Source organism: Cryobacterium sp. Hz9 (assembly GCF_004402825.1).
In the GTDB taxonomy this organism is placed as follows: Bacteria; Actinomycetota; Actinomycetes; order Actinomycetales; family Microbacteriaceae; genus Cryobacterium; species Cryobacterium gelidum.
In genome coordinates this window covers 346030-403700 of the sequence record NZ_SOFC01000023.1, presented here as the reverse complement: position 1 = coordinate 403700, position 57671 = coordinate 346030, and the positions used below count along the sequence as shown (strand labels likewise).

Sequence of the window (57671 nt, the reverse complement as noted above, 5' to 3'; positions counted from 1 at the left end):
CGGTCGCGAGCGCACCACGGCGTCGCAAACCGCGAGCGTACAAGATCTTTCGTGTCGTCGCCCTGACCCTCACGGTATTGCTGTTCATCGCTCCGCTGGTATGGATGTTCGTCGCGTCGCTCAAGACCAATGTCGACATCTACGACGCCAGCAAGACCGTGTTCTTCACACCGACCCTCAGCAACTACGACAATGTGCTCAGTCGCAACAACTATTTCGGATTCATCTTCAACAGCTTTTGGGTGGCGCTGCTGTCTACCCTCTTCTCCCTGCTTATCGGAGTTCCGGCCGCCTATGCGATGAGTCGTTTCGCGATGCACCGGTCCGCGCTGGTCGTGCTCATGGCGCGCATCATCCCCGGCGTCAGCCTGCTTGTGCCGTGGTACTTCATCTTCGCCAACATGCGCATGGTCGGCGGCTTCGGTGTGTTGATTCTGTCGCACATGTTCGTCGCCCTGCCGCTCATCGTCTACATCATGATCAGCTACTTCGACTCGACCCCGCTCGAGTTGGAGGAGCAGGCGCAGGTGGACGGCCTCACCCACATCGGCGCGTTCCTGCGGATCACACTGCCGTTGTCGGTTCCCGGTCTTGCAACCGCCAGCATCCTCTCCTTTATCTTTTCGTGGAACAACTTCATGTTCGCGCTCGTACTCTCCGGAGCCAATACCAAAACCCTTCCGGTGGCGATCTTCAACTTCGTCTCGTATGCGAGCATCGACTGGGGGAGCCTGATGGCGGCAGCCGTCGTCGTCACCGTTCCGATCATGGTGATCGCGCTCTTCACCCAGAAATACATCGTGTCCGGCCTGACCGCCGGTGCGACCAAGGGCTAAGGGTGAGCCTCCCTCCGATCGTCGTCATGGGTGTGCAAGGTTCAGGCAAGTCGACCATTGGTGAACTTCTCGCCAAGCGTCTCGGTGCCCAGTTTCTCGACGGCGACACCCTGCATCCCGCTGTCAACAAGGCAGTCATGGCCGCCGGTCATGCGTTGCAGGACGAGCACCGGCTGCCCTGGCTGCACGAGGTGGGGCGATGCCTCGCCGGAGATTATCCGAACGGTATCGTCATCGCCTGCTCGGCCCTCAAACGTAGCTATCGAGACCTACTGCGCGGTCACGTCCGCGACCTGTTCGTCGTTGATCCGGAAGGATCGATCGACCTGATCGCCGCCCGGCTCCGCGCACGCACCCACGAATTCATGCCTCCAGCGCTGCTGCAATCGCAGCTCGACACGCTCGAGGTACGAACAGACGATGAACGCGGCATGACCGTGGACATTGTCGAACCGCCCGGCGCCATCGTCGAACGGATCGTCGCGGCTCTCGCCGTCGAAACAGAAGGTGGTGAGGTCGACCGTGTCGCAGATCACGCGCGTTGAAACCTTTCTTGTCGCGCCTCGTTGGTTGTTCGTGCGGATCGAGACCAGCGACGACGTCATCGGTTGGGGCGAGGCCAGTCTGGAGGGCCACGCGGATGCCGTGCGCACCGTTGTCGACCAGTTCGCTGAATATCTCATCGGCGCTGACCCTGACCGCATTGAAGACCACTGGCAGGTACTGACCAAGAGTGGCTTCTACCGCGGCGGACCGGTGTTCGGCAGCGCCGTCTCCGGCATCGACCAGGCCTTGTGGGATCTCAAGGGGAAGTCTCTCGGGGTGCCGGTCTACCAGCTGCTCGGCGGGGCGGTGCGGGATCGCATCCGCATGTACGGCTGGGTCGGCGGCGACGATCCGAGCGGCATCACCGACGCGATCGCAGCGCAGCTGGCCGTGGGGTTGACCGCCGTCAAGATGAACGCTTCCGGCATCATGAGCAGGGTCGGCACGGTCGCCGAAATCGACGGCGTTCTCGAACGGGTCGCAGCCGCGCGCGCAGTGCTCGGCCCCGACCGCGATGTAGCCGTGGACTTTCACGGCCGGTTCACGCTCGCCAATGCCCGCCGGATCGCCCCGCTTCTGGAGCCGTTGCGCCCATTCTTCATCGAAGAGCCGGTGGTTCCGGAGAACTCCCACCTGATCGGACAACTGGCCCAGGCCACCGCGATTCCCATCGCGACCGGGGAACGGCTCTACACCCGGCAGGATTTTCTCCCGGTACTCCAGGCCGGCATCGCCGTGGCGCAGCCCGACCTTTCCCACGCCGGCGGTATCTCCGAGGTGCGCCGCATTGCGGCGATGGCCGAGGTGTACGACGTGCAGCTGGCTCCGCACTGTCCGCTCGGCCCGATCGCGCTGGCGGCCTGCCTGCAGGTGGGCTTCGCCACACCCAATTACCTCATCCAGGAGCAGAGCATCGGCATCCACTACAACCAGGGCGCCGAAGTGCTGGATTATGTGCTCGACAAACAACCGTTGAAATTCGTCAACGGCAACATTGAGCTGTTGACCGGCTCGGGCCTCGGCATCGAAATCGATGAGGTGGCCGTGCGGGCCGCCGACGCGCGGGGACATACCTGGCGCTCGCCGATCTGGCGGCACGCCGACGGCGCATTGGCCGAGTGGTGACGGCCATGAGCGTCTCGTGGACCCCGGATGATTTTCTCGCCGGGCTGCAGCGTGAACGCCTGCTCGCCATTATTCGCGCAACCGACCCGGACGCTGCGATAGCCGCGTCACTCGCACTCTTTGCCAGCGGCATCCGCTTTCTCGAAGTATCTCTCGTGACGACCGATGCGCTCGGAATCATTGCGGAACTCGCCCGGCTGGCTCCGAGTGATTGCCTGGTCGGGGCGGGAACGGTGCTGACCACCGACGACGTGCACCGCAGCGCCGCAGCCGGCGCAAGCTTCATGGTGACCCCGGCCGTGACCGAAGCCATCGCCGAGTCGGCCCGGCTCGGCCTGCCGGTCTGCGCGGGCGCGCTCACTCCGACCGAGGTCGTTGCGGCCGGCCGCGCGGGCGCCACCGTGGTCAAGCTGTTTCCTGGATCGTTCGGCGGCCCCGCCTACCTCAAGGCGCTGCGCGACCCGCTACCCGACGTGCCGTTCGTGCCCGTCGGCGGCGTCGATGCCGCGCTGGCCGCTGAATACTTCGCGGCCGGAGCTCTCGCCGTGGGCATCGGCGGCCCCCTGCTCGGAGATGCAGCACGCGGCGGCGACCTCGACGCCCTCAGAGGGCGGGCGGCTGGCTTCCTCGCCGTGCGCGACGACGTCAATCGGCTGGCGGCTGCGCGCGCATGACCGGGCCCGACGTCGTCACCCTCGGCGAAACCATGGTCAGCCTGCGCACCGGCAGCCCGCTGCGCCTCGGCGGTGCCCTGCAGATGACCGTGGCCGGTGCCGAATCGAATGTGGCCATCGGCCTCGCCCGACTAGGCCATACGGTGCGCTGGGGCGGCCGCGTCGGCGACGACGAGGTCGGTGCGTTCCTGCTGCGGACTCTGCGCGCGGAGTCGGTGCTCGTGGACACCGTCGCGATCGATGCCGACCGAGCCACCGGGCTCATGCTCGCTGAACGTCGCATCAATGACCTGTCCCGGGTGACCTACTACCGCAGCGATTCCGCCGGCTCGGCGCTCAGTGCAGCGGATGCCGCTGCCTGCCTGACTGCACCACCTCGCCTTCTGCACGTGACCGGTATCACCCCGGCTCTGTCGAGTTCGGCCGCGGAGGCCGTGACCGAGGCTGTGCGGCTTGCGCGCGCGGCCGGCGCCCTGGTGAGCGTTGACGTGAACTATCGCGCCAAACTCTGGAGCACGACCGCGGCCCGCACGACCTTGTCGGCTCTGGCCCGCAGTGCGGATATCGTCATCGCCTCCGACGACGAGCTCGGGCTCATTGTGGCCGGTGCTGGTACCCCCGAAGCAGAAGAGCGGGCAGCGGCCGAGCTCTCGGCCTGCGGCGTGAGAGCGCTCGTCATCAAGCGCGGTGCGCTGGGCGCCAGCGTCTACACCGACGGCGAGGTCGTGCACGCATCGGCGATCCCGGTGACGGTGCTGGACACGATCGGCGCTGGCGATGCTTTCACCGCCGGCTACCTGTCCGGCATGCTCGACGGCTTCACCCCCGGGGAAGCGCTGCACCGCGGCACCGTCACCGGTGCCTTCGCGGTCGCCGCCATTGGCGACTGGGAGGGTGCGCCGAACCGGGCCGAACTCACCCTGCTCGCCGCACCGGCCGGGACCACCCTGCGCTGACCCGGCATCCGCTTGCCCTGTTTTTTCATCACCCGCACGACCGAGGAGAACGCCATGAAGATCGACAGAGCAGAAGTCATCGTCACCAGCCCGGATCGTAATTTCGTGACCCTGCGCCTCACGACCGACGACGGGCTCGTCGGGCTCGGTGACGCCACCCTGAACGGCCGCGAACTGGCCGTCGTTGCCTACCTGCAGGAGCACGTCGTTCCGCTGCTGCTGGGCTCCGACGCGCACCGCATCGAAGACACCTGGCAGTTTCTCTATCGCAGTGCCTATTGGCGTCGAGGCCCGGTCACCATGGCCGCAATTGCCGCCGTCGACGTCGCACTGTGGGACCTCAAGGCGAAGGCCGCCGGCCTGCCGCTGTACCAGCTCCTCGGCGGGGCCAGCCGGGATAAAATTCTCGCCTACGGCCACGCCTCCGGACGTGATCTGCCGGAACTGTTCGATTCCATTCGCAAGCACCAGGATCTCGGTTACCGGGCGATTCGGGTGCAGACCGCCATTCCCGGCCTCACAGCCATCTACGGCGTCGCCGCGCAGACCCAGACCAGTGGTAAGCGCTACGACTACGAACCGGCCCAGCGCGCGGCGAGGCCCGCCGAAGAAGACTGGGACACCCGCGCCTACCTGCGGCACCTGCCGACCGTATTTGAGGGAGTGCGCGCTGAATTCGGCCCCGAACTGCCCCTGCTGCACGACGGGCATCACCGGATGACACCGATCCAGGCGGCGAAGCTCGGCAAGTCGCTCGAACCCTTCGACCTGTTCTGGCTCGAAGACTGCACACCGGCCGAAAACCAGGATGCCCTGCGCCTGGTGCGTTCGCACACCGTTACCCCGCTCGCGATCGGCGAGGTCTTCAACACGGTTTGGGACTACCAGACCCTGATCAAAGACCAGCTCATCGACTACGTGCGGTCGGCGGTCACCCACACCGGCGGTATCTCGCCCCTGAAGAAAATCCTTGACTACGCCGCGCAATACCAGATCAAGTCCGGTATCCACGGACCGACCGATATCTCGCCGGTGGGTATGGCAGCGGCGTTGCACCTCGACCTGGCCATCCACAACTTCGGAATCCAGGAGTATATGCAGCACGGCGACGCCACCAACACTGTCTTCGAACAGTCGTTCAGCTTCTCCGACGGCTACCTGCACCCCGGCAACAAGCCTGGTCTGGGAGTCGAACTCAACGTCGACGAGGCCGGCAAGTACCCCTACCAGACGGCGTATCTGCCCTTCAACCGGCTGGCCGACGGTACCGTCCACGACTGGTGAGCACGCCCGCACGACACGCCCGGGGTGCAGTACCGTCCCGAACTGTGTAAGCTTGAAGACGAACTTCGGCGAGGGATCCTGCCGGGCCAGACTTGGACCGGCGGCATCCGTTATCGACGCGGCGGACGAGGCCTCGGGCTTTTCCTCACGCTGACATGCGTTCGAGTTGAATCAGTACCCCTCTTTCACGGGCTTCGGCCCGCGAACCACGACCTGGGCCCACGCCCCGCAAGGAGAAATACCATGGCTAGAGAAGTCACCGCCGTCGTCGCTGAACTGCGCGAAAGCTTCGGCAAGGGCGCGGCCCGCAAGCTGCGCGTGCTCGGCAAGATCCCTGCCGTCATCTACGGCCACGGCACCGAGCCGGTGCACGTGTCGCTGCCCGCCCACCGCATCGCCCTGTTGCTGCGTCGCGCCAACATGCTCCTCGAGCTTGACATCGCCGGCGCCAAGCAGCTCGTGCTGGTCAAGGACGTGCAGAAGGACCCGGTGAAGGCCATCATCGAGCACATCGACCTCGTCGTCGTGCGCAAGGGCGAAAAGGTCCAGGTTGAAGTTCAGGTGCACATGTCGGGCGAGTCCTTCGCCGGCACGATCGCCGACTTCGATACCAAGACCCTGCTGCTCGAGGTCGAAGCGACCGACATCCCCGAGAACGTCACCGTGTCGATCGAAGGCCTCGAAGACGGCGCCCAGGTTCACGCCAAGGACGTTCCGCTGCCCTCCGGCGCCACGCTGATCTCCGACGAAGACGCCCTCGTCGTCTACATCCACACCCCGCGCGGTGAAGATGAAGAAGAGGCCGAGACCGAGGTCATCACGGCCGGAACCCCGGCCGCTACGCCCGCCGCGTAGTAATAGCACTCATCAACTGGTTCCGTCTGGGCTTTCACCCCCGCACACGGAGGACTCCCCTGGATACGAACCTGTGGCTCGTAGTCGGGCTCGGCAACCCCGGGCCCGACTACGCCGGCAACCGGCACAACGTCGGTCAGATGGTGACGGCGCAGCTCGCCGACCGCCTCTCGTCAAATTTCAAGCGTCACAAAACGGCCGCCCTCGTGGCCGAAGGGCGCCTCGCGCCCGCCGGACCCAAACTGGTGCTGGCCAAGCCCACCACGTTCATGAATGTCTCCGGCAGCCCGGTCGCCGCGCTGCTGCGCTTCTACTCGCTGCCCGTGTCCCGGCTCATCGTCGTGCACGATGATCTCGACCTGCCCTTTGACACGCTCAAGATCAAGGTTGGCGGCGGTCATGGCGGCCACAACGGCCTGCGCGACATCATCGCTGCCGCCGGAACCAACGACTTCATTCGCATTCGCATGGGCATCGGGCGCCCGCCCGGTCGCCAGAATCCGGCGGACTTCGTGCTGCATGACTTCGCTGCCGCCGAGCGCGGCGCCCTGCCCAATCTGATAGCGGATGCCTCCGACGCGATCGAACTGATCGCCACCGACGGCGTTGTGGCAGCCCAACAGAAGTTCCACTCGCCGTCCTGAGGCCAGTTCGGCGCTGTCGGTACCAGTGCGTAGACTCATTCAGTGATCCTTCAGGGCTTAATCGCAGCGCTCGCGCGCGCCTCCACGTTCGACAACGCCCTCGCCTACGCCAGCCGGGATGCTGATTTCTCGCTGACCGAAGGTCTACGCGCCGCACTGCTCGCCGCGCTGCTCAACCTCCGCCGCGATGATGCCCAGGCCCTGTTCGTCATCACGGCGACCGGCCGCGAGTCGGAGGCGATCCGCGAAAACCTCGGCTGCTTCGCCACGAGCGCCGAAATCATCGACTTTCCGGCCTGGGAAACCCTGCCACACGAACGCCTGAGTCCGAGCGCCGAGATCGTCGGCAAGCGCCTGCACGCCCTGCGCCGCATGCGCGAATGGCAGGAGGCCGACCCGGCCACGCGGCATCCGCTCATCGTCGTCGCCTCGGTACGGGCCGCATTGCAGCCGGTCGCCGACAACCTCACCGACTACGAACCGATCGAGCTCACCGTCGGCGCCCGCGGCCACGACCTCGCGGCGATCGTGCTGCAGCTGGTCAACCTCGCTTACGCCCGCGTCGACATGGTCACCCGGCGCGGCGAGTTCGCCGTGCGCGGTGGCATCCTCGACGTGTTCCCGCCGGTCGCCGTGCACCCGTACCGGGTCGAGTTCTTCGGTGACGAGGTCGAGCAGATCCGCCTGTTCAGCGTCGCCGACCAGCGATCCCTGCCCGAGGTCGTCGACACGGTCAGCCTGCCGCCCAGCCGGGAACTGCTGCTCAGCCCTGCTGTGCGGCAACGCGCCCGCGAGATGCAGCATGAATTCCCGAGCCTGGCCGGTCTGCTCGCGAAGGTCGCCGAGGGGATTCCAGTCGAGGGCATGGAAAGCCTCGCGCCGGCCCTGGTCGACCGGCTGGTGCCCGTCACCCACTACCTGCCGACCAACGCCGCCGTTGCCGTCATCTCGCCGGAACGGGTCGCGAGCCGGGCGATCAGCCTCGCCGAGACCAACCGTGAGTTTCTCGGCGCCGCCTGGAGCGCGGCGACGGCCGGTGCCGACGCCCCGATCGACCTCGAATCGGGCGACTTTCTCACCCTGGGGCGCCTGCGCGACAGCGTAAAGTACTCGGCCCCTGGCGCGCCGGCCTCCGGTCACAACTGGTGGACCCTGAGCACGTTCCAGGCCGCACCGACCGATGCGCCGGTTTTACCCGAACACCTCGAGATGGACGAGCTGCTCACCATTCGCATCGAAGCGGATGCCGTTCCCACCTTCGCCGGCAGCGTCGACGGAGCCGTGGGTCACGTCGCCTCCCGGCTGCACGACGGCTGGGTCGTCGGCATAGTGGCCCAGGGCGCCGGCCTGGTCGAACGGGCCGCCCAGGTGCTCGCCGAGCGCGAGCTGCCGGCGCGGGTGGTAGAGGTATGGCCGCTGGAACCGGAACCGGGTATCGCCTACCTGCTGAAGGCATCCGTCGACCACGGTTTTGAGCTGCCGCAGAGCAAGCTCGCGCTGATCAGCGAGTCGGAGTTCTACGGGCGCACCGTCGGGTACTCGGAGCGGCAGATCAAGAAGCTCGCCAGCCGTCGCAAGAACGTCGTCGACCCGCTGCAGCTCGTGGCCGGCGACCACGTCGTGCACCAGACGCACGGCATCGGCCGTTTTCTCGAATTGACGCAGCGTGAGGTGTCAAGCGGCGGCCGCAACCCGGTCAAGACCACCCGCGAATACCTCGTGCTGGAATACGCACCGTCGAAGCGCGGGCACGCCGGCGACCGGCTGTACGTGCCGACCGACCAGCTCGACCTCGTCACCCGCTATGTCGGCGGCGAGGCACCGGCCCTGAGCAAGATGGGCGGCAGTGACTGGTCGAGCGCCAAGACCAAGGCGCGCCGAGCGGTACGCGACATTGCCGTTGAGCTCGTCAAGTTGTATTCGGCCCGCATGGCCAGCAGGGGGCACGCCTTCGGGCCGGATACCCCCTGGCAGCGTGAGCTCGAAGAGGCATTCCCCTTCGTGGAGACCCCCGACCAGCTCACCACCATCGACGAGGTCAAGGCCGACATGGAACGGCCCATTCCAATGGACCGGCTGCTCAGCGGCGACGTCGGCTTCGGCAAGACCGAGGTCGCCATTCGTGCCGCCTTCAAGGCCGTGCAGGACGGCAAACAGGTCGCCATGCTCGTGCCGACCACCCTGCTGGTCAGCCAGCACATGGAGACCTTCAAGGAACGCTTCGCCGGATTCCCGATTCACCTGCGCGCCCTGTCACGGTTCCAAACCGACAAGGAATCGCGCGAAACCATCGCCGGCATGCTCGACGGCACCGTCGACGTCGTCATCGGCACCCATCGGCTGCTGTCACCGTCGATCATCTTCAAAGACCTCGGCCTCGTCATCATCGACGAGGAGCAGCGTTTCGGCGTCGAGCACAAAGACGCCCTGAAGAAGCTCAAGACCAACGTCGATATTCTCGCGATGAGCGCAACACCCATCCCACGGTCGCTCGAGATGGCGGTCACCGGCATCCGTGAAATGTCGACCCTGGCTACCCCACCCGAAGACCGGCACCCGATCCTGACCTTTGTGGGACCGTACTCGCAGCGGCAAGTGGCCGCCGCCATCCGTCGGGAGCTGCTGCGCGAGGGCCAGATCTTTTTCGTGCACAACCGGGTCACGACCATCAACCGCATCGCCACGCAGCTTGCCGAACTGGTGCCGGAGGCGCGCATTGCGATCGCGCACGGGCAGTTACCGGAGGCGCAGCTGGAACAGGTGGTCGGTGATTTCTGGGAGCGCAGGTTCGACATTCTGGTCTGCACCACGATCATCGAGACCGGCCTCGACATCAATAACGCCAACACCATCATCATCGACCGGGCCGACAAGTTCGGCCTGAGTCAGCTGCACCAGCTGCGCGGCCGGGTGGGGCGTGGGCGCGAACGGGCCTACGCCTACTTTCTGTACGACGAGAACAAGCCGCTGTCGGAGACCGCCCACGACCGGCTCGCCACCATCGCCGCCAACAACGAACTCGGCGCCGGCATGCAGGTGGCCCTCAAGGACCTCGAGATCCGCGGCGCCGGCAACCTGCTCGGCGGCGAGCAGGCCGGCCATATCGCCGGTGTGGGCTTCGACCTGTACCTGCGCATGATCGGTGAGGCCGTGAGCACCTTCCGCGGCGATGTCGCTGAGGGGCAGACCGAGCTGCGACTCGAGCTGCCGGTCGACGCGCACATTCCGCACGACTTCGTCGACAGTGAACGGTTGCGCCTCGAGGCCTACCAGAAGCTCTCCAGTGCGAGCTCACCGACGGCGACCGATGACCAGATCGACCTCGTGCTCGACGAGCTCACCGACCGCTACGGCGAACCGCCCGTACCGGTGCAAAACCTCGTGGCCGTGTCGCGGCTGCGCTGGCAGGCCCAGCAGGCGAACCTCAGCGAGGTCGTGGCCATGGGCTCGAACCTCCGGGTGGCGCCGGCCGACCTGGCCGAATCGATTCAGGTGCGCCTGCAGCGGATGTATCCCGGCTCGCGGTACGTGTCTGCCACCGGCGCGCTCAGCGTACCGATGCCGCGGCCGAACGGCGAGCCGCTCGATGACAATGCCCTGATCGAGTGGACCAAGACGCTGCTGGCGGCGATCTTCCCCCCGGCCGTGCCGAGCGCGCTCCCGGCCGGTAGTTGAATACGGCAGCACCGTGGTTGGATCAACGACGGTGCTGCCGGGCATCACACGCGGGTGTTCAGTTGTTCGAGGTCTGTTCCGGCTGGTAGACATCCGGAATGCCATCGTTGTCACTGTCGATGGCCTCCTTCTCGGCGATACGCCCGTAGTGGCGGTTGCGCAAACGAAGGATCACAGTGGCCAGGACGGCTGCGAGGAGCGAACCGACCAAAATAGCTACCTTGGCGTGGTCGTCATGCGCGCTACCCTGGCCGAAGGCAAGCTCGCTGATCAGCAGCGACACGGTGAAACCGACACCGGCCAGCACGGCGACGCCGGTGACGTCGATCCACGACAGATCGGGGTCGAGCGCCGCCTTCGTGGTCTTGGTCACAATGAAGGTCGCGAGCAACACACCGATCGGCTTGCCAACGACAAGAGCAACAACGATGCCGACCGCGACTGGATCGGTGAGCGCCCGATACAGGCCGTCGGCGCCGCCGATGGTGACGCCGGCGGAGAAGAAGGCGAACACCGGTATCGCGACTCCGCTGGACAGCGGACGGACGCGATGTTCCAGCGTTTCGGCCAGGCCGGGCCCTGCATTGGGCCCGCCGCCGCGCTTGCTGCGCAGCACCGGCACGGCAAAGCCGAGAAGTACGCCGGCTACGGTCGCGTGCACGCCAGAACCGTGCACGAGCGCCCAGACAATGAAGCCGAGAGGCAGCAGCACCAGCCATGCCGCCCAGCCTCTGGTGCCGAAGAAGTAGGAGAATTTGTGGGTCAATAGCCAGAACAGCGCGATCAGGACCAGGGCCAGCACGAGTGGTAGTAGGGCGATGTCTTTCGTGTAGAAGAAGGCGATAATTGTGATGGCGAGCAAATCGTCGACCACGGCGAGCGTCAGCAGAAAGATGCGCAGCGCCGGCGGAAGCTTCGACCCGATGACGGCGAGAACGGCAACGGCAAACGCAATGTCGGTCGCGGTCGGAATCGCCCAGCCGCGCAGTGTTTCGGCGCCCGACTCGAGGTTGATAAGTACGTAGATGAGGGCCGGGATGATCACGCCACCGACCGCGGCGGCTACGGGAACGATGGCACGGCTCACACTGCGCAGGTCGCCGGCGACGAATTCGCGTTTCAGCTCGAGGCCAGCGAGAAAGAAGAAGATCGCCAGCAGGCCGTCGGCCGCCCACGCGCCGAGGCTCAGTTCCAGGTGCCACGGCTCGTAACCGATCGTGAAGTCTCGCAGGGCATAATACGCGTCGGAGAAGCCAGAGTTGGCCATGATCAGCGCGGCCACGGTCGCAGCGAGCAGAATCGCTCCGCCGACGGTCTCCTTGCGCAGAATGGCGGAGATGCGCACGACTTCGTTGTGGCTGCCACGACGCAAAATGGTAGCGGTCGATAGGGACGTTTGCGGTGTGGGCACGCGGGAAGGGTCGGTCATAAGAAGTCCTCTGGTTTTATGGGTACACACATAATGTGCCGACCAGACTTCCCGGCTCACCTCGGTTCAGAATACACGAGGCACCCGATTGAGCCGAAGAGGCCGTTTACGATGGAACCGATCTGAGGAGAGCACAACCATGACGAATCCACTGTTTTCATCGGCCCGTACCGACGCAACGCGACCAGAGGAGAATCCGGCCCCGACAGTGGCGCGAGCCGCAGACACCGTCGCGGATCTGGGGTCCCCTCTTTCGGCAGTGGTGGTGCCAGCTGGCCCGACCCCCTTGGAGACCCTCATCGCCACCGTCGCGCGACTGCGCGCGCCCGGCGGATGCCCGTGGGACGCCGACCAGACGCACGCCTCGCTCGTGCGCCACCTGGTCGAGGAAACCCACGAACTGATCGAGGCGATCGAAGACGGCAGCCGGGACGACCTGCTCGAAGAGCTGGGTGATGTGCTCTACCAGGTGCTGTTTCACGCCGACCTAGCTGCCCACACACCGGAGGAGAACTTCGATATTCAGGATGTCGCTGCCCGCTTGACCGAAAAAATGATCGGGCGGCACCCGCACGTGTTTGGTGACCTCACCCTTGAGACGGCCGAGGAGGTGTCGGCTGCCTGGGAGGGTTTCAAGGCCCACGAGAAGCCGGGCCGCACGAGCGTGCTCGACGGCATTCCGGCCGGCATGCCGGCGCTCGCCCTGGCCGACAAGGTGCTCGGCCGGGCCGAGAAGATCGGCCTGCTCGAAGCGGATGCCGGCTTCCCGCTCCCGATCGAGTCCGAGGCTGATCTCGGACCGCTGCTATTGGCCATCGTGGCATCCGCCCGGTCCCAGGGCCTCGACGCCGAACGAGCGCTGCGAGTCGCCGTTCGCGATCTGCAGTCTGAGATTCGCGGCGCCGAGCATCCCGCCGCCGATGCCTTCGATGCCGGTATCATCGCGCTGCCGACCTAACCTCCCGCTGGCTACGCGATGCGACTGCCGGCGGGGAGGTGCGTCGCGGGGGTGCGGGTGCGGCGCCAGGCCCAGGTTAGGGCGCCCGCGCCGAGCAGCAGATGAATGAAGAAGCCGATGAACCAGCTGGGCACCGCGCCGTCGTAGGTCTCCTGCGGTGTTGGACCGTCGCCGAATTGCTGGTCGGCGTACCCATTGGCGGCCTCCTCGCATCCGTCGTACTCGGTGTACAGCTCTGGCGCGGCCTGCGCGCTACGCACGCCGACGGCGATCTGACCGAACAAGTCGGTGGGGCGGCCGCCCTCGTCGAAGCTGCCGGGAGCGGCATCCGCCACCACCACGTACGGGTTTGCCGCCAGGATCCACCAGAAATAGTCGAAGCGCGGCACGTTGTAGTTCGAGGTCTGTGCGGTGGAGCATACGATGTCTGACTGCTTACCGGTCTGCTCGTCGTAGGTTGACTCCACGACCTGATAGTTCACGCTTGTCGCTTCCTGCTGCGTGGCGGTGCCGAGCAGGGCGAACGCGATGAGCGTGCCGAGGCTGAGTGCCGCGACCAGGAGGTAGGTCAGCACGATCGAAAACAGTGGCCGGTTCAGGATGCCCGACAACCCCACTCCGACCGCCGCGATCACGCCCAACTCGGCCGCGAGCACCAGCACCGACACGCTGATCGTGCCGAGCGAAACTTCGCCGAGAACGACTGCGAACATGAGAAACGGCAGCGCCGCCGCCAGAAAGGCGAGCGCGGTGATCCAGGCGGCCAGAAACTTACCGAGAACGAGCTGCCCGGTGCTGATGAGCGTGACCTGCGTCGTGGCGAGGGTACCGGCATCCCGGTCGCCGTTGATGGCGTTGCCCGACAGCGCCGGCGACACCAGTGTTCCCAGCAGTAGCACGAAGAAAATAATGGTCGAGAACACCCCGCCGCCGCCGGATAGCCAAGCCGAGGTGGCCAGCCAAAGCAGAAACGTGACGATGCCCACGAGCAGCATGAAGACACCCAGCAGTACGTACCAGGAGACGCCGCGCACCCGCTGGCGCAGTTCCAGCGTGACGATCAACCAGAGTCCGGTCAGGAACAGGCGGTTGCGGACGTTCATGGCGTTACCTCCGGGTTGACGACGACAGAACTATGTCGCGCCGGTCTGTCCCGCGTGAGGTCGAGAAAAGTGTGTTCGAGGTTGCCGACGGCCGGTCCGAAATCGCACACCGGCACCCCGCTCAGGACCAAGTTGTGTAGTAGAGCGGCTGCGGAGGCTTCATTTTCCACCTGTACGAGGGTGCCGAGCTGGTCCACGCCGAGAACCTGCACGAGCGCACCGACCACGCCGGGCGTAGCCAGCGCACGTCCCAGCGCTGACTCATCGAGTGAGCGGATGCGCCATGCTCGTGCGCTCGCGCCCGCCGCGGCCACCTGTTCCGGGCTGGCCGTGCGCCCGTCGGCGAGGTACACCGCGGCATCCGCCATTTCGTCGAGTTCGGCGAGAACGTGACTGGAAACAAGGACGGCGGTGCCCTCGCCGGCCAGGCGGCGCAGCAGCTGGCGCAGCGAAGCTCGCGCCGCGGGGTCAAGGCCGGAAGCCGGCTCGTCGAGCAGCAGTACTCCGGGGGAGTGCACGAGCGCCCGGGCCAGGCTCAGGCGTTGTTTCTGGCCGCGCGACAGCACCCGTGATGGCCGGTCGGCGAAGTCACCGAGGTCGGTCAGCGCGATCAGTTCGGTGGCGCGCACTGCGGCCTGCGCGCCGGTCATGCGGTACATGCGGCCGGTGGTCTGCAGGGCCGCTCGGGCGCTCAGGGTCGGCCAGGAACCGAGTGTGTCCGGCATCCAGCCCATGACGGCGCGCACCCGTTCCGGCTCGGTGACCGGGTTGTGACCGTTGATGCGAATGGTGCCGGTATCGGGGGTGAGCAACGTTGCGAGCATGAGTAGCAGCGTGGTCTTACCCGAGCCGTTCGGCCCGATCAGGGCCGTGACCGACCCGGCCGGAACGGTCAGCGTGGCGTCGAGCAGCGCGAGCACACTGCCAAACGATCGGCTGACCCCGGTCACCGCGATACCACTCGGCGTCACGGCCGCTGAGTCTGAAAATGTCGTGACTAGAATGCACACCCCCACTTGTTCTTCTCGAGTCTAGGCCGCAGGCATTGTATGGGTCGGATGGCCGCTCGTAAAGAACCTGCGAGACTTGCCCCATGGCTATTGCAGTGACCCCGCCGCGCGGTATGCGCGATTTCCTCCCCGCCGACAAGGCCGTGCGCGAACGTTCCCTCGGCATCATTCGCGAGAGTTTTCGGGCGCACGGCTTTGACGAGATCGAAACCCCGGTCATGGAAGATTCCGCCCGTCTGCACTCCGGGCTCGGCGGCGACAACGAGAAACTTGCCTTCGCGGTACTCAAGCGAGGACTCAGTGCAGCGGATGTCGCAGCCGCAGTCGAGCAGGACGACCTGCTGTCCCTGGCCGACCTCGGACTGAGATTCGACCTGACAGTGCCGCTCGCCCGCTTCTACGCGACCCACCGGGCCGCGCTGCCGACGGTGTTCCGGTCCATCCAGATTGCCCCGGTCTGGCGGGCCGAACGCCCGCAGAAGGGCCGCTACCGCCAGTTCATGCAGTGCGACATCGACATCATCGGCGAGGCAGGCGCGCTCGCCGAGATCGAACTGATCACCGCAACGGCCGCGACCCTCGACCAGCTCGGCCTCACGGGCTGCTCCATTCGCATCAACGACCGCCGCATCCTCTCCGCCCTGCTCGCCCACTGGAGCGTCCCGTCAGAACTGACCGAGCGGGCGCTGATCGTGATCGACAAGCTCGACAAGATCGGTGTTGACGGTGTCGCAACCGAGCTCGGCACCCTCGGCATCGGCGCCCCCGACCTGGCCGCCCTGCTCACCGAGCTCGGGACCGGCGGCTGGGCCCTCGGCGAAAGCGCGCCGGACTGGCTCGACCCGGAGGCGTTTGCCGACCTGACTGCCCTGCGCGCCGCCCTGCCCGGCGTCGACCTCGCGTTCGACCCCACCCTGGTGCGCGGCATGGGCTACTACACGGGAACCATCTTCGAGATCTCCCACCCGGACCTCGGCTATTCCCTCGGTGGCGGCGGCCGGTACGACGGCATGATCGGCCGGTTCCTCGGCACCGACGTGCCGGCCTGTGGCTTCTCGATCGGCTTCGAACGCATCGTCGACCTGCTGCAAGCGGATGCCGCATCCGCTCAGCAGGCGGTCGTGCTCGTGCACGAGAAAGACGCCGATCCGGCCGGCCTGGTCGCCCTGAAGCGTGACCTCGTCGCCGGTGGCCTGCGCGTACGGCTCGAGCGCCGCACCAAGAACCTCAAGGCCCTGCTCGACCGGGCTGGTGAGGCTGGCTATGGCCGATTCGCGTTCGTGACGGCCGACACCCGGGCTGCTGGCGACCTCGACTTCAAGCCGCTCGGCGCCTGACCAGGCCCGGCCGGCCGGCCCAGCGGATCGGCCGACGGGTTTGGTTAGACTAAATGCGCCTGGATCATCCGGCACACCCCTACTTTCAATCCGACCAGTACCCCGGCGCCTACCCAGACGCCACCCCGACAAATCAGGAGACAGTTGTGGCCCTAATTGAGGCAGTAGACGCACGCGAAATTCTCGACTCGCGCGGCAATCCGACCATCGAGGTCGAGGTTTTGCTCGGCGACGGAACGGTCAGCCGTGCCGCTGTGCCGTCTGGCGCGTCCACCGGCGTCTTCGAGGCCTATGAGCTGCGCGACGGCGACAAGGCCCGCTATCAGGGCAAGGGCGTGTTGAAAGCCGTCGAAGCTGTCATCGACGAACTCGGCCCGGCGGTCGAAGACATCGACGCGACCGACCAGCGCATCGTTGACCTCGTGCTCATCGAAGCCGATGGCACCGACAACAAGGAGCGCCTCGGCGCCAACGCCATCCTCGGCGTCAGCCTGGCCGTGGCGAAGGCCGCAGCCAGCTCAGCCGGTCTGCCGCTATTCCGCTACCTTGGCGGCCCGAACGCGCACACCCTGCCGGTGCCCCTGATGAACATCATCAACGGCGGCTCGCACGCCGACAACGACGTCGACATCCAGGAATTCATGATCGTCCCGCTCGGTGCGGAGTCGTTCAGCGAGGCCCTGCGCTGGGGCGTTGAGATCTACCACTCCCTCAAGGCGCTGCTGCAGTCCAAGGGCCTGTCCACCGGCCTTGGCGACGAGGGCGGCTTCGCCCCCAACCTGCCGAGCAACCGGGCCGCGCTCGACCTCATCGTCGAAGCCATCAAGATCGCCGGTTACGTTCCCGGCAAGGACATCGCCCTCGCCCTCGACGTCGCCGCGAGTGAATTCTTCGAGGACGGCAGCTACAACTTCGAGGGCAAGAAGTTCTCGGCCGAAGAGATGAGCGCGTACTACGCCGAACTCGTCACCGACTACCCGCTGGTCTCCCTCGAAGACCCGCTCGAGGAAGACGACTGGGATGGCTACGTGCACCTCACCGCGTCGCTCGGCGACAAGGTGCAGATCGTCGGCGACGACCTGTTTGTGACCAACCCGGTGCGCTTGGCCAAGGGCCTTACGCTCAAGGCTGCGAACTCCATCCTGGTCAAGGTCAACCAGATCGGCACCCTGACCGAGACAATGGACGCCGTGTCCCTGGCGCAGCGCGCCGGCTACACCGCGATCATCTCGCACCGCTCAGGCGAGACCGAAGACACCTTCATCGCCGACCTCGCCGTGGCAACGGATGCCGGTCAGATCAAAACCGGCGCCCCGGCACGCAGCGAGCGCGTCGCTAAGTACAACCAGCTGCTGCGCATCGAAGAAGAACTGGGCGAGGGCGCGGTCTACGCCGGCCGCGCGGCGTTCCCGCGGTTCACCGCGTAAACCTGGCCCAACGCGCACGAGCGGGCCCCGACCACCGGACTGTGGGCTGGTCAGGGGCCCACAGCTTCACTCGGTACCATTTTCGAACAGGACCGCACCGAAAACAGTGAGAGGAGTTGCCGTGGAGCCGAAACGACCGGGGTCCGCCTCGCAGAAGTCTGCACCGCGGCAACCCGCTGTCGCACATGCCGAAACTCCCGCCGGTGGCTGGCTGCGCAGCATCCGTTTCTCCGGTTTTTCACTGGTGATGATGGTCGTTCTCGTGCTCGCCGTCGTGGTGCTCGCGCCGAGCCTGCGCACCTACGCCGAACAGCGGCAGCAGATCAGCCAGCTCAGCGCGACCGTCGCCGACCAGAAGGCCGAGGTCGATCAGCTGACGAGTCAGCGCGAGCGGTGGAACGATCGCACGTACGTCACGACGCAGGCGCGCGAACGACTGTCGTACGTGCTGCCGGGCGATATCAGCTTTCTCGTCATCAACGATCTGCCGGCCGTCGCCCCGCTCGAAGCGGAGGTGGCACCGGTCAGCACCAATATTCAAAGCACCACAATTGATTGGCTGGGTTCCTTGTTCGCCTCCACCATGACTGCCGGGCTCGCTCCGCAAGCCGCAGTACCAACGACGGATATCCCCGCGCCGGTGGCACCGTGACCCGGCCTCCGTTCGACCCGTTCTCCTCGGCCGACATCGACCTCGTCTCGGCCCAGCTCGGTCGCCCGGCGCGCAACGTCGTCGGCATTGCTGCCCGCTGCGTCTGTGGCGCGCCGACCGTGGTCGCTACCGCGCCGCGTCTGGCCGACGGCACCCCGTTTCCCACCCTGTACTACCTCTGCCACCCGGCTGCGACCGCAGCGATCTCCTCGCTCGAGGCCACCCAGGTCATGAACGAATACAACGACCTGCTCGCCGACGATGACGATGTGCGCGCCGCCTATGAGCGCGCGCACGCGAGTTTTCTATTCGACCGCGACCAGCTGGGCAGCGTGCCTGAGATCGCCGGAATCTCCTCCGGCGGCATGCCGAGTCGGGTCAAATGCCTGCACGCCCTCGCCGCACACTCCCTGGCCGCTGGGCCCGGCGTGAACCCGATTGGCGACCTCGCGCTTGAGCGCGCTCCCTGGTCGCCGGAGGTCTGTGTCTGTCTGGACTACTCCGCCGCCCCGCCGACAGTCGCCCCGCCGACAGTCGTGCCGCCGACAGTCGCCGTGCCGACCGCCGCCCCGCCGACAGTCGAGCCCGGGCCGGCTCGGGCGTGACCGTGATCTCCCAACGGGTTAGCACCGGCGTCGGCCTGGTCCTGGCCACGGCCCTGTTTAGCGGTACCGTCGGCGGCTCCGTCATGCTCGACGCGCCTGCCGCCCACGCCGACCAGATTCGCGACCTGCAATACTGGCTCACCGACTATGGGTTCTCCGAGGCCTGGAAGACCACCCGGGGTGCCGGCGTCACCGTTGCCGTCATCGACTCCGGGGTCAACGGCAGCGTCGTCGAGCTGAACGGCGTCGTGACCGGGGGAACGGATGTCTCCGGCCTTGGCTCTGCCAATGGCCAGACTCCGGTCGCCGGTGACGATGACGACGGCGAACACGGCACTCTCGTGGGCTCGCTGCTGGCCGGTCGAGGCACCGGGGACGGCACCGGTCTCATCGGGGTTGCCCCTGAAGCCTCCATTCTGGCGGTCTCGGTTGCGTTCGGCAGCACCCGTTCCGCCGTGAGCAACGATGACCAGATTGCGCAGGGCATCCGCTGGGCCGTTGACAACGGTGCCGACGTCATTAATATGTCGCTGACCCGCAACACGCTGTACTGGCCGAAGAGCTGGGACGACGCCTTTCTCTACGCCTTTGAGAACGATGTTGTCGTCGTGGCCGCCGCCGGCAACCGGGGGAGTGGCACCACCGAGGTCGGCGCCCCCGCAACGATCCCCGGCGTGCTGGCTGTCGGCGGGGTGGATCGCAACAAGACGGCGAGTTTCGACGCCTCCTCACAGGGCATCACGATTGCCGTTTCAGCGCCGAGTGAGAAACTCGTCGGGGTCATGCCCGATTCGACCTACGTGCAGTGGGATGGCACGAGTGCGGCCGCGCCGATCGTGTCCGGGCTGGTTGCCCTGGTGCGGTCCGCGTATCCCAACCTGGATGCGGCGGGCGTCATAAACCGCGTCATCGCCACGGCGAACGCGAACGGGCAGACTGTGCCGAGCCCGATCTACGGCAACGGGCTGATCGATGCCGCCGCCGCCGTGACCCGCTACGTCGCCCCAGCAACCGGGGCCACCCCCACGGAGCTGCTGACGGAATGGATCACGCTGCACCGCCGCGCTGAGATCGAGGTCGTTCCCACCGAGGTTCCCGTCGCTGAAGCGCCGGCCGCTGCCGCGGAAGACCCCGCGCTGCCGGCCCAAAACGTGCTCACTGCCTGGCTTCCGAGCCAACTGACCTTGACCTATATCAGTCTTCCGCTCGCTGTCCTCGTGGGGTTTGGTATCCTAGTAACGCTGTTCGGCATTGGGGCCGTTCGGTATCTCAAGCGAATTCGGCGCAACCCCAAAGATTTCGCACCGTCATAATCATGTAGGAGGCCTTCTCATCGTGCCCAAAATTCTCATTGTTGGTGGCGGCTACGCCGGTTTTTACACGGCGTGGAAGCTTGAGAAGTGGCTGCGATCCGGCGAAGCCGAGGTCACCATTGTCGACCCGCTGCCGTACATGACGTACCAGCCCTTCCTGCCGGAGGTTGCTGCCGGGTCCATCGAGCCGCGTCACGTGGTCGTGTCGCACCGTCGTCACCTGAAGAAGACCAACATTGTCTCCGCCAAGGTCACGCACGTGAACCACGCCGAGAAGACCGCCACAATCACCCCGCCGATCGGCGAGCCGTACGAGTTCAAATACGACATCGTCGTGGTCACCGCCGGTGCTGTGTCGCGCACGTTCCCGATCCCGGGCGTCGCCGACCAAGCCATCGGCCTCAAGACCATTGAAGAGGCGGTCGCCATCCGCGACCGGGTACTCACTAACTTCGACAAGGCCGCCGCTCTTCCGGCTGGCCCTGAGCGCGACCGTTTACTCACCTTCGTCGTGGTCGGTGGCGGTTTCGCCGGCATCGAGGTCTTCGCCGAGTTGCGTTCCTTCGCCACGTCGCTGCTCACTCTCTACCCGGAGATCAGCTTCGAAGAGACCAACTTTCACCTCATCGAGGCCATGGGCCGCATCATGCCCGAGGTCTCGCTCAAGACGAGCCTGTGGGTCATCGACAACCTGGCCGGCCGCGGTGCCCAGATTCACCTCGACACACAGCTGACCAGCGCGGCCGACGGCAAGATCGAACTCTCCAGTGGGGAGACCTTCGAGACCGACCTCATCGTCTGGACCGCCGGCGTCATGGCGAACCCGACGATCGTTCGTCACACCGACCTGCCCATCGAAGAGCGTGGTCGCCTGCAGGTTCGCGCCGACCTGCGCGTCGGAACCGAAGACGACATCATCGCTGACGCCTGGGGCGCCGGCGATGTGAGCTGCGTTCCCGACCTCAGCGGTGGCGGCGTTGGCGGAAACTGCGTGCCCAACGCCCAGCACGCCGTGCGCCAGGGCAAGTTGCTGGCCAAGAACATCGTCGCCGTGTTGCGGGACGAAACCCCGGTGCAGTATTTCCACAAAAACCTCGGCGCAGTAGCCGGCCTCGGCGTCGGAGTCGGTGTGTTCCAGTCCGGCAACCTCGCCATCACGGGTCTGCCGGCCTGGTTTGCTCACCGCGGCTACCACGGACTGGCTATGCCGAGCTGGGAACGCAAGCTGCGGGTCGTCGGGGGCTGGGTCAACAACGTGGTGCTCGGTCGCGATGTCGTATCGCTGAGTGCCACCACGAACCCGCGCGCCGTGTTCGAAGAGTTCGCTTCGCGTCCGAAGCCGCCGGCCCCGGCCGAAGCCCCCGCTGCTGCGCCCGCCGCCAAGGCCCCGGTAGCTCCGCGTGCACCCCGCGCGCCGCGCAAGCCCACGGTCAAGGCTGCTGCCGCGAATGCTGCGGCGCCCGACGCGAAGACTCCGCTTGCGGAAAAGGCGGCAGCCGAGGCATCCGCTTCGAAGTAACGTTTTCGGTGGGTGCTGCCGGGCGATACCCTCGACCGGCAGTACCCACGTTCTCACCGCCCGTCATCGGGCACGCCCCCATAGCCCAATTGGCAGAGGCAGACGACTTAAAATCGTCACAGTCTGGGTTCAAGTCCCAGTGGGGGCACACGAATATTTCTTCGCTGATCTGCGTTTTAACTCGGTAACGGGTGCCTCAGGTGTTCTGTTCGCCCACATTTGTAATCATTCGGGCACGATCGAGGGTGTCATTTTTCGAAGTCGTCTGCACAAATGTTCATACTCGCCAGCACAGCTCGCTCCGGCCACCGACGAACTTGCCTGAATTCCCGTAAGCCGAACCCTTGCGGAACGCGAGTATTCGCGAGGTGGTACAAGGCTGCGGGAGGAGCTCGTGAAGCGATCTTCCTCCGGGATGTTGTGCAAGGCAGGTGGGAGGATTGGCCGCATTGTGCAACCACTGCCCGCCGTCGTGTATCTGTGAGCCGCGACTCCGCTCACAGATTTACTAAACCATCGAGAGAGGCCATCACACTGCTGAAGGGGCTTGATATCGAGGGAGACGCCCACTTGGGGACAACCGTTCAACACCGTTCTCGAGTCGCCTTAGATCCCGCCCAGCCAAACCTCCGTCAAGTGCACCGTATCCACTCTGAACTGTTTGCAGAGGTGGGTGTCGCCGGGTTCAATCTTCGACCCGGGGACATGGGCGAGAACGTGACTACCGCGGGCATTAACCTCTTGGCTTTGCCACAAGGCTCCAGGCTTTCGATCGGCGATGTTGCCGTGGTCGCCTTGCTCGTTCATCAGGCGACACGCGTCGGCGCGTTTCCAGGTTGCTAGGTTCTCTACTCGGCGATGAGGTCGCCACCCGGTAGCGTCTCGGATATGCGTCCAGGCTCCTGCGCACCGATGAGCGGCCACACGATGTCTTCTGCCCCGAATTGGATAGCAAGGCCTTGAGGGTTCGCCGGCAGGTACAGCGGTTGGCCTTGCGGCCGACCAGCGTTGGGGTCTTCGATGGCTACGTCGATTCCTTCGGTTGGCAACCCGTCGGGTGCGGGAACTAAGTACGCCGCGACGGAAGCGCCAGTAGGGAACGCTTTGTTGTAGTAGGCGGAGTCGGGACGGCCAGGATTGGGCAACTCGATGTAGACGATCCCGTCACCGCCCGCGTCGAGTTCGCCAGTTATAACTTTGGCGTTTGCCAATACGAGAACGATAGAGGTCGAACCCTTCGCCTCATCGTTCCCTGGGAATTTGGTTGTCCGTCCTGCCTGCACTTGTGCCACGATCCCTGAAACAACAATCTTGCTCAACTTGGCAAGCTCATCCGGTGAACGGAGGGGATCGTAGTCGTAAGTGAGGCCTCTGAAGGCCGCCACGGTATCGTTAGCGCTGTACGGTACCTCTGTCTGGGGCTCCGTCGGGGGAATGCTAGCCGTCGTGGCACAGCCCACCAGCAGGAGCGCACACATAGCGGCACTAGCTGTCGCGGCAAAGTTCCGTTTTACTGATCTATTCATTGTCGTCACCTTAGTCAGCCGCGTTGATGTGGTCGTGGTGGTGCTGAGAGTATTCGATCCACCAGACCTCGCCGGTTACCGTGCCGCTGACCATGCAGTCTGAATAGCCGGGCTGGACGCTGTTGCGACGACCGGTTGAATCCGCCCTCCCCATTACGGCACCCTTCCTCACGCTACGTTCGGAGTCATGTGGAAGACATTTGTTCGACAGGCGACGGCTGACGATCTGGAACTTCTTGAAACGATCGAGAATGAAGCTGACGCGCTGTTCGCGACCGTGTTCTCGATAGTCGGCTGGCGGCCTGCCCGTTCATATGTCGAGCCATCACAGCAGAGTGGCTTCATCCTCGTAGCCAGCGACAATCCGGGATCGAACCCGATCGGGTTTGCCCACGTCCTCGAAGTCCCTGGCAGCAATCATCTTGAGCAGCTATCGGTCAGGCCGTCAGCGGCGCATCGCGGGCATGGGCGCGCACTCGTCGAAGCAGTCAAGAAGGAATCACGACTGCGCGGATGCAAACGCGTCACCCTGCGAACCTTCGCGGACGTTCCATGGAACGCCCCTTTCTACTCGAGCTGTGGTTTTCTCGAGCATGATCCCGATTCTGATTTTCTTCGAGATCAGTTATTGGCGGAGCAAAAGCGAGGACTCGGGTACGGCCGGCGTATTCAAATGAACTTCGACCTAACCGATGAGTTGCCCCGCTGAGGGTCCCTCCTGTGAGCCAGCCGGCTGACCTCAGAACGGAGAACACGGGAACCGCGATCTGCGTCGCACATCATCTCCACCACGAACGCCTTGATCGAAAACCACTACGGGGTGAGTAGTTCGCCCAACAGAATCTTTTCACCGAAAAAGCGATGAAATGTCCTAACACTTCACTGCTGTTTTATCTGCCGAGGAGAACCCCGTGCACGAAGATGATCGCCGGAAATGTCGCGGTGAAGGCCCAAAAGAAAGTGTCGAGGCCAATCAGCACGGCTGTTCCGAGATGGAGCATGGCCCCGGCAAAAAGCAGCGCTACCAGTACGCCAGGGGGAGCCACAAGGGCTACCGGAAAAATGATCTCCACGACGATAACTGACCATCCGACGAAGCCTCCAAGCCAAGGTCGTCTACGAAGTACGGCTGCGGCCGTGGAGTGTCCATAAGTAGCGGTGTTGAGAATGCTTTGCAGCGCTGATCCTTGACGCCACTGTGCGTTGGATATCTTCGATATTCCCGCAGCGAAATATGCCAACAAAGCCTGCGCCGCGATGAAATACAAACCCACGGCTTGAAAAGGACTCGACGTTGGGAGCAGGAAGGTGAATGCCAAGCCCGCAAGGATGATGAACGATATTTGATTGGAGCCATCTTTGCCATAGCGAATTTGATAGGCCAGGAAAAGGCTTGATAGCAAAATGATCGTTGCGTAACTGGCGTAGAGCAGGTTGCTTTGAAACGGAGTGATTAGCGCTATAGAACAGACGATTCGAACAATCACAACAATACGTAGCCACACTGAGCCGCTGTGCCCGACCATCCATCCACGTGACGCACCGTGTGACCTAGCGAGGATCTGTCTGCTATTCCAGTCAAACAGCCCGCTCGAGCCGAATTCTTTCAAACTCAAAAGCAATTGCAAAGAACCTTGAAGAATGCCTATTCCCACGATGACGGCGGTAATTCGTGCGGCGCTTTCGATTGTCAACATGGCTTATGACACCGGGTGAGTCAGCGAATAAAAACGAACGCGTGGCACAGAGGCTCCGCTTGGACCGCGTGTTTCAACCAAAGCAAACTGGTAGAACGCCGGCGACGACAATGAACCTCCGAGTCGCTTGCGCGCAACGTCAAGCAAGATTATGTATGGCGCGGTGAACTGAAGCCGCTCTGCAGAGCAGTTGATACTGGAAAGCGCCAGCAGCTGAAACAATTCGATCATGCCCTCTCGGTAGCGTTTTCGAGGGTTCCAAAGGGGAAAGAGAATTCCTCTCGGGGATAAATTCAACTCCAACCATGGACTGACGCTCGTTTCATCGTCGCGACTGCGATAAACAAAGTGATAGTTACTCGCACCGGGATCTGGCGTAAAAAATGACCATTTTGGTATGAGTGTGAATCGGTCAAACCGTGTAGTTAGCCGGCTGAGCCGATTATTTTTCTGAAAAGCGATCGTCAGTAAAAACCAGACAGAGAAAACAACGATTCCAATAACGCCGAATACGGAGCTTGCGATATCAATCATCATGTGATCTTCCTCAGATCGAATCGGTCGGCGAACAGTTTGTAACGGAAGCGACTTGACGAACGAACTCGTGGCGGGATCGTTTACCGATTCTGGTAGCAGGCAGCTGTTGATGATTTGCGAATTCGAAGCAAAGTTCTGGTCATTTCGATCGGGCGGCACTAGCGTCCGCTTGGTAGGCCCGAAGGACCTCCAACGTCTGTGCCGATCGGTGCTCTACAGGAACTTCTGCAAGCTCTTCGCTCATACCCTCTATGTCGCAACGGATAGCCGAACCGCCGTCCGTGACGATCCAGTCGTCGTTGGGGTCGACAGGGGTGATGAGGCTGTCGAGGGTCGAGAGTTCGACATCGGTGAGGCTGATAGCCATGTGCGTTCCGTCTTTCGGGCTCGGAGGGCGTGTCGACGCGCTCTCACTATGAATCCAGGATGACTTGCGGCCGCTCATAATCAAGCGGGCCGTTCCACAGATAGGCGAGTCGTATCGGTTCAACTACTAGTGTCTATTCTGTAAATCATCTTTCGTCAACTATGAAAACAAAAAAACTATAGACATATCGGCTCGTTATGGGAAGGCCCTGCAGCGATGTGTTCTGGGGTAGCGGAGCATCAACCCGCCATCCCTGCTTAGTGCGATTGCCTCCTGACAGCCGGGAACCTCTGGCATGCCGTTCAAGGTTGCCCTTGCGGAACGCCGCCCAGGGAGAGATTCTCGCACGGCTGTTCCTGAATGCCGATCGGTCATTCACGATCGCCGAACTCGCTCGCGCCGCCAAGTCACCATATGCGAGCGCTCACCGAGAAGTTTCTCGCATTATCCAAATGGGACTTGCCAGCACGGAGAAGCGCGGTCAGTCCGTCGAGGTGCGAGTGCCCGCGGATGCACCCGCCTCCCGGCCCCTCGCTGAGCTGCTCGCTCTGACGTACGGGCCGGCCGTCGTGATTCCCCAGCATCTGGCGGGGATATCCGGAATCGATCAGGCCTTCATCTCCGGTTCCTGGGCCGCCCGCCGCGCTGGGGAGCCGGGTGACGCTCCGGCAGACATCGACGTGCTCATCGTCGGGAACCCGCCCCGTGGCGCTGTCAACGAGGCGGCACGCCTCGCGGGCGCCAGTCTTGGACGTGAGGTGAACGTTCAAATCGTAAGCGCGGCCGCGTGGCAAGCTGCCAGCACGGACCCGTTCTTGCGCACGCTGACCGAACGTCCGATCGTGAGTCTTGAACTTCGGGAGGATCAGCCATGATCAACGGTTGGGACCACGGGAGAGCCGAGGTCGACCTGCTTCTCAAACCAGGTCGTCTCACGCGGGTCGCCGCCAACCGCGACCTTGCCGAACGTCACCTTGCGCAGGCCTAGGTGCACCTCACTGCAGCAGCGACCCTACCTATTGACCAGTGAACTGGCCGCAACGTGCCCTCGGGGTTGCCCACACTTTGCCCACACTTTACCCACAAACGTAAGAAAATGACGTGATTGTGGCACTGCCCAAGTGATCAAAGATCGTTGATCTTACGCGGAAGTTGCCCGTTCGCCGGGCGGTGATTGGCCCCGCAATTGGGTTCAAGTCCCAGTGCCGGCACCATCAGAAATATTGGCCGACGTCACGTTGAGGGCCCGGCCACATCAATCCGCTCCGAGCTGCGGCAGCGGCAGAGTCCATTTCTTGGAAGGTCCTGCGACGAAAAGAGGGACTCGTGGGCATTATCATCGTCGTGACCGGCCACGGGTGGCGGCCGTTCCTGAGGGAGCGGGCACGGCTGTGGTGCTCGGCACCGCAGCCTCCCCGGTGTATCTAGGGGTGCATTACCCGTTCGACGTGGCGATGTCGATCGTCTATTCGATCGCCGCGGCGTCGTTGGTGAATGCTGCATGGATGCTGTTGATGGCACACTTGAGCGAACGTCGATCCGGCCTCCGCGCTGGACGCCCCTATGGAGGAATCTCGGATGCCCGGTGAGATCATGACTCGCGCCCGACTGTTGCTAATCGAAGACGATGCAAAGCTCGGGCCCATGATCAAGGACGTGCTCACGGAGATTTACGATGTCACACTGGTCGCCGACGGTGCGGAAGGTCTCGCCGTCAGCCTTGCCGGCGAGTTCGAGGTGATGGTCATCGACCGGCGCCTGCCCGCGCTGGACGGTTTGGGAGTCGTGAAAGCCCTCCGCCGCAAGCTGATCACCACCCCCATCCTGCTCCTCACGGCTCTGGGGACCACCGGCGACAAAGTGGCCGGGCTCGATATCGGCGCCAACGACTACCTCGTCAAACCATTCGAGTTTGAAGAGCTTTTTGCCCGGTTACGAGCCATCCGTCGGGTCTTCACCGGGGAGGGCCGCACCTTGCTCGTGGGTGGGTGGGAGTACTATCCGGACAGTCGTACGATCTATTCCCCATATGACGGACGCATCCTGCTGACAATCAAGGAGAACGAACTACTCAAACTCCTGGCTGAAGCCCCGAAGCGCACATTCTCCCGCCAGCAGATCCTGCACGCCGTCTTCAGCACTACAGACACCACCGGAACGGTGGACACCTACGTGCACTACCTACGGCGCAAGACAGACACCAACATTGTTCTCACCGTGCGTGGTCAGGGCTACCGCTTAGGACAACCATGACCCGCAGTACACTCCCCGTCGCTGACAGTGACATCCTTGCCATCCGTCGGGCCTCACGTATCGTCGGTACTCGCATCGCGGCCGTCTGCGCGGCCGTTGTCGCGGTCGTCATCCTTGCCGTGTTCGTCTACATCCTGTCCGAAATTTCGCCCGGTGAGCTGTTTGAACGGGTGCCGGACATCGACAACCTGCAGGTCAGCGCCGTCAAGCTTCTGCGCGCGGCCATGGTTTTGGGCGTGGCCCTGATCCTGCTGGCTGGCGTGATGAGTTGGCTGGTCACCCGACGAGCCGTGCAACCCCTCGGCGAGGTGCTGCGCATCCAGCGCGCCTTTGTCGCCGACGCGAGTCACGAACTGCGAACCCCGCTCGCGGTGCTGGATGCCCGCCTGCAAATTCTGCAACGCGCCCTGCCTTCAGGCGACCCATCCACCGCGGTCGTCGCGGAGCTGCGCAGCGACGCGAAGGACCTCATCCACATCGTCAACGAGCTTCTCGAATCGGCGGAAATCGGTGGTGCGGCGATGCAGGACACTGGCATCGTCGATGTGCCCGCTGCGGTTGATGCCGCCGTGCAGTCGATGGCGCTCATCGCTGTCAAGAAACACATCACCATTGAATTGGATGCTCCGGATCCCGGGTCTGCGCGCATGCCAGCATCCAGTATGACCAGGTGCGTCGTGGCCCTGCTGGACAACGCGGTGCGGTTCGCGCCGAGTGGATCTGTCATCACCGTGCACGTGGCCGTGACTAAGAAGACGGTGTCGGTCACGGTGCGTGACCACGGCCCCGGTATTCAAGGTATCGACCCGGCCCGTGTTTTTGATCGGTTCGCACACTCCGGTGCTCCGGTGGACGGCGGTGGCAATGCCCGCACCGGGTTTGGTATCGGCCTGTCCCTCGTGCGGGAGATCGCGGTGCGCTACGGCGGATCTGTGGACGTGGTGGACGGTTCCGCCGCGGGCACGGAGATCGGGCTTACATTTCCGCGGGCGAAGCAAATATGACTGTGGTCGGCGATCGACCGGCACCCCTTAACTGGACAGCGATACCACGGCGGTCCAGGTGACCCCGTAGTCGTCGCTGGCGGCAATGCCGGTGGCGTCCGCGACGAGGATCCACGGTGAGGAGCCGCCGACGGCGGTGAACGCTTCGGGAGTACGACCGGTCGTTCCGGTCTGCGTCCACGTCTCGGCGTCCTGTCGCCAAACCCCGCCACTGGGGTCTAGACCGACCAATCCTCCGCCAGTATCGGCGCTGACAGTATCCACCAGGAGAAGTGCCGGAGCTCCAGCCAGTGGGCTGAACGATCGGCCCGCATCGGTGCTCATCATGAGCCCCGAAGCTGTCGTGGCATAGAGATGATCGGCCTGTGACGGATCCGCGCTCAGGTCGCGGAGTTCGAGCACCGCTCGCGACGACCAAGTGAGGCCGGAGTCGTCACTGACCGAGATCTCCCCAGCGGCGGCGTCATAACCGTAGACGCGCAGGGAGCCGTCGTCGAGCGGGACGGCATCCAGATCGTGAAAGTCGGTCACGCCCTCCCGCGACAGTGCCGTCCAGGACGACGCACCGTCTGTGCTGGAAATGAGTCCCAGATTGGGGAGGTCCAGGTTGGTCTGCTCAGCCGGATCAGGGTGGCCAGACGCCAACAACTGGCCGGGCGCTGCCAGGGTGAATCCCATCGTGTCCTGGGCGCGGCCGGCGATCTGCACGGGCTGGATCGTGTCGGCTCGTGGCGCCCCGGCCAGATAGGTGTCGGGCAGAACACTGGTCGGGATGAGCCATACGCCCTGGTGGGTGGCCGCATAGGTATGACCGGTCAGGGGATCGGCGCCCAAACCGTGCACATGCTCAAAAGCATTCTCAACCGGGTCGGTGTCCGGCGCAACCGCGATAGAACCGGGGGTAGTGGCAGCGCACCCCGTGAGGGCAATGATGCCCACAAGAGGTAGGGCCAGTGCACAAATTCGGAGTCGTGACCGGCGAAATCTAGCCAAGAGTGACTCCTCGGGCGCTCATGAAGGGCACGGCATCGATACCGTCACCGTCGCTGCGGGTTTCAAAATGCACGTGGCAGCCGCTGGACGCACCCGTCGATCCCACCAGGGCAATGATTTCACCGGCCACGACGAGCTGTCCGACGTCGACGAGGAGCTGACTGTTGTGGGCGTATCCGGTCTCGATGCCGTTGCCGTGGTCGATGAGAACCCAGTTGCCGTAAGAGCCTTGATAACCGGAGTCGACAACTTTTCCGCCATTCGCGGCGAACACCGGCTGGCCGCAGGGAGCGGCAATATCGGTGCCATTGTGGAAGTCGCCCACACCGTCAACGGGCTTGTTCGGGCGCGAACCAAACGGACTCGATAGTCGGCCCAAAACGGGTAACGCCCAGCCCTGATCGCTGAGCTGCCCCGGACTCAGGCTGGCCCATTCCCCGTTGCTGGCGACTTCGGTGTATGACGCGGGTTCGGGTGCTTCCGTGATGGTGTACCCGTCGCGTTGGATGGGTGCCGTTGTGGTACCGGCGGCACTGACGCTTTGGAGATCGCCTACCTCGGCCGCGGCAGGCGTTGCGGCTTGCGGTGTGTGCGGGTCGACCGCAAGCGCGGGCAAAGACGTGCTGATCGCGAAGAGAGCGATCATCGCCATGGCGCTGACGGCCGCAGCACGTTGGCGCTGTGGGACGGGCCGGCGAACTGCTCGCCCCGGCGGTGCGGCTGATTCAGTTGGGCCGGATCGGCGCGCGCGGAGCTGGTTCTCCAGTGTGCGCATGTCGCGGCGCGACAGTGGTGGCAGCGCTCCGGAGACTTGCGGCGCCGTGGCGACGTGACCGGTGTTATCCACGGAGCACCGCCTCGGGAACACGCGTCAGTCGAGGAAATTGACGGCAATGCATAAATAAGTCCTTGCAGGTGATTCAGAAAACGGGAAATGATCTCGATAGCGGGAGCTTCCAGCGGAAGCCCCCGCCTGGAACAAGCCGGTTTAGGGCGAGGCCAGGAGCGTGGCCATGACGGCGAGTTCAGCCGTCTGGGTCTTGACGATGTTGGCGGCCATCGCCCGCGCATCCGCATTTTCGCCGTTATCTATTTCGAGCTGCGCCATCGCCACAGCACCCCGATGGTGCGCAGTCATCTGTTGCAGAAACACGGTGCTGGCCTCTGTTCCGGAGGCGTCGCGGAGCGTCATCATGTCATCGTCGGACATCATTCCGTTGGAGCCCTCACCCATGCCCGACATGCCGGACATGCCGTTCTCGTTTTCGCCCCACGCCGTCAACCAGTCCTTCAACTGGGCAATTTCCGGTTTCTGAGCGGCCTTGATCTCGGTCGCAAGGGCGGTGACGTTTTGATCGAGACCGTCTTTCGCGAGCAAGTCGTCGCTCATTGCAACGGCTTGTTCGTGGTGGGGGATCATCCCCTGTGCAAACGTCACGTCGGCGGCATTGAACGCGGCTGTCGTTTGGCTGCCGGTAGGGCTCGCAGGCGCCGTGGCGGGACTGCCGCCAGCGCACGAGCTGAGGGTGAGAGCTGCCGCCAGGGTCACAGCAGCGTAGAAAAAAGTTCGCGGTTTGAGCATCATTCATCCATTCGTCGTCAAGCATTTGAAACCCGAGTGGCCGAGGTTCGGCAGGGTTCCGATTCACGTACTGGCTCGGAACTGCGGCAGGTCTAAACGCGGCTGATGGACAGAAGGGTGAGGCTGGGGCGGGGGAGCGGTATGGCAATGATGCGCCATATTTCCAGAGCGGCGCCACCGAAATCGAGCGGGCGCCGATACCTGGCCGGGAGTCGAGTCAGGGAAACCATGACGACGAGGGTGAGCAGCAGCACGCAGGTCATCGCGAATAGCGCGCACTTAAGCGATCCACCAAAGCTGTCGGAAGACATCGAAGCCAGCACCGGTGCGGCCAGGACAGCCGCCATGACCATAACGTCTGCCTGTTGGCCGGCAAGTGCTGACGCGGCGGGAACCGGTGTGTGCATGGCATGCCCGGTGGCCTCGGAATGGAAGGCGAAAACTGCAAAAAGCAGCGCAGCAAGAGCGAGTAGCGAGATGAAAGGCGATAGAGAACCGGATGCGCCCGACCGACGTACCGCGCGATCCAACGTCATGTCACCTACCTCTTAGCCTTCAGCTCAAGGATGGCCAGCCAACCTCAACCCGTTTAGCGTACCGCACGGCCAGCGGTGAATCCTGAGCGCGGGTTTTCACGACGGTGCAACACAGGCCGGCGATCAGTTTTCGCATCAGAGGTTCCAAAAGGTCGGTGTGACCGGAAACGCGCGTACCGATCAGCGCAAACGGTCGAGGTAGCGCAGAATGACACCCTCCCGCAGCGCCCAGGGCGACACCTCGAGTTCCGCGGCCCCGAATGCGGCCATCGCCGCACCAAGCACGATGCCGCCGGCCACGATCTGAAAGGTGCGGTCCGCGGTGATTCCGGGCAGCGCCGGGCGGGCCTCAGCCGGAATGCGGGCTAGGCGCGGTACCCAGTCCTCGAGTTCGGTGCGGCCGAGGCGCAGCCGGTCGGCGGCGCCCACGCCATCCGAGGTGGTGCCAGCCAGGCGGGCGAGCGAACGGATCGCCTTCGACGAGCCGACGATGTGGTGCGGAGGCGGCAAGTGCGCGAACGCGCCGACCGCATCGCGCAGAACGGATGCCGCGTGCTTGCGCAATGCAGACACTTCCTCCGGCAGCGGAGGATCGTGGTGCAGAAAGCCGATCGTGCTGCGCCCGGCACCGAGCGGGAGCGACAGGGCCACGTCGGGAAATTCGCTGCCGCCGGCGGCGATCTCCAACGACCCGCCACCGATGTCGAAGAGCAGAATATTGCCGGCCGACCAGCCGTACCAGCGCCGGACGGCCAAAAAGGTCAGACGGGCCTCGTCCTCGCCCGACAAGACCTGCAGGGCGACACCGGTCTCGCGTTCGATCCGGTCGAGCAGCTCCGGACCGTTGGTCGCGTCGCGCAGCGCCGAGGTGGCGAACGGCAACAGTTCGTCAACGTCGTGCTGCTGGGCGACATCCGCTGCGTGGTGCACGGCGGAAAGAACCGCCGCGACACCCTCGTCATTGATGGCGCCCTCGGGGGTGATGTAGCGCATGAGGCGCAGTACGCTCTTGTCGGCGGCCATCGGCACGGGCGGCGCGCCTTCGTGCGCGTCGACAACCAGCAGGTGGACGGTATTCGAACCGACGTCGAGAACTCCTAGGCGCACATGTGTACGCTACAGCCTGCAGCGTGCTAACGCCGAAGGGGTTCGACGAAACGCTGCCAGGTCCATGCGCTCGCGCAGACGGCGGCGAAGGTTGCGGCGACGATCCAGAGCGCCGTCCCGGTGCCGTCGCTCTGGACTTGCTCGACCAGCGGGGCAAGCGCCGCGAACAAGATTCCGTAAGCGACAACGGTCAGGCCGGTCCACACCAGCGGCGACCAGGCCAGAATGCGGTGCCCGCTGGTGTGGCCGATGGGCACCATGATCAGGACAGCCGAGCCGATGGCGGCGAGCACGATCGTATTGCCCGTCTCTGCGGCGAGCGAGGTGACGAAATCATTCGCGCCGGGCAGCAGCGACGCGAGCGACCAGGCGAGAACGGCCAGCACTGTGAGAGCCCCCACCCGCACCGCGGCGAGCTGGCCGCGCTGCGCACTCGTGGGCTGCGCGCCAGCCAGGCCCGCAGCATCCGTTGTGGCTGACAGGGTGACACTGCCGAGCAGCCCGAACAACAGGGCCGGATGCACGTCGAACACCCGGGACGCGATCGCTGCGGCCGCGATGAGCAGCAGGTACCGCGGTAAAAACGTCACCGTTCCGCGCAGCCGCAGCACGCGCGAGCTCCACCACAACGGGACAAGGCTGGCCACCGCGTTGACCAGCGTGAGCCCGATGATTACGGCGACCAGCAGACGGAGGTACGCCGGCTGGTCCACGATCGGCCCGGACAGCATGACGAATGTTGCCGCAGCCAGCAGGGCCGCGCCGGCACGCACCCACCTGTTGAGCCGCAGCGTCGGGGCGACCTCAAATTCTTCGCGCACCCGGTTGCGACCCGCCAGTAGCGGCAGCACCCGGCGTGGACGGCCGTCACGCGTGCGCGAAATGGTGCTCGCGAGCATGCGCGAGGGCACCGCGATCAGCAGCAGCGCGCCGAGAGCGAGCAGGCCGGCTTGAAACCAGGGAAACGGCGAGCCGCTGCCGCTCGGGCCGATGGCCGCGGCAAACCTGGTCGGGTCATCCCACTGGCCGGGCAGAGCGGATGCCCCCTCCGCCACTTTCGGGCCCGCAGCTTTCGGCTCCTTAGCTTCCGGGGCGGGCGCGCCGGTACTTGGCTCCGGGCTCGGCGACGGCGTGGCCGTCGCGCCTGGCACGGCCGCCGAACCCTCCGGTGACGGCGCGGCCGCTCCGCCCGGAGCCGCCGTGCCCGATGGCGTTACAGGGGCGGACTCAGAAGGTGTCGCAGTCGGGGTGGTGTCGGAAACGTAGCTGACCGACACGGGCGTGCTGCCCGAGCTGACATTACCGGCGGCATCCTGCTGCACGGCACTCACCGAATACGATCCGGCGGCCACTCCGCCAGCCGAGCAGCTCCAGGTTCCGCCGACCACCGGGGCGGAGCAAACCGAGTAAGCGCCGGCGAACACCGTCACGGTGGCGCCGGTTTGCCCGGTGCCGGTGTACTGAGCACCGGCAACGGAAACCTGCGCGCTACCACTCGGAGTAGTCACGACCGGCGCGTCCGGTGCGGTCACGTCGAACACGATCGTGACCGGCGTGCTCGAGTTCGACGATGAGGGGCTGCTGAACGAAGAAATCTGGTTCGCCGTCACTTCCCGGCTGCCGTTCGTGAGGAGGCCCTCGAACAGGCAAGCCCAGGTGCCGGAACCGTCCACGGTGCCGGAGCAACTTTCACCGTTCGGCAGAAATGCCGTCACTATGGCCTGGGGATGCCCGGTTCCGCGCACCCAGCCGTTGGATTCCGACCCGGTCAAGCCGCCGAGCACCGTGGGGGCGCCGAGGACCGCGACCGCAATCTCGTCGCTCAGAGTCGCGTCACCGGTCACCACCACCCGCAGCTTGATCGTGGGGCCGTTCTGCAGGTAGACATTGGCGCAGCTCCACGCGGTCGACGAGTCATTGACGATGCACAACGGGTCACCGCCCCGCGGCGACAGCAATTGAATTTCCTGGTCAGCAGCCTTTGATCCCGTTACCGTGGTGCGATTACTGCTGATGAATTGCCCGTCGCCCGGGTTGTCGATCTGCGGACTGGGGGCTGGCGAAGTCGTCGCCTTCGGGATGGGCTCGCCGGTGGGCGGCGCGGTCGAGTCCACCGTCGAGTCCACCGTTGAGTTCACTGTCGAGTCCACCGTTGATTGGGGCGCAGGGGTCGCCGGGGCCTCTTCGGCCCTGGCCGTGGACAGTACGGGTGCCGCGAGGGCAATCGCACAGCCCAACAGCAGAGCGGCGACTGCTGCACGGCTGCGGACGTGTCGGGCGAGCGCCCAGTCGCCCCAGACCGCGACACGAGCTGATTCGGACACAACTACCCCCAGATCCTAGTTCAGGGCTATCTGGCGGTAAAGTCAACCTCCCGCACACCGAGAAAGTAACAAACCAGGAGAATTCTTCTCGGCACCTCCCGGGCTGCTGTGGAGCGGCCGCAAACGTGCCACCCTTGATGCGCAGCGGATGCCCCGCGTCACCCCCGCCGAAAAGAGTCTTACTGTTATGAATCCCACGCTTCGCATCCCCGGATCACCCTCGACTCGCGCTGTCGCAGCCCGGGACTGGGAACACCGCGCCGGCGAGCTCGGCGATCGTCTGCCGACCGGGTTCGAGGTGTCCGTGGCCACCTCCGCCTTTCAGATCGAGGGGGCTGCGCGCGATGGTGGTCGCGGTGACAGTGTGTGGGACACCTTCAGCCAGGCGTCCGGGCGCATCCGCGACGGGTCGAACGCTTCCGTCTCGACCGACCACGTGAAGAATTACGCGGCGGATGCCGCCCTGCTGCGCGACCTCGGCGTTGATTCCTACCACTTCTCACTCGGCTGGACCCGACTACAGTCGGAGGGTCGCGGGGCGCTGAACCGCAATGGACTCGCATTCTACGATCGCTTGCTCGATGCGTTGCTGGCCGACGGCATCCGCTCGACCGCCACTCTCTCGCACTGGGACCTGCCCGCGGCCCTGCGCGGCGGCTGGCTAAACCGCGACACCGCCGGCCGCTTCGCCGACTACGCCCACGCCGTGGGGGAGGCGTTCGGCGACCGCATCGACGCCTGGGTCACTCTCGCCGAACCGGCCACGGTCACCGCGAAGGGTTACGCGCTCGGCACGCACGCGCCCGGCCGCACCCTGCTGTTCGACGCGTTGCCCGCCGGACACCACCAACTGCTCGCGCATGGACTCGCCGTGCAGGCCCTGCGCGCCGCCGACGTGCGCGGCCGCATCGGCCTCGTCAACTCCCACACCCCGGTACAGCCCGCCACCGACCGTGATCAGGACCGCTCCTACGCGGCACTCTACGACCTGCTGACGAACCGCCTGTTCGCCGACCCGGTGCTGCTCGGCCACTACCCCGACCCGCTCGAACCGTTCGCGCTCGAATTACGCACCCTGCTCGAGGCCGATCCCGACGATCTGCGCACAATCCACCAGCCGCTCGACTTCTACGGCGTGAGCTACACCGAGCCCGCCCGCGTCGCCGCCGACCCCGCCATTCTCACCGGCCCCGACGGCCAGCCGATCCCTATCACGTCCTGGCCGTTCCACCTGGAGCACTTTCGGGAACACCCCACTACCTCGGCCGGGGCCGTCAACGCCCCCGAGTACGTCGTTGTGGCGCTCGCCGAACTGGCCGAACGCTACCCGGCCATGCCGCCGGTATACCTGTCGCTGTCCGGCGGCGCATTCCTCGACCACGCGGATGCCCGCAATTCGGTGCACGATCCCGCCCGCATCGACTACCTCGCCGAACACCTCGTGGCCGCCCTCGATGCTGCTGGGTCGATCGATCTGCGCGGCGTCACATTCTGGTCCCTGCTCGATGCCTTCGAGTGGAACGCCGGCTACACCCAGCCGACCGGCCTCGTGCACGTCGACTTCAGCGACGACCGCCGCACCCGCACCCCCAAGCAGAGCTATCGCTGGCTGCAGCAAGCCCTGGCAAACCGCTAAGGCGTGCGCCGGCGTAGAGTCACCGACCCCAGCACGACGGCTCCCACGATCCACGCTCCAATGATGAGCAGCTCCCCGCCGACATAAGCGGCGTCCTGCGAGTCTGTCGCGACCGCCTGCAACGCGTCGATTGCGTGCGACAACGGCAGCCAATCACTGATCGCGCGCAGTACATCGGGCAGCTGTTCGCGCGGCAGAAAAATGCCACCGAGCAGAATCTGCGGAAACACCAGGGCTGGCATGAACTGCACGACCTGAAACTCCGTGCGGGCGAAGGCGCTCGCGAGCAGCCCAAGGGTCGTGCCGAGCACGGCGTCGGCGACCGCGACGGCGAGCAAGAGCCAGATCGATCCGACGATCTCCAGCCCGCACAGCCACACGGCAAACGCCACGGCGACGACTGACTGCGCCACCGCGAGCAGCCCGAACGCGAGTGTGTACCCGAGGATGAGATCGCCCTTGCCGAGCGGCATCGACAGCAGGCGCTCGAGCGTGCCGGTGCGACGCTCACGCAGGGTCGTGATGCTCGTCACGAGAAACATCACGATGAACGGAAAGAGCGCGATCATGCCCGGCCCGATCGTGGAGAACACGGGCGTGTCGGAGAAGATCCAGGCCAGCAGCCCGATCAGAAGGCTCGGTACCACGAGGAGCAGCACGATCGTGCGCGGGTCGTGCCGCACCTGGCTGAGCACCCGGCCGGCGGTCGCGAGAGTGCGTTGCGGGGTCACGAGGCGCTTCCGTTGGTCGCGTCCTTGACCGGATGCCGCGCGATCAGCGCCAGAAACGCCCCCTCGGTATCGCTGGCTCCGGTTGAAGCCAACAACCCGGCGGGGGTGTCATCGGCCAGAATCTCACCGTCCCGCATGAGCAGGAGACGGTCGCAGCGGCTGGCTTCATCCATCACGTGGCTGGAGACAAGCAGGCTCGTTCCCGAGACGGCGAGCTGATGAAACAAGGTCCACAGCTCGACCCGCAACAGCGGGTCGAGGCCTACGGTCGGTTCGTCGAGCACGAGCAAGTCGGGGGAGCCGAGCAGAGCACCAGCCAGCGACACCCGGCTGCGCTGTCCGCCGGACAGCGACCCCACTAGCTGACCAGCCTGACTCGTGAGGTCCGTCAGCGCCAGTACCCGATCGACGTCGCTGCGCGGGGCACCCAGCACGGCACGAAAATACTGTAGATTCTGCCGCACAGTGAGGTCGTCGTACACGCTGGCATCCTGCGTCACATAACCCACCCGGTGGCGCAGCGATGCCGATCCGGCCTCCCGGCCGAGCACCGTCACGGTGCCGGACTACACCACCTGCACGCCGACGATCGTTCTCAGGAGCGTGGTTTTACCGCATCCGCTCGGACCGAGCAGCCCCACCACGACTCCGCGGGGAATGCTCACCGACAACCCGTGCAGCACCGGATGCTTGCCGCGCCGCACGTGCAGGTTGGTCGCGTCAACCACGGGGGCGGACTTGTTCACCATGACCGAACTCTCCGCCGCGGCACCCGCCTTGTCAAGTCGACAATGGGTGATTTTGCTGCCACGCGAACGCTCGTGCGCGGCGATCTGGGCGATCAAAACTGATCCCCAACTAGGGTGGAGGCTATGACACTTGCGCTGCCGATCCTTGTGTCCTTCGCAGCGCCGATATCCGCTGAAGCCGAGAGCGTATCGCTTCGCTACTACGAGGACATCGTGAGTCGCTATCACGGGCGACCCGCGTTGCGCCAGGAGATACTGGCGGCCCAGGCTGGTTACCCGATCGATGACCTCGTTGCGCCGAACGGGCTGCTGTTGCTGGCCCGCCAGGGGAGCGCCGTGCTCGGCTGTGCCGGAATGCGGATTCGCCCCGGCGATATCGGTGAGGTGACCAGGGTCTTTGTCGAACCAGCTGCCCGCGGTCAGGGCGTAGGCCGGCTCCTCATGCAGAATCTGGAAAGGGAATCGCGCGCGCTGGGGCTCACGGCACTGCGGTTGGACACGCGAACCGATCTCATCGAGGCGCGCAGCCTCTATGCCTCGCTCGGTTTCATCGAGGGTGAAGCGCACAACGCCGACCCGTACGCAAATCACTGGTTTCGCAAAGAATTGCGCTGAACTCATGACTACCTCGCACAGCTTTCCGGAACCTGGCCTCGTGCCGGAGCTTCTGGTCACATCGCTTGAGAAGAGTTTGGAGTTCTGGTGCAGCCTCGGTGGTTTCGAGGTGCAGTACGACCGCCCCGATGAGGGGTTTGCCTACATCGCGCGAGGCGCGGTCCATGTGATGATCGAGCAGCGGGGTTCGGGACGAAACTGGCTTCCGGGGGCGCTGGAGCCTCCCTTCGGCCGTGGTGTCAACTTCCAGATCTCCGTGGCATCGATTGATCCGCTGGTGCGTGCCTTTCGTGGGGCCGGCTGGCCGCTCTTTATGGAGCCAGAGACGAAATGGTACCGAACGGGCGATGTCGAGTCTGGCGTTGCTCAATTTCTCGTGCAGGACCCGGATGGATACCTGATTCGTTTCCAGGCCTCGGTGGGCCGACGCCCGTCATCCCGGTAGTCTGCCGAGCGGGTTTGGCCACAGCTGGGAGCGGGCACCCAGCCACCTGCACTAGCTTCGGTGCATGACCGAGCAGCAGCCCTACCACGTCGTCAAGAGTTACGACGATTTCGAATTGCGCCGATACCCAGCGCATCTGGTGGCGGAGGTTATCATCGAGGGCCCGTTCGAAGACGCTGGTAATCGGGCCTTCCGATATTTGTTCGCGTACATCACCGGGGCCAACCGATCACGCGAGAAAGTCGCCATGACGGCGCCGGTGGTGCAAACGGATGCCGCTGAAAAGATCGCGATGACCGCGCCAGTGCTACAGGAGGGCGTGGAAGATGGGTCTGGAGCAGCAGCCGGTGAACGATTCCGGGTCGCTTTCGTGCTCCCCGAAGGCCTGACGGTCGAAACAGCGCCGCAACCCACGGACCCCACCGTGCACCTGCGCACGGTACCTGCAAGCCTGGCCGGTGCACTCCGCTTCAGCGGACGCTGGAGTCAGACTCGTTATGAACAGCATCTTGACGAGTTGCGCGGGGCGCTCGCCGCCGCCGGGTTGAGCGTCTTGGGGTCACCGAGATTCGCACGATTCGATCCGCCGATCAAGCCGTGGTTTCTGCGCCGCAACGAGGTACTGTTCGATCTCGAAGAGCCCGGCTGATCAGCGCTTGCCCTGCCGCCGCGGGATCCTTGTGCGCCTTGAGCTTGCTTGGAGTGTGATGAGAAGCGGGTGGGGCCTTCGGGGTCGCAGTTAGTATGAAAAGGTACGCACGGGGGGTCGTTCTGGTCCAGTTCATGTCTCCGTGTCAACGTACACATCGTGCCAATTTGCAAGGAGACGTTGCCATGGAATGGCTCATCCCGGTTTTGATCGTTGTCGTACTGGTCGCCATCGTGGGTATCTACCTGTGGTCGACCTACAACTCCCTCGTAACGCTCAACGTGCGCGTCGACGAAGCGTGGAGCGACATCACCGTGATGCTCAAGCGTCGTGCCGACCTGCTGCCCAACCTGATCGAAACGGTCAAGGGCTACGCAGCGCACGAGAAGAGCGTGTTTGAGAACGTGACCCGTGCTCGGGCTGAGACGCTGTCGGCGCAAGGCCCGGCCGACGCATCCGCTGCAGAAAACCACATGCAGACCGCGCTGAAGAGCATCTTCGCCGTGGCCGAGGCGTACCCGCAGTTGCAAGCCAGCCAGAACTACCTGCAATTGCAGGGCGCCATCGTCGACACGGAGGACAAGATCCAGGCCGCTCGCCGGTTCTACAACGGTGGCGTGCGCGAAATGAACACCAAGATCAAGGTATTCCCCAACCACCTGTTCGCCGTGAACCTCGGGTTCACCGAGCGTGAATTCTTCGAGGTGGCCGATTCCGCAGCGATCGCGGAGCCGCCCCGCGTGCAGTTCTAAGGGAGCGCATCGATGTACAGCGCGATAGCTAAAAACAAACGCAACACTGTTTTTATAATGATCCTCTTCTTCGTGATCATCGCGGGGCTCGGCTGGCTGGCCAATGCTGTCTACGGCCGTGGCGGCTACGGCATTCTCATCGCAACGGTCGTCATCACCGCCCTGTACGTCATCATTCAGTACTACGCGGCGGGTCGCCAGGCCATCTCCATGAGCGGCGGCATCAGGGTCAACAGCCAGTCCGATCATCCCAGGCTGTGGCGTATCGTCGAGAACCTGTCGATCACGACCGGCACTCCGATGCCCGAGGTCTATATCATCAACGACCCGGCACCGAACGCGTTCGCCACCGGCCGCGATCCGAAACACGCAATCGTCGCCGCCACCACCGGACTACTCGACATCATGGACGATTCCGAGCTCGAGGGCGTCATGGCCCACGAGATCGGCCATGTGCGCAACTACGACATTCGAGTGTCGATGGTCGTGTTCGGCCTCGTCGTGGCGATTGGGTTCATCTCCGATATGTTCCTGCGCATGGCGTTCTTCGGCCGCAACAACAACAGCAACGGCAACCCCATCGTCATGGTGTTCGGCCTCGTCGCCATGATCGTAGCTCCGCTCATCGCGACTGTGGTGCAGCTCGCCATCTCCCGCCAGCGCGAATACCTGGCGGATGCGACGAGCGCGTTGACGACGCGACACCCGGACGCCCTCGCCTCGGCGCTGGCCAAACTCGGCCAGTACGGTCGCCCGATGCAGAAGCAGAACAGCTCGATGGCGCACCTCTGGATCTCCGACCCGCTGAAGAAGGGTGCTATGGGCAAGCTGTTCGCGACGCACCCACCGATCGAAGAGCGCATCGAGCGTCTCACGGCCATGGGCCGTAAGTTCTGACCCGGTTCGCAGCGGTCAACATCGCCGCGTGAGTACGTGCGGTCTGGCTCACGGCGCTAGCGGGGGATTTTCAGCCAGGTCATGCCACGCAGTTCGATGCAGAACCGGTCGGGTGCCTGCACGATGGTCATGAGCACGTCGTCGCAGTTCGCGCAGCGAACGACGAAAGTATCGGGTTCGCCGTAGACCATCGCACGCGCTAGAACCGAGATGTCCCCGCATCCGCCACAACGAGCGGATGCGGTAGTCGGGTCGAACGTGAACAGATCGGATAGTGGGCCCGCGAGGGCGTTCCCGTCGAGGTGCTCGCCCATTACGCGCCTCCGAACCGTTCGGTCTTGACGCGCTGCGGTTCGTGCCCGAGGGCGACGAGCGCGGTGGCGACGGTCTCGACGAATCCGGTCGGCCCGCATACAAACACCGTCGGTGAGACCGCGGCCGGAAAACCGTGCGCCTCCACGTCTGCGGCGGTGATGCGTCCGGCGGGCCGAGACCATCCGCTCGGAGCGTGGCGAGTGAAAATCCAGGTCACCTCGAGGTGGGCAGACGGGGATTCGAGTTCCGCGCGGAAGAATGCGTCCAGCGGCGTGCGTACCGAGTAGAGGAGGCGAAACGGCGCCGTACTGCCGGCTGCCTCGTGCGAGCGGATCATCGCCATCAGAGGCACGATCCCCGAACCGCCGCCGATCAGCTGTACGCTCTCGGTCTGTTGCGGCGTCCAAACGAACCAGCCGCCCAGGGGGCCGCGCAGCTCGATCTCGTCGCCCTCGCGGAGCGTGTCGACCAGGTACGGCGAGACCTCACCGGTGGGCAGGCGGTCGACCGCGAGCTCGATCCGGTCACCGACACCGGCCGACGCGACGGAATACGACCGCACTGCGGTGTAACCGTTCGGGGCGGTCAGCCGCACGTCGGTGTGCTGACCGGCGATGTTTCCGCCCCAGCCCGGAACGTCCAGTACGATGCTGCGCCCGGACGCGGTCTCCCGTCGGGTCGAGGCCACGACGCCAACCTTCCAGTTCACCAATAGCGCTGTTCGAGCCAGGGATCGCCATACATGTTGTAGCCGTTCTGCTCCCAGAACCCGGGTTCATCAGTACTCTGCATCTCGAGGCCGCGAATCCACTTGGCGCTCTTCCAGAAATACAGGTGGGGGATGAGCAGTCTCGCCGGACCACCATGCTCCGGATCGAGGTTGACACCGTCGAACTCCAACGCAATCCAGGCCTTGCCGCCCAGCAGGTCGGCGAGCGGAACGTTTGTCGTATAGCCGCCGTAGGAATGCGCCATCACGTACGCATCGGTCGTCTCGACGGTCGCGAACAGGGTATCGAGGGAGACGCCTCGCCAACTCGTCCCGAGCTTCGACCAGCGCGTGACGCAGTGGATGTCGGTATCGATATCCTCAATGGGCAGCGCGTGCAATTCGTCCCAGCTCCACGTCTGCAGGGTGTCTGCGTCCGTGCGAATGCTGAACTGCCAGTCCGCGGTGGCGATGTGGGGGGTGGGCCCGGCCGACAGCACCGGGAAGTCCGCGGTGAGGTACTGCCCGGGCGGAAGCTCAGGGTTCGCTTCGCCACCGCGACCGGTGAAGCCACGAGAAATGACTGCCACAGGATGCTCCTTCGATTGCTGACCAGAATAACAGAGAGGGCCCAGCGGTCGCCAGCTTCGCTGGCTGATCCGGGCTGGTCGACGGCACGGTGCCGGGGGCAGAAAAACGAATCCGGCCAGGCACCACGTGGACGGAAGCGGACCTAGCCCAGTTCCGCAGCGAGCCCCGCCGCGAGGTTGCCGCGCTTCACCACGACGATCTCGTCGAGCCCCTGCCAGGCGGCAGCCTCCCGCAGCACGAGTGCGAGCCGAGCAGCGGCATCCGCTGGCGCCGCCGGTTCGGCCCAGGCTGACTGCACCCGCAGCACGCCGGCCTGCCGATCGTTTTTGAGATCGACCCGGCCGACGACCATGTCACCGAGCAGAATCGGCAAGGAGTAGTAGCCGAACACCCGCTTGAGCTCCGGCGTGTAGATCTCGATGCGGTAGTGAAAATTGAACAGGCGCAGGGCGCGGGCCCGTTCCCAGACCACAGGGTCGAACGGTGACAATACCGTCTGGGCGTTCATGCTGCGTGGCAGCCGCGCGTCGCGGTGCAGCCAGGCCGCTCCCGGAGTGCCCCTCGTTCCCCAGCCGGCCACTTCGACCGGGATGAGCTCGTCGGCCTCTTCGAGATCCCGGATCGCCACCAGGGCCGGTGTCGTCTTCAGTCGAAAGTAATCGGCGAAGTCTTTCACCGTGCCGATGCCGTGGGCCCGGGCAGCTCGGCTGACCAGCTCACGGTGGGCATCCGCACTCGAAATACCCTGCCCGAGCAGCTCGGGCGGGAAGACCTGTTCGGGCAGGGCGTAGACCCGTTCGAAGCGGATGCGTCCGGCGCTGACCACGTCACCCCAGCGGAACAGCGTCTCCAACCCGGTCTTCACTTCGGACCAGCCCCACCAGGGCCCACTGCGTCTGTTGGCGTCGTGTTCGATCGCGCTCGCGGGCATCGGCCCGTTGGCGGCAAGCTCGGCCAGAAGCCAAGCGAGCATCGGACGGTTGGCGTGCGACCAATCGTCGGTGTTTTGGGCCGAGCGGTCGCGGAAGTGCTGCATCCGCCAGTGAAACAGCGGCCAGACCTCGATCGGCAGAAACGATGCCTCGTGCGCCCAATACTCTGTGAAACGGGCTTCGCGCCCGGTGGTCAAGCGGTCGAGCTGTGCCTTGTCGTAGGCGCCGAGCCGACTGAATGCTGGCATGTAGTGGCTGCGTTCGAAGACGTTCACCGAGTCGATCTGCAACAGTTCAATCCGGTTCACGAGGCCGGTGAGCTGACGGATGCCGATTGACGTGCCGGTGCCCGAGCTGAACCCCTGCGCGGCCAGGGCGATGCGGCGTGCCAAAGCGGGGGAGATTGTCTCTGGCATTGCCCTGATCCTAGCGGTGACGGTGAAACGCCCCGCTTCTCTTCTGCCTCGCGCCACTGTTGCCGCAACCCCCGCGCCATCGAAGCGACCCCGGGAACGCATATGGGCTCCCGAGTGACGAGCGCTGACGGATGCCGACGGCCGGGTCGGACGGGAGCCGAACCCGTGCAAGACCTGTGTGGTATGCCGGGCCGTTCTAGACTGAGCGGGTGAGCGAATCCACGGGCAATCCAGGCACGCGTGCGCTGTTGCGGCTACGCCGCCGAGGCGTGACGATTCGAGCGCGCGAGCGCGCCGGTCGGACCGGATCCGAGCTCGGTGCCGCGCCGGTCGAGGCGGTGGCGCCGACGCCTGCCCCCGGCGGTGTGGACGAGAATCTTCCGGCGGGCATCCGCTTGGCCGGAGCCTGGTCCTGGCGGCTGATTGTGATCGCCGCGGCCATCGCCATCTTGATCTTTCTGATCATCCAGCTGCGCCTCATCGTCATTCCGGTGCTGGTCGCCGTCCTCGTGTCGGCCCTGCTGATTCCCTTCGTGGCCTTTCTGGTCCGGCATCGGTGGCCGAAGGGGCTCGCCGTCGCCGTCGCCATGGTGGGCACACTGGTGCTCGTCGCCGGGCTGGTCACGCTGGCCTCCACGCAGATTGCCGAGGGTACCGTCGGTTTGAGCGAGCGCCTCACCGCGAGTTTTGACAGTCTCAAATCGGTGCTCGCGGCATCTCCGCTGCAGTTGTCGGATACCGAGATCACCAACTATCTGCAGCAGGGCTGGACCGCGATCCAGAATGACAGCGCCGTGTTCATCAGCGGTGCCCTCTCGGTGGGAACCACCCTCGGACACCTACTCACCGGGCTGCTGCTCGCCCTGTTCAGCCTGCTGTTCATCCTCATCGACGGCAAAGCGATCTGGGCCTGGATCGTGCGGTTCTTCCCGCTGCGCGCCCGCGCCGCCGTTGACGGTGCCGGCATCGCCGGCTGGACCACGCTCGGCAACTTCGCTCGAGTGCAGATTCTGGTCGCCTCCATCGACGCGGTCGGCATTGGTGTCGGTGCAGCCCTGCTCGGGGTGCCGATGGCGATACCGATCGGCATTTTGGTGTTTCTGGGCTCGTTCGTTCCCATTATCGGCGCTGTGGCCACCGGTTCCGTTGCCGTTATCATCGCCCTGATCTTCAACAACTGGGCCGTCGCCCTTGCCATGCTTGGCGTCGTTCTGCTCGTGCAGCAGGTCGAAGGACACGTTCTCCAGCCGCTCATCATGGGAACAGCCGTCAAGGTGCATCCGCTGGCCGTCGTGCTCGTGGTCGCATCCGGCGCCCTGCTCGCCGGAATTCCCGGCGCCCTGTTCGCCGTGCCGGTGGCCGCCGTGTTGAACGCGATGATTACCTACATCGCTGGCGGCACCTGGCGCTCGAGTCCACCGGCGGTGATGCCGACGAGTGGTTCGGTGCTGTGGCAGACCGTGCCGCAAAGCCGACCGGGCTACCGCTCCGTCGCTGCGCTGGCGCGCACGGCACGGGTGCGGCCGCGGAGCATCCGTACCACCCGAGACGGATCCGCCCGCAGCACGCCCTCAGATTCCAGCGCCCCCGGCGTCCCGCACGACAATTCGGAGAACTAAGACATGCCAGAGACTACCCTTCTCGCACCCACCCTCGCTGAATTCGAGGCCGCGCGCGCGGTTGTCGCCGAGGTCGCGGATGTGACCCCGATGGAGAGCTCGCGGTACCTGGCCGACGTCTTGGGGGCACCGGTCTACCTCAAGTGCGAAAACCTGCAACGCACCGGCTCATACAAGATTCGTGGGGCCTACAATCGGCTGTCGAAGCTGACCGAGGAGGAGAAATCCCGCGGCGTCGTTGCGGCCTCGGCTGGCAACCACGCTCAGGGCGTGGCGTTCGCCGCGCGCGAGCTGGGCATCAAAGCGACCATCTTCATGCCGGTCGGGGTTGCGCTGCCCAAGCTGTCGGCGACGCGCGACTACGGTGCCGAGGTCATTCTGCGTGGCACGACCGTGACCGAACCGTTGCTGGCCGCAGCCGAATATGCCCGGGAGACCGGGGCGATCCTCATTCCGCCCTTTGACCACGTGGATGTCGTCACCGGGCAGGGCACGCTGGGTCTTGAAATTCTCGACCAGGTTCCCGAACTTGAAACGGTCATCGTGCCCATCGGCGGCGGTGGGCTCATCTCCGGTGTTGCCAGTGCGCTCAAGCAGCGCGCAGCCCGCGACGGCCGCCGCATCAGAGTCATCGGGGTACAGGCAGAGAACGCGGCCGCCTATCCGCCCTCCCTCGAAGCGGGGGAGGCCGTGATGATCAGTATTCTGCCGACCATCGCCGATGGCATCGCGGTCGCCAAGCCGGGGCTGCTGAACTTTGAGATCGTGCGCGACGCCGTCGACGAGATCGTCACCGTCACTGAAGACGACACCGCCCGCGCGTTGCTCGTGCTGCTGGAACGCGCCAAACTCGTGGTCGAACCGGCCGGCGCCGTGGCCGTCGCCGCCATCCTGGCTGGCAAAATCACCCCAACCGGGCCGACAGTGGCCATTCTCTCGGGCGGCAACATCGACCCGCTGCTCATGCAGCGCGTGATCAGCCACGGCCTTGCGGCGTCGGGACGGTACCTCACCCTGCGCATCATGCTGCCGGACCGCCCTGGCCAGTTGGCCCGCATCTCCGAACTGCTCGCCGAGGCGACCGCGAACGTCATCGAGGTGCTGCACACGCGGCACGGCGCCGGCCTGCGGATCAGCGAGGTCGAACTCGACGTCAGCGTCGAGACTCGGGGGCCGGAGCACCGTCAGCATGTCGTCGACACCCTACGGGCCGCCGGCTACGACCCCCAGATCGACTAGCCGCCGACGGACAGGGTCGATGCCGTCGGGGTCAGGCTCCGGTGAAGGTTTCCACGTTGGAGACGTGCACGCTTATTTCCTTGCCGTTGGGCGTGGTGTAGCTCGTCTTCGCGCCGACCCTGAGTCCGATGATCGCCGCACCGAGCGGGCTCTGCTCGCTGAACACGTCGAGGTCGCTGTTGGCGCCGATCTCGCGGCTGCCGATGAGAAAGCGACTCTCGTCACCGGCGATCGTGGCGGTGATGACGGTGCCGGGAACGACGATGCCGTTGCTTTCGGGGGCGTGGCCGACTTCGGCAGTGCGCAGCAAGACGGTGAGGGTGCGGATGCGCGCCTCCATCTTGCCCTGCTCCTCTTTCGCCGCGTGATAGCCGGCGTTCTCCTTGAGGTCGCCCTCCTCGCGCGCCGATTCGATCTTCTTCGCGATGTCGCCCCGGCCGAAATTACTCAGTGTCGCCAATTCCGCTGCGAGGCGGTCATGGGCCTCCTGAGTTAGCCAGGTGACCGTTGTGTCGGTTGTCACGAGTGATCTCCTTTTATAACGCCCGAGCGCAGAAAAACCCGTTGAGGCCGCGCGGATATCGTCGACGCCCCGACGATTGCCGAGACGAATACGTCAGTTTAGGTCAGCCAGCACTGGTAAATCAAACCGGTGTTGCTGAGGTCGGTGGTGCGCAGAATCTCTGTGAACGACCGGTTGTAGAGCGTGGATGGCGGCAGATCGATGATCTTCCAGCCGACGACGGAATAGCTCTCGTTGAGGGCCTGCACCGCGCAACTCGCCGTGCGGTTCACCGGGAGGGACACCTCGAACGTGACGCTCACGCTGTGTTCATCGATGATCGTGTGACCGATATCGCGAGCCTCGATCTGAGTGGATGCTCCGTCCAGCCCGGTCCACAGTACCCACGCTCCCAGCACCAACACGAAAACACCGCCCAGCCCCCACAGCATTCGCCGGTCGCGCCGTTTTCGGGAGGGCGTGCGCCCGTACCGTGATTGGATGGAGACACTTTCGCGCGTTGCCGGCACACCCGCGACTTCAGATTCGTCGAGGCGGTAGGGCTCACGGCTCGGTTGAACTCCGGTGGGCGTGCTGTTGAGGGGCACTGGCGATTTCACACTTTCGACGGAGCGATTAGGCTAGTAACTAGGTTATCTGGCCTAAGGTTATCCGGCATTCCTGAGGAGTATGGTGACGCTGCGACTGATGGCCGTGCATGCCCATCCCGACGACGAATCGAGCAAGGGCGCGGCAACGTACGCCTACTACCGCAGCCTCGGGGCTGAGGTGCTCATCGTGAGTTGCACCGGTGGCGAGCGCGGCAGTATTCTCAACCCCGCTGTGGTCGGCCACGCAATGGCCGAACGCGACATTTCGGGCCTGCGGCGCCTCGAGATGCAGGCCGCGCAACAGGCCCTGGGCGTGCAACACCGCTGGCTCGGATTCGAAGATTCCGGCATGGACGACGACAACACGGTGCCGCCGAACTCCTTCGCTGATATTCCGCTGGAATATTCAGCCGAACCGCTCGTCACCATGGTGCGCGAGTTTCGTCCGCAGGTTTTGATCACCTACGACGAAAACGGCGGCTACCCGCACCCCGACCACATCCGCTGCCACGAAGTCTCTCTGGAAGCTTTCCGCGCGGCCGCGGACCCGGAACGGTACCCGAACTCCGGTGCTCCGTGGCAGATCGACAAGCTCTACTACGACCGGATCTTCAATCTGGAGCGCATCGACGCGATGTACCTCGCCCTCAGCGTGGCAGAGCCGGATTCTCCGCTTCTCGAACCCCTCGAGGCGGCGCGGGAGCGCATGGAGAACTATCCTCAGCTCGCCACCACCCATGTTCCGGCCGGCGCATTCCTCGAGGTGCGCGATGCGGCCCTGCGCTCGCACGCGAGCCAGGTTGCTCCCGACAGCAGCTTCTTTTTCTGGCCCAATGATCTGGTGCGCGAGGCTTGGCCGTATGAAGATTTCCAACTCGTCGAATCGAAAGTAGACACCGCTATGCCCGAATCCGATCTCTTTGCCGGAATCCAGGACGACGAATGACGGCGCTCATTAGCGACGCGTTGATCACCGTCGTGCTGGCCGCGACGCCGGACCCCAACTTCGACCCGAACACCGTCACGCCGGGTGTCGTCGGCTTCGTGGCTATCTTCTTTGTGGCGGCGGCGACCGTGCTGCTGTGCCTCGACGTGGTTCGTCGCATCCGTCGCACCACCTACCGAGCCGAAATCAAAGCGCGGCTCGACGCCGAACTAGCGGCGCGGGACAACGACCCGAACGCACCCCGCACGCCGGGTGACAAGCCCGAATAAGCGCGCTCTCCGTTACGGGTAGAGCGGATGCGTGGCGATCAGCAGAATCGCCGCGAAATGACACAGGAACGCCACAACCGTGAGGGTGTGGAAGATCTCGTGAAAGCCGAACACGCCTGGAATCGGGTTGGGCTTCTTCAGCCCGTAGACCACCGCACCGACCGTGTAGCAGAGCCCGCCAACCAGAATCAGTGTCATCATGGCGGCGTTGGCCTGGAAAAAGTCCACGATAAACAAAAGCGCGCCGTAGCCGAGGAGCAGGTAGAGCGGCACATAGAGCCAGCGCGGGGCGTGAATCCAGAAGACGCGAAAGAGAATCCCGAGCCCGGCTCCGCCCCAGACCAGCCAGAGCAGCAGCGTGGATTTATCCGGTGGCAGAGCGAGCACGGTGATCGGCGTGTATGACCCGGCGATCAGCAAGAAGATGTTGGCGTGATCGATACGCTTGAGAATGATGCGGGTGCGCGGCTGCCAGTTGAAGCGGTGGTACAGCGCCGAATTACCAAACAGCAGCATCGAGCTGAGCACGAACACCGCCGAGCTGATCTTGGCAGCCGGCCCCTCGGCGAGCACGAGCAGCACGAGGCCGGCCGCGATCGTCACGGGAAAAGTGCCGGCGTGGATCCAGCCGCGCCAGGTCGGCTTGACGTCCTCCGGATGGGCGTCTGCCGCCTCGATCAGTGGCAAATTGGGACTGGAATGCTCGGCGGCCATGCTGCAAGGATACGACAGGGCGCACCCAGTCTGCCCCGAACGCTCGTCGGAGTGGACTAGCGTAATTGTGTGCAGAAACCCCAAGTCCCCTTAGCGCGCGGCCTCCTTTACAGGCTGTATCAGCGCCGCCTGAGGCGCGGACTCACACCGGCGCACCTGCCCCGGCACGTTGCCATGATCATCGATGGCAACCGGCGCTGGGCCCGGCAGCTGGGGTTTCAGACCGCGGCCCACGGTCACCGCGCCGGCGCCGCCAAGATGCGAGAATTTTTGGAATGGTGTGACGATCTCGGAATTTCGGTGGTCACCCTGTACCTGCTTTCCTCCGACAACCTCACCCAACGCCCGAGTGATGAACTCGCCGATCTGATCGAGATCATCGCCGATCTTGCCGAAGAATTGTCGCACTATCGCGACTGGCGGGTGCAGCAAGTGGGGTCGAAGGCCGGCCTGCCCCTGCCGCTCGTCGCAGCGCTCGATGCAGCGGATGCGCGCACCAGCGCCCATACGGGACTGCACATCAATCTCGCCGTCGGCTACGGCGGGCGCACCGAGATCACCGACGCGATGCGCAGCATTGTCGCTACCCACCACGCGCACGGCGGTTCGCTGGAGGACCTCGCGGAGACCCTCACGCCCGAACTGATCGGCCAGCACCTGTACACCGGCGGCCAGCCAGACCCCGACCTGGTTATTCGCACCTCGGGCGAGCAGCGGCTGAGCGACTTCATGTTGTGGCAGAGCGCGCACAGCGAGTTCTACTTTGTCGAAGCCCTCGGGCCTGACCTGCGACAGATCGATTTTCTGCGCGCCCTGCGTGACTTTTCCCGCCGGCAGCGTCGCTACGGAAGCTAGATTCATTCGTGGAGTGAGACTGGGTGGGGTGGCAGGGGGAGTTTGTGTTTGACAACCGATTGGACCCGCGCATGAATTCACTCCAGACCTTTACCGACGGCTTTCGTGACGAGCCCGGCTATCTCGACTTCGGCCGGGTAGGCCCGCTCTCCGCGGCCGTCATTGCCGAGAGCCTCGGTCAGACCGAGGTGCTTTCCCGCGCCCGGCACGGCAGCCTCGACCATTTGGACGAACAAGATCTGCGAGCCCGCACCGCGGTATCCGAACTCACCGGATTCGCGGCCGATCAGATTGTGCTCCAGCCCAACACCAGTTCGGGCCTCATGCAGGCCATGTTCGGTTTGACCGGTTCCGTGCTGCTGTCCGCTGGAGACTTTCCGAGCGTGCCATTCGCGGCGGTGCGGGCCGCTGAGGCCCTGCACGCGGTCACCCCGCTCTGGTTGGAGACCGTGCGAGGCCGCGTCACCCCCGGCGAGATCCGTGACCAGCTCACCCCGGCCGTCGCTGCCGTCGCCGTCTGCCTGGTCGATTCCCGCACCGGGTACCGCAGCGACCTCGACGGTATCCGTCAGGTCATCGGCGATCGCCTGCTCATCGTCGACGCCATTCAGGGATTCGGCGTCGTCGATGCCGCCTATGAGGCAGCGGATGTCGTCGCCTCCGGTGGTCAGAAATGGACACGGGCCGGCTGGGGCACCGGCTTTCTCGCCCTGAGCGCGCGTGCACTGGAACGCCTCGTGCCGGTGTACTCCGGCTATGTCGGCACTGACACCGACGACCCGTGGGACGAGGTCACCGCGCCCAGCCACGGCGCCCGCGCCTTTCGGGTCACCAATGGCGACTCCATAGCCCAGGCCCGGTTCGCCGCAGCCCTGGAGCAGACCGCTGATGTCGGCGTCGACGTCATTCAGGCCGCCATGAATGACAACGTCTCCCGCATCATCGAACTCGTCGACGAATTCGTCATCGAGATCGTCTCACCCCGCGATGCCAGGGAGCGGGCCGGAATCGTTGTGCTCGAGCCGCCGGCGGAACTGCTGACCACCCTCGTGGCGAGCCTGCATAACCACGGCCTCACCGCGACGACGCGCGGCGGAACGGTGCGGCTCTGCGTCCACGCTGCCCTCGACCCCGACACGGTGACCATGCTGAGGGCTGCCCTCACCGCCTACACGCTGGCCGCGACCTACTAGACCCGGCGATGCGTCCGGCTGCGCCTTCGGCTCGGAACCCGGAGCCGGCCCCAACGTAAGGTGAACGTCAGATTTTGGTGGGCGTGTCGGGTTTCTTTTTGTTCCCGTACGTCGTAGCGTCACATCATCAGGTACGACACCTGATCGAGACGGCCATATAAGTACGGCTCGAGAATCGCTTCATGGCCAGCTCGCCGATGTGATCCGCGTCCTCGTGACGCAGGGTGGGAGTGGCTGTGACCGCTAAACGAACCGACGCCAGCGCGACTGACCGGGTGGAGACATCCACTTCGCAAACCGAGCGCACCTTCGTGTTGGACACCTCGGTGCTTCTGTCAGATCCGAAGGCAATCTTTCGCTTTGCCGAGCATGCCGTCGTGTTGCCCGTGGTGGTGATCAGCGAACTGGAGTCCAAGCGCAACGACCCGGAGATCGGGTATTTTGCGCGGCAGGCGTTGCGCAATCTCGATGAACTGCGGCTCAAGCATGAGCGCCTCGACTTTCCGATTCCGGTCGGCGATGGCGGTAGTTTGCGGGTGGAACTCAACCACTCCAATATGTCGGCGCTGCCGTCTGGCCTGCAATTGGGTGACAACGATTCGCGCATTCTGGCCGTGGCCCTCAACCTGGCCAATGACGGAATGACCGTGACCGTCGTCTCCAAGGACCTGCCGCTGCGGGTGAAGGCCGCTTCTCTCGGCCTCGCTGCCGATGAATACCGGCACGAACTCGCCGTTGATTCCGGCTGGACCGGCATGGACGAGATCACCCTCAGCGCCGAACAGATGAGCGTGCTCTATGACAAAGAGATGCTGGATTCCCGCGCGGTGCAGGACATGCCGATCAACACGGGCCTGGTCATTCACTCCGACCGCGGGTCGGCCCTCGGCCGGGTGACCAGCCGGGGCACGCTCAAGCTTGTGCGCGGTGACCGTGACGTCTTTGGACTGCACGGCCGCTCGGCGGAGCAACGGCTGGCCATTGACCTGCTGCTCGACCCGGAGATCGGCATTCTCTCGCTCGGCGGGCGGGCCGGAACCGGTAAGTCGGCACTGGCCCTCTGCGCGGGCCTGGAAGCCGTGCTGGAACGCCAGCAGTATCGCAAGATCATGGTCTTCCGTCCGCTCTACGCGGTCGGCGGCCAGGACCTCGGCTTCCTGCCCGGTGACCAGGGCGAGAAAATGGGGCCGTGGGCGCAGGCGGTGTTCGACACACTCGGCGCGATCGTGTCGGAAAATGTGGTCGAGGAGGTGATGGAGCGCGGCATCCTCGAAGTGCTTCCGCTCACTCACATTCGCGGCCGGTCCCTGCATGACGCCTTCGTGATCGTCGACGAGGCGCAGTCGCTGGAACGCAACGTGCTGCTGACCGTGCTGAGTCGCATCGGTCAGAACTCGCGCGTGGTGCTCACCCACGATGTCGCCCAGCGCGATAATCTGCGGGTCGGCCGCTTCGACGGCGTCGCCAGCGTGATCGAAACGTTGAAGGGGCATCCGCTGTTCGCGCACATGACACTGACCCGGTCGGAGCGCAGCGCGATCGCAGCGCTCGTGACGGAGATGTTGGAGGGTAACGAGGTTATGTAGCCGAGCTGTCGAGCGGATGCTGGTGGGTCACCCCGGCGACAGGTCACCTGCTCCTCAGCTCAAACATCGACGATTCCCAGGGTAGCTCCGAGAAAAACACTCGGAGCTACCCTGATAATCGCCGAAACTCGACACCCCGCAGATAACCTGCCGCCGCGGCTGGATCGCGACCATCGCGCATCCGGTTATTGGCGCATTTGTGATGGAGCCGAATGGGTGGTGGTGCTGGCTATTTCTTCTGCGGGGGACGCGTCATACTCAGCACGTCGAGGGCCGTGTCGAGTTCGGCGAGCGTGAGGTCGCCGCGTTCGACGTGGCCGAGCGCGATGACGGACTCACGCACGGTGAGGCCCTCGGCGACGGCCTTCTTGGCAACCTTGGCGGCGGCTTCGTAGCCGATGACGCGATTGAGCGGGGTGACGATCGATGGCGACTTCTCAGCCAGCGCACGAGCGTGCTCGAGGTTGGCGACGAGGCCGTCGACGGTCTTGTCGGCGAGTACGCGGGTCGCGTTGGACAGCAGGCGGATCGACTCGAGCAGGGCGGTTCCCATGACCGGGATACTGACGTTGAGCTCGAACGAGCCCGAGGCACCCGACCAGGCGATGGTGGCATCGTTGCCGATGACGCGCGAGCAGACCATGAGCACGGCCTCCGGAATGACCGGGTTGACCTTGCCGGGCATGATCGACGAGCCGGGCTGCAGGTCGGGGATGCTGATCTCGCCGAGCCCGGTGTTGGGGCCGGAGCCCATCCAGCGCAGGTCGTTGCAGATCTTGGTCAGCGAGACGGCGATGGTGCGCAGTGATCCGGAGGCGTCGACGAGGCCGTCGCGGTTGGCCTGGGCTTCGAAGTGGTTGCGCGCTTCGGTGATCGGCAGTTCGGTCTCGGTGACGAGAAGTTCGATGACGAGCTGCGGAAAGCCATACGGGGTGTTGATGCCGGTACCGACCGCGGTGCCGCCGAGCGGAACCTCGGCGATGCGGGGGAGCGCCGTGCGAATGCGCTCGATGCCCAGGCGCATCTGCCGGGCGTAGCCGCCGAACTCCTGGCCGAGGGTGACCGGGGTGGCATCCATCAGGTGGGTGCGGCCGGCCTTGACGGCCTCTTTCCAGAGTTCCGCCTTGGCCTCGAAAGAGACGGCGAGGTGGTCGAGCGAGGGGATGAGCTCGTCGATCAGGGCGCTTGTGACGGCGATGTGCACCGACGTGGGGAACACATCATTCGAGGACTGGCTCGCGTTGACGTGGTCGTTCGGGTGCACCGGGCGGCCGAGGGCGCGGGTCGCGAGGGTCGCGAGGACCTCGTTCATGTTCATGTTCGAGGAGGTGCCGCTGCCGGTCTGGTAGACATCGATCGGAAACTCGCTGTCGTACTGGCCGGTGATGACCTCGTCGGCGGCCGCGGCGATCGCATCGGCGATGTCCGCATCGAGCACGCCGAGCTGGGCGTTGGCGAGGGCTGCCGACTTCTTGATGCGGGCCAGGGCCGCGATCTGCGCGGACTCGAGGGTGGAGCCTGAGATCGGAAAGTTCTCCACGGCTCGCTGCGTCTGGGCACCGTACAGTGCGTCCATCGGAACCCGGACCTCACCCATCGTGTCGTGTTCGATCCGGTAGCCGGCGTTTGCGGAGGTGTCCACCACTATGTGCATCCCTTTCGGTGCTGTAGGAGAGTCGTGCTGTGCGCAACGGCTGCGCGATCATTCCTGGCGGGTCTAAATGACGCCCACCACGATATTGGGGTCGGCGTGCCCTTCGCGAAGAACGTAGTTCGCGCCGACGATAGCCAATGTACCTTCTGCGACGGCCGAGCTGATCACCTCGGACCGTTTGAGCATCTCGGTGACCGTGTTTTTGAGATGTTCCCGGCCGACGTGGCCGGCATCGACCAGCGCTGGGTCCACGAAAGCGGATACCGCCGGCCCGCTCACTCGACGCACCGCCGGAACGATCTTCTCGATAAGGTGCATGATGTGGGTTGGCAGGGCCGGGGCATCCTCTGCTTGAGAGTCGATGGCGGCGCGCACCGCGCCGCACTCGTCGTGGGCGAGCACGAGGATCAGCGGCACGTGCAGCACGGCGACGGCATATTCGAGCGAGCCGAGCACGGATTCCGAGATGACCTGTCCAGCGTTGCGCACGACGAACAGATCACCCAGGCCCTGGTCGAAGATGATCTCGGCTGCGAGGCGGGAGTCGCTGCAACCGAACAGGGCGGCGTGCGGAGTCTGCTGGCCGACGAGCTCGGCCCGCCGATCGACGTCCTGGCGGTGGCGCGGGGTGCCGGCGACGAAGCGTCCGTTGCCCTCACGCATTTCTTTCCAGGCCTCGGCTGGAGACGGGATCGCCGTCGATGCCCGGTTCATTCGGCGGCGTTCTGGGCCACGTTGGCGGCCAGCGCGGTGGCGAGGATTTCGAAGTCGCCGGTGGGTGCCGTACCGATGAGCACGTAGGTGCTCGCACCGGCGGTCGTCACGAGGGCATAGTCGAAATTGCCCCGATCGGCGGCCGCCGCGCTGTTGCGGTACACGTCCCAGGTCACGCCGGCGATGCTGACGGTGTCAACGACGGGCACATCGGGCAGTTTCTGGGCGAGCCAGGTGGGGTTGGCGTCGAAGGCCTGGTTGAAGCCGATGTACTGGTTGCCGGGCGTGAGCAATCCGATGTACCAAGACGGTACCTGACCGTTGCTGCCGGCCCGCCACTCGGCGTCGTTGGCGCTCCAGCCGCCCGGCAGCTCGGGGCTAGCAAGGGTGTGATCAACGACCGGCTGCACCTGGGCGGCGATGCTCGCATAGTCGACGTCGCGAATGACCGGGTTGTC

57 protein-coding genes, 1 tRNA gene and 2 pseudogenes (2 of these 60 only partly in view) are annotated in these 57671 nt (G+C 64.6%); 35 read left to right on the top strand and 25 right to left on the bottom strand.

Features of this window, described 5'->3' with window-relative positions:
- The 9 genes from E3N85_RS14340 to mfd all read left to right on the top strand — a co-directional run.
- Nucleotides 1-836, top strand: the 3' portion of a protein-coding gene (locus E3N85_RS14340) for a carbohydrate ABC transporter permease (RefSeq protein ID WP_134464272.1). 46 nt of this gene lie to the left of the window's left edge; the window shows 836 of its 882 coding nt (coding positions 47-882); its start codon lies off the left edge, out of view; the stop codon is at nt 834-836.
- 2 nt (nt 837-838) lie between these two features.
- The gene (locus E3N85_RS14335; protein ID WP_241978521.1) at nt 839-1381 is read left to right on the top strand and encodes a gluconokinase; all 543 of its coding nucleotides are present in this window, start codon (nt 839-841) and stop codon (nt 1379-1381) included.
- Complete coding sequence (gene dgoD, locus E3N85_RS14330; protein ID WP_134464270.1) at nt 1359-2507, top strand: galactonate dehydratase; 1149 nt, start codon at nt 1359-1361, stop codon at nt 2505-2507. The genes E3N85_RS14335 and dgoD overlap by 23 nt, the downstream gene beginning before the upstream one ends.
- Nucleotides 2508-2512: 5 nt before the next feature.
- Complete coding sequence (locus tag E3N85_RS14325) at nt 2513-3181, top strand: bifunctional 4-hydroxy-2-oxoglutarate aldolase/2-dehydro-3-deoxy-phosphogluconate aldolase (RefSeq protein ID WP_134464268.1); 669 nt, start codon at nt 2513-2515, stop codon at nt 3179-3181.
- The gene (locus E3N85_RS14320) at nt 3178-4137 is read left to right on the top strand and encodes a sugar kinase (RefSeq protein WP_134464266.1); all 960 of its coding nucleotides are present in this window, start codon (nt 3178-3180) and stop codon (nt 4135-4137) included. The genes E3N85_RS14325 and E3N85_RS14320 overlap by 4 nt, the downstream gene beginning before the upstream one ends.
- Nucleotides 4138-4191: 54 nt before the next feature.
- Nucleotides 4192-5421: a D-mannonate dehydratase ManD gene (gene manD, locus E3N85_RS14315; RefSeq protein WP_134464264.1), complete on the top strand. Its 1230-nt coding sequence runs from the start codon at nt 4192-4194 to the stop codon at nt 5419-5421.
- 243 nt (nt 5422-5664) lie between these two features.
- Nucleotides 5665-6276 carry a 50S ribosomal protein L25/general stress protein Ctc gene (locus E3N85_RS14310; protein WP_134464262.1) on the top strand — a complete coding sequence of 204 codons (612 nt, stop codon included), beginning with the start codon at nt 5665-5667 and terminating at the stop codon, nt 6274-6276.
- A gap of 59 nt (nt 6277-6335) precedes the next feature.
- Nucleotides 6336-6920 (top strand): aminoacyl-tRNA hydrolase, encoded by a 585-nt coding sequence (pth, locus tag E3N85_RS14305; protein WP_134464260.1) that lies wholly within the window; start codon nt 6336-6338, stop codon nt 6918-6920.
- 42 nt (nt 6921-6962) lie between these two features.
- On the top strand, nt 6963-10595 hold the full coding sequence (mfd, locus tag E3N85_RS14300) for a transcription-repair coupling factor (RefSeq protein ID WP_134464258.1): 3633 nt from the start codon (nt 6963-6965) through the stop codon (nt 10593-10595).
- A gap of 58 nt (nt 10596-10653) precedes the next feature.
- On the opposite strand, the gene nhaA is transcribed toward mfd, so the two are convergent.
- The gene (gene nhaA, locus E3N85_RS14295) at nt 10654-12024 is read right to left on the bottom strand and encodes a Na+/H+ antiporter NhaA (protein WP_134464256.1); all 1371 of its coding nucleotides are present in this window, start codon (nt 12022-12024) and stop codon (nt 10654-10656) included.
- A gap of 139 nt (nt 12025-12163) precedes the next feature.
- On the opposite strand from nhaA, the gene E3N85_RS14290 reads away from it, so the two are divergent.
- Nucleotides 12164-12982 (top strand): MazG family protein, encoded by an 819-nt coding sequence (locus tag E3N85_RS14290; protein ID WP_134464254.1) that lies wholly within the window; start codon nt 12164-12166, stop codon nt 12980-12982.
- Between the two features lie 11 nt (nt 12983-12993).
- On the opposite strand, the gene E3N85_RS14285 is transcribed toward E3N85_RS14290, so the two are convergent.
- Both E3N85_RS14285 and E3N85_RS14280 read right to left on the bottom strand, forming a co-directional pair.
- Nucleotides 12994-14085 (bottom strand): ABC transporter permease, encoded by a 1092-nt coding sequence (locus E3N85_RS14285; protein ID WP_134464252.1) that lies wholly within the window; start codon nt 14083-14085, stop codon nt 12994-12996.
- Nucleotides 14082-15056: an ABC transporter ATP-binding protein gene (locus E3N85_RS14280; protein WP_134464250.1), complete on the bottom strand. Its 975-nt coding sequence runs from the start codon at nt 15054-15056 to the stop codon at nt 14082-14084. Before E3N85_RS14280 ends, E3N85_RS14285 begins: the two co-directional genes overlap by 4 nt.
- A gap of 122 nt (nt 15057-15178) precedes the next feature.
- Here E3N85_RS14280 and hisS point away from each other — a divergent pair, with 122 nt between their 5' ends.
- The 7 genes and pseudogenes from hisS (at nt 15179) to E3N85_RS14245 (ending at nt 22096) form a co-directional block, all read left to right on the top strand.
- Nucleotides 15179-16432, top strand: a complete 1254-nt coding sequence (hisS, locus tag E3N85_RS14275) for a histidine--tRNA ligase (RefSeq protein ID WP_134464248.1) — start codon at nt 15179-15181, stop codon at nt 16430-16432.
- A 146-nt stretch (nt 16433-16578) separates the two neighbouring features.
- Entirely contained in the window at nt 16579-17859 is a 1281-nt protein-coding gene (eno, locus tag E3N85_RS14270) for a phosphopyruvate hydratase (RefSeq protein ID WP_134464246.1), read from the top strand.
- A gap of 121 nt (nt 17860-17980) precedes the next feature.
- Entirely contained in the window at nt 17981-18511 is a 531-nt protein-coding gene (locus E3N85_RS14265) for a septum formation initiator family protein (protein ID WP_134464244.1), read from the top strand.
- Nucleotides 18508-19011 (top strand): annotated as a pseudogene (locus tag E3N85_RS14260) (DUF501 domain-containing protein); the annotation flags it as partial. The gene E3N85_RS14265 and the pseudogene E3N85_RS14260, both read left to right, overlap by 4 nt.
- Nucleotides 19012-19112: 101 nt before the next feature.
- Nucleotides 19113-20429: a S8 family serine peptidase gene (locus E3N85_RS14255; RefSeq protein ID WP_241978520.1), complete on the top strand. Its 1317-nt coding sequence runs from the start codon at nt 19113-19115 to the stop codon at nt 20427-20429.
- 22 nt (nt 20430-20451) lie between these two features.
- Entirely contained in the window at nt 20452-21948 is a 1497-nt protein-coding gene (locus E3N85_RS14250; protein ID WP_134464240.1) for an NAD(P)/FAD-dependent oxidoreductase, read from the top strand.
- Between the two features lie 74 nt (nt 21949-22022).
- Nucleotides 22023-22096 (top strand) — tRNA-Leu (locus E3N85_RS14245).
- Nucleotides 22097-22796: 700 nt separating this feature from the next.
- Here the strand turns inward: E3N85_RS14245 and E3N85_RS14240 are convergent.
- Nucleotides 22797-23267, bottom strand: a complete 471-nt coding sequence (locus tag E3N85_RS14240) for a hypothetical protein (protein ID WP_134464238.1) — start codon at nt 23265-23267, stop codon at nt 22797-22799.
- 394 nt (nt 23268-23661) lie between these two features.
- Here E3N85_RS14240 and E3N85_RS14235 point away from each other — a divergent pair, with 394 nt between their 5' ends.
- On the top strand, nt 23662-24183 hold the full coding sequence (locus E3N85_RS14235) for a GNAT family N-acetyltransferase (protein ID WP_134464236.1): 522 nt from the start codon (nt 23662-23664) through the stop codon (nt 24181-24183).
- Nucleotides 24184-24364: 181 nt separating this feature from the next.
- On the opposite strand, the gene E3N85_RS14230 is transcribed toward E3N85_RS14235, so the two are convergent.
- The 3 genes from E3N85_RS14230 to E3N85_RS14220 form a co-directional block, all read right to left on the bottom strand.
- Complete coding sequence (locus E3N85_RS14230) at nt 24365-25171, bottom strand: hypothetical protein (protein ID WP_134464234.1); 807 nt, start codon at nt 25169-25171, stop codon at nt 24365-24367.
- Nucleotides 25172-25174: 3 nt separating this feature from the next.
- Nucleotides 25175-25708: a hypothetical protein gene (locus E3N85_RS14225; RefSeq protein WP_134464232.1), complete on the bottom strand. Its 534-nt coding sequence runs from the start codon at nt 25706-25708 to the stop codon at nt 25175-25177.
- A gap of 139 nt (nt 25709-25847) precedes the next feature.
- Nucleotides 25848-26075, bottom strand: a complete 228-nt coding sequence (locus tag E3N85_RS14220; protein ID WP_134464230.1) for a hypothetical protein — start codon at nt 26073-26075, stop codon at nt 25848-25850.
- Nucleotides 26076-26389: 314 nt separating this feature from the next.
- Here E3N85_RS14220 and E3N85_RS14215 point away from each other — a divergent pair, with 314 nt between their 5' ends.
- The 4 genes from E3N85_RS14215 (at nt 26390) to E3N85_RS14200 (ending at nt 29332) form a co-directional block, all read left to right on the top strand.
- Nucleotides 26390-26950 (top strand): ArsR family transcriptional regulator, encoded by a 561-nt coding sequence (locus tag E3N85_RS14215; RefSeq protein WP_134464228.1) that lies wholly within the window; start codon nt 26390-26392, stop codon nt 26948-26950.
- A gap of 516 nt (nt 26951-27466) precedes the next feature.
- A complete protein-coding gene (locus E3N85_RS14210) occupies nt 27467-27664 on the top strand; it encodes a hypothetical protein (RefSeq protein WP_134464226.1) in 198 nt (65 codons plus the stop codon).
- Nucleotides 27654-28328, top strand: a complete 675-nt coding sequence (locus E3N85_RS14205; RefSeq protein WP_241978519.1) for a response regulator transcription factor — start codon at nt 27654-27656, stop codon at nt 28326-28328. The genes E3N85_RS14210 and E3N85_RS14205 overlap by 11 nt, the downstream gene beginning before the upstream one ends.
- Nucleotides 28325-29332, top strand: coding sequence for a sensor histidine kinase KdpD (locus tag E3N85_RS14200; RefSeq protein ID WP_134464224.1), 1008 nt, complete (start codon nt 28325-28327; stop codon nt 29330-29332). The genes E3N85_RS14205 and E3N85_RS14200 overlap by 4 nt, the downstream gene beginning before the upstream one ends.
- Before the next feature lie 27 nt (nt 29333-29359).
- Here E3N85_RS14200 and E3N85_RS14195 read toward each other — a convergent pair whose 3' ends face one another.
- The 6 genes from E3N85_RS14195 to E3N85_RS14170 form a co-directional block, all read right to left on the bottom strand.
- Nucleotides 29360-30271: a F510_1955 family glycosylhydrolase gene (locus tag E3N85_RS14195; protein WP_134464222.1), complete on the bottom strand. Its 912-nt coding sequence runs from the start codon at nt 30269-30271 to the stop codon at nt 29360-29362.
- Nucleotides 30272-30317: 46 nt separating this feature from the next.
- Nucleotides 30318-31172 (bottom strand): M23 family metallopeptidase, encoded by an 855-nt coding sequence (locus tag E3N85_RS14190; RefSeq protein WP_134464220.1) that lies wholly within the window; start codon nt 31170-31172, stop codon nt 30318-30320.
- Nucleotides 31173-31313: 141 nt separating this feature from the next.
- Nucleotides 31314-31910, bottom strand: a complete 597-nt coding sequence (locus tag E3N85_RS14185; RefSeq protein WP_241978518.1) for a DUF305 domain-containing protein — start codon at nt 31908-31910, stop codon at nt 31314-31316.
- Nucleotides 31911-31999: 89 nt separating this feature from the next.
- A complete protein-coding gene (locus E3N85_RS14180; RefSeq protein ID WP_134464218.1) occupies nt 32000-32443 on the bottom strand; it encodes a hypothetical protein in 444 nt (147 codons plus the stop codon).
- A gap of 180 nt (nt 32444-32623) precedes the next feature.
- Nucleotides 32624-33550: a Ppx/GppA phosphatase family protein gene (locus tag E3N85_RS14175; protein ID WP_134464216.1), complete on the bottom strand. Its 927-nt coding sequence runs from the start codon at nt 33548-33550 to the stop codon at nt 32624-32626.
- Between the two features lie 26 nt (nt 33551-33576).
- Nucleotides 33577-35874, bottom strand: coding sequence for an Ig-like domain-containing protein (locus E3N85_RS14170; protein ID WP_134464214.1), 2298 nt, complete (start codon nt 35872-35874; stop codon nt 33577-33579).
- A 187-nt stretch (nt 35875-36061) separates the two neighbouring features.
- Between E3N85_RS14170 and E3N85_RS14165 the strand changes: the two genes are divergently transcribed.
- Nucleotides 36062-37510: a glycoside hydrolase family 1 protein gene (locus E3N85_RS14165; RefSeq protein ID WP_134464212.1), complete on the top strand. Its 1449-nt coding sequence runs from the start codon at nt 36062-36064 to the stop codon at nt 37508-37510.
- On the opposite strand, the gene E3N85_RS14160 is transcribed toward E3N85_RS14165, so the two are convergent.
- Both E3N85_RS14160 and E3N85_RS14155 read right to left on the bottom strand, forming a co-directional pair.
- The gene (locus E3N85_RS14160; protein ID WP_134464210.1) at nt 37507-38241 is read right to left on the bottom strand and encodes an ABC transporter permease; all 735 of its coding nucleotides are present in this window, start codon (nt 38239-38241) and stop codon (nt 37507-37509) included. The two genes, E3N85_RS14165 and E3N85_RS14160, sit on opposite strands and share 4 nt — an antisense overlap.
- Nucleotides 38238-38990 (bottom strand): annotated as a pseudogene (locus tag E3N85_RS14155) (ABC transporter ATP-binding protein). The gene E3N85_RS14160 and the pseudogene E3N85_RS14155 overlap by 4 nt, the downstream one beginning before the upstream one ends.
- 123 nt (nt 38991-39113) lie before the next feature.
- Between E3N85_RS14155 and E3N85_RS14150 the strand changes: the two are divergent.
- From E3N85_RS14150 to E3N85_RS14130, 5 genes are all read left to right on the top strand, one after another.
- Nucleotides 39114-39605, top strand: a complete 492-nt coding sequence (locus tag E3N85_RS14150; protein ID WP_134464208.1) for a GNAT family N-acetyltransferase — start codon at nt 39114-39116, stop codon at nt 39603-39605.
- Between the two features lie 4 nt (nt 39606-39609).
- Nucleotides 39610-40050, top strand: a complete 441-nt coding sequence (locus E3N85_RS14145; RefSeq protein ID WP_134464206.1) for a VOC family protein — start codon at nt 39610-39612, stop codon at nt 40048-40050.
- 64 nt (nt 40051-40114) lie between these two features.
- Nucleotides 40115-40699, top strand: coding sequence for a heme-binding protein (locus E3N85_RS14140; protein ID WP_134464204.1), 585 nt, complete (start codon nt 40115-40117; stop codon nt 40697-40699).
- A gap of 185 nt (nt 40700-40884) precedes the next feature.
- Nucleotides 40885-41451 (top strand): LemA family protein, encoded by a 567-nt coding sequence (locus tag E3N85_RS14135; RefSeq protein ID WP_134464202.1) that lies wholly within the window; start codon nt 40885-40887, stop codon nt 41449-41451.
- Between the two features lie 12 nt (nt 41452-41463).
- Nucleotides 41464-42348, top strand: coding sequence for a M48 family metalloprotease (locus tag E3N85_RS14130; RefSeq protein WP_134464200.1), 885 nt, complete (start codon nt 41464-41466; stop codon nt 42346-42348).
- Nucleotides 42349-42404: 56 nt separating this feature from the next.
- Here E3N85_RS14130 and E3N85_RS14125 read toward each other — a convergent pair whose 3' ends face one another.
- From E3N85_RS14125 to E3N85_RS14110, 4 genes are all read right to left on the bottom strand, one after another.
- Nucleotides 42405-42662, bottom strand: coding sequence for a DUF6510 family protein (locus tag E3N85_RS14125; protein ID WP_134464198.1), 258 nt, complete (start codon nt 42660-42662; stop codon nt 42405-42407).
- On the bottom strand, nt 42662-43351 hold the full coding sequence (locus E3N85_RS14120; RefSeq protein ID WP_241978517.1) for a ferredoxin reductase: 690 nt from the start codon (nt 43349-43351) through the stop codon (nt 42662-42664). Before E3N85_RS14120 ends, E3N85_RS14125 begins: the two co-directional genes overlap by 1 nt.
- A 17-nt stretch (nt 43352-43368) precedes the next feature.
- Entirely contained in the window at nt 43369-43962 is a 594-nt protein-coding gene (locus tag E3N85_RS14115) for a sulfite oxidase-like oxidoreductase (RefSeq protein ID WP_134464194.1), read from the bottom strand.
- A gap of 143 nt (nt 43963-44105) precedes the next feature.
- Complete coding sequence (locus E3N85_RS14110; RefSeq protein ID WP_134464192.1) at nt 44106-45311, bottom strand: winged helix-turn-helix domain-containing protein; 1206 nt, start codon at nt 45309-45311, stop codon at nt 44106-44108.
- Between the two features lie 209 nt (nt 45312-45520).
- On the opposite strand from E3N85_RS14110, the gene E3N85_RS14105 reads away from it, so the two are divergent.
- Nucleotides 45521-46930, top strand: coding sequence for an AI-2E family transporter (locus tag E3N85_RS14105; RefSeq protein WP_241978516.1), 1410 nt, complete (start codon nt 45521-45523; stop codon nt 46928-46930).
- A gap of 3 nt (nt 46931-46933) precedes the next feature.
- Nucleotides 46934-48169 carry a threonine ammonia-lyase gene (gene ilvA / locus E3N85_RS14100; RefSeq protein ID WP_134464190.1) on the top strand — a complete coding sequence of 412 codons (1236 nt, stop codon included), beginning with the start codon at nt 46934-46936 and terminating at the stop codon, nt 48167-48169.
- Nucleotides 48170-48200: 31 nt separating this feature from the next.
- Here ilvA and greA read toward each other — a convergent pair whose 3' ends face one another.
- Together greA and E3N85_RS14090 are read right to left on the bottom strand one after the other, a co-directional pair.
- On the bottom strand, nt 48201-48692 hold the full coding sequence (greA, locus tag E3N85_RS14095; RefSeq protein ID WP_134464188.1) for a transcription elongation factor GreA: 492 nt from the start codon (nt 48690-48692) through the stop codon (nt 48201-48203).
- Nucleotides 48693-48790: 98 nt separating this feature from the next.
- On the bottom strand, nt 48791-49123 hold the full coding sequence (locus E3N85_RS14090) for a DUF4307 domain-containing protein (protein WP_134464186.1): 333 nt from the start codon (nt 49121-49123) through the stop codon (nt 48791-48793).
- A 238-nt stretch (nt 49124-49361) separates the two neighbouring features.
- Here E3N85_RS14090 and mca point away from each other — a divergent pair, with 238 nt between their 5' ends.
- Entirely contained in the window at nt 49362-50228 is an 867-nt protein-coding gene (gene mca / locus E3N85_RS14085) for a mycothiol conjugate amidase Mca (protein ID WP_241978515.1), read from the top strand.
- Nucleotides 50225-50497 carry a hypothetical protein gene (locus E3N85_RS14080; RefSeq protein ID WP_134464184.1) on the top strand — a complete coding sequence of 91 codons (273 nt, stop codon included), beginning with the start codon at nt 50225-50227 and terminating at the stop codon, nt 50495-50497. Before mca ends, E3N85_RS14080 begins: the two co-directional genes overlap by 4 nt.
- 12 nt (nt 50498-50509) lie before the next feature.
- On the opposite strand, the gene E3N85_RS14075 is transcribed toward E3N85_RS14080, so the two are convergent.
- Complete coding sequence (locus E3N85_RS14075) at nt 50510-51211, bottom strand: hemolysin III family protein (protein WP_134464182.1); 702 nt, start codon at nt 51209-51211, stop codon at nt 50510-50512.
- Between the two features lie 69 nt (nt 51212-51280).
- On the opposite strand from E3N85_RS14075, the gene E3N85_RS14070 reads away from it, so the two are divergent.
- The 3 genes from E3N85_RS14070 (at nt 51281) to E3N85_RS14060 (ending at nt 54845) form a co-directional block, all read left to right on the top strand.
- Nucleotides 51281-52066, top strand: coding sequence for an isoprenyl transferase (locus E3N85_RS14070; protein ID WP_134464180.1), 786 nt, complete (start codon nt 51281-51283; stop codon nt 52064-52066).
- A gap of 71 nt (nt 52067-52137) precedes the next feature.
- Nucleotides 52138-53259 (top strand): aminotransferase class V-fold PLP-dependent enzyme, encoded by a 1122-nt coding sequence (locus tag E3N85_RS14065; RefSeq protein ID WP_134464178.1) that lies wholly within the window; start codon nt 52138-52140, stop codon nt 53257-53259.
- A 236-nt stretch (nt 53260-53495) separates the two neighbouring features.
- Nucleotides 53496-54845: a PhoH family protein gene (locus E3N85_RS14060; protein ID WP_370289331.1), complete on the top strand. Its 1350-nt coding sequence runs from the start codon at nt 53496-53498 to the stop codon at nt 54843-54845.
- A 229-nt stretch (nt 54846-55074) separates the two neighbouring features.
- Here E3N85_RS14060 and E3N85_RS14055 read toward each other — a convergent pair whose 3' ends face one another.
- From E3N85_RS14055 to E3N85_RS14045, 3 genes are all read right to left on the bottom strand, one after another.
- Entirely contained in the window at nt 55075-56490 is a 1416-nt protein-coding gene (locus E3N85_RS14055) for an aspartate ammonia-lyase (protein ID WP_255453899.1), read from the bottom strand.
- Between the two features lie 72 nt (nt 56491-56562).
- A complete protein-coding gene (locus E3N85_RS14050; RefSeq protein WP_304991251.1) occupies nt 56563-57213 on the bottom strand; it encodes a carbonic anhydrase in 651 nt (216 codons plus the stop codon).
- Nucleotides 57210-57671, bottom strand: partial view of a DUF4245 domain-containing protein gene (locus E3N85_RS14045; RefSeq protein ID WP_166783965.1) — the 3' portion only. 192 nt of this gene lie beyond the right edge of the window; the window shows 462 of its 654 coding nt (coding positions 193-654); its start codon lies off the right edge, out of view; it ends in the stop codon at nt 57210-57212. The genes E3N85_RS14050 and E3N85_RS14045 overlap by 4 nt, the downstream gene beginning before the upstream one ends.

Coding starts and splice junctions, on each gene's coding strand:
- mca (WP_241978515.1), top strand. CDS start 49,362: ATGGTGACGCTGCGACTGATGGCCGTGCATGCCCATCCCGACGACGAA.
- E3N85_RS14065 (WP_134464178.1), top strand. CDS start 52,138: ATGAATTCACTCCAGACCTTTACCGACGGCTTTCGTGACGAGCCCGGC.
- manD (WP_134464264.1), top strand. CDS start 4,192: ATGAAGATCGACAGAGCAGAAGTCATCGTCACCAGCCCGGATCGTAAT.
- E3N85_RS14320 (WP_134464266.1), top strand. CDS start 3,178: ATGACCGGGCCCGACGTCGTCACCCTCGGCGAAACCATGGTCAGCCTG.
- E3N85_RS14075 (WP_134464182.1), bottom strand. CDS start 51,211: ATGGCCGCCGAGCATTCCAGTCCCAATTTGCCACTGATCGAGGCGGCA.
- E3N85_RS14125 (WP_134464198.1), bottom strand. CDS start 42,662: ATGGGCGAGCACCTCGACGGGAACGCCCTCGCGGGCCCACTATCCGAT.
- E3N85_RS14180 (WP_134464218.1), bottom strand. CDS start 32,443: ATGACGTTGGATCGCGCGGTACGTCGGTCGGGCGCATCCGGTTCTCTA.
- E3N85_RS14205 (WP_241978519.1), top strand. CDS start 27,654: ATGCCCGGTGAGATCATGACTCGCGCCCGACTGTTGCTAATCGAAGAC.
- E3N85_RS14200 (WP_134464224.1), top strand. CDS start 28,325: ATGACCCGCAGTACACTCCCCGTCGCTGACAGTGACATCCTTGCCATC.
- E3N85_RS14225 (WP_134464232.1), bottom strand. CDS start 25,708: ATGATGATTGATATCGCAAGCTCCGTATTCGGCGTTATTGGAATCGTT.
- E3N85_RS14050 (WP_304991251.1), bottom strand. CDS start 57,213: ATGAACCGGGCATCGACGGCGATCCCGTCTCCAGCCGAGGCCTGGAAA.
- E3N85_RS14325 (WP_134464268.1), top strand. CDS start 2,513: ATGAGCGTCTCGTGGACCCCGGATGATTTTCTCGCCGGGCTGCAGCGT.
- E3N85_RS14235 (WP_134464236.1), top strand. CDS start 23,662: ATGTGGAAGACATTTGTTCGACAGGCGACGGCTGACGATCTGGAACTT.
- E3N85_RS14080 (WP_134464184.1), top strand. CDS start 50,225: ATGACGGCGCTCATTAGCGACGCGTTGATCACCGTCGTGCTGGCCGCG.
- E3N85_RS14285 (WP_134464252.1), bottom strand. CDS start 14,085: ATGAACGTCCGCAACCGCCTGTTCCTGACCGGACTCTGGTTGATCGTC.
- E3N85_RS14130 (WP_134464200.1), top strand. CDS start 41,464: ATGTACAGCGCGATAGCTAAAAACAAACGCAACACTGTTTTTATAATG.
- E3N85_RS14140 (WP_134464204.1), top strand. CDS start 40,115: ATGACCGAGCAGCAGCCCTACCACGTCGTCAAGAGTTACGACGATTTC.
- E3N85_RS14110 (WP_134464192.1), bottom strand. CDS start 45,311: ATGCCAGAGACAATCTCCCCCGCTTTGGCACGCCGCATCGCCCTGGCC.
- E3N85_RS14090 (WP_134464186.1), bottom strand. CDS start 49,123: ATGCTGTGGGGGCTGGGCGGTGTTTTCGTGTTGGTGCTGGGAGCGTGG.
- E3N85_RS14135 (WP_134464202.1), top strand. CDS start 40,885: ATGGAATGGCTCATCCCGGTTTTGATCGTTGTCGTACTGGTCGCCATC.
- E3N85_RS14290 (WP_134464254.1), top strand. CDS start 12,164: ATGACGAATCCACTGTTTTCATCGGCCCGTACCGACGCAACGCGACCA.
- E3N85_RS14310 (WP_134464262.1), top strand. CDS start 5,665: ATGGCTAGAGAAGTCACCGCCGTCGTCGCTGAACTGCGCGAAAGCTTC.
- E3N85_RS14145 (WP_134464206.1), top strand. CDS start 39,610: ATGACTACCTCGCACAGCTTTCCGGAACCTGGCCTCGTGCCGGAGCTT.
- E3N85_RS14165 (WP_134464212.1), top strand. CDS start 36,062: ATGAATCCCACGCTTCGCATCCCCGGATCACCCTCGACTCGCGCTGTC.
- E3N85_RS14150 (WP_134464208.1), top strand. CDS start 39,114: ATGACACTTGCGCTGCCGATCCTTGTGTCCTTCGCAGCGCCGATATCC.
- E3N85_RS14185 (WP_241978518.1), bottom strand. CDS start 31,910: ATGATGCTCAAACCGCGAACTTTTTTCTACGCTGCTGTGACCCTGGCG.
- E3N85_RS14220 (WP_134464230.1), bottom strand. CDS start 26,075: ATGGCTATCAGCCTCACCGATGTCGAACTCTCGACCCTCGACAGCCTC.
- hisS (WP_134464248.1), top strand. CDS start 15,179: ATGGCTATTGCAGTGACCCCGCCGCGCGGTATGCGCGATTTCCTCCCC.
- nhaA (WP_134464256.1), bottom strand. CDS start 12,024: ATGACCGACCCTTCCCGCGTGCCCACACCGCAAACGTCCCTATCGACC.
- E3N85_RS14230 (WP_134464234.1), bottom strand. CDS start 25,171: ATGTTGACAATCGAAAGCGCCGCACGAATTACCGCCGTCATCGTGGGA.
- ilvA (WP_134464190.1), top strand. CDS start 46,934: ATGCCAGAGACTACCCTTCTCGCACCCACCCTCGCTGAATTCGAGGCC.